This window comes from Pedobacter sp. KBW01 (assembly GCF_003852395.1).
Taxonomy (GTDB): Bacteria; Bacteroidota; Bacteroidia; order Sphingobacteriales; family Sphingobacteriaceae; genus Pedobacter.
On the sequence record NZ_QAJQ01000006.1, the window covers coordinates 173015 to 230685 of the forward strand.

Consider the following 57671-nt stretch of genomic DNA (forward strand, 5'->3'; position numbering starts at 1 on the left):
TATTCCGGTTATCAACGGCCAGGCTGTAAATGTCGTTCGAGTTTAAGCCGTTGGCCACCACATAACGCTTAATCGCTTTTGTTTTAACATTCCAGGTTATAATACCATCGCCAAGTGTAGCAAAAATTAAATTATCGCCATGCTTAATTATACTTAGGACATATACATTATCAAGCTGCTTAATTTTAAAGGAAGGATCTACCTTTTTATTTCTGATTAGTGTAAGCCCTTTAGATGTACCCAGCAATATGCTATCCTTGCTTAGCGGATAAATGCACGAAGAATATCCATCAAAACCAGTTATTTTCTGCGTTTTGCCATCTTTTAAATAGGTTGATGTCATGGGGCCGTTAATCCATATTCCACCTTCCAGATCTTCAACAATAGAGCTATTGTCAAAACGATCGGGTTTTAATATTTGGAGGAACTGCTTTCCGTTATATTTCCAAACACCGTTATTGTATACAGAAATCCATACGTTTTTGGCTTTATCAGCATAAACGAAGTATATCTTTTTGCCCATAAAATCAGGCAAATTGATCTGCTCTACCCGGTTTCCGTCATACTTAAAAATGCCCCGGTTATAAGTTCCAATCCATAAACGGTCGTTTTTATCCGCTGCAATGCCACTTATTGGGTAAGCAACATTCTCCCCCTTAAATTTATTGTAGCGAATAAAAGCATCACCTTCATATTTATAAATCCCATCACTGAAGCACGATATCCAGATGTTATTTTCTGCATCGTTGAAAATTTTATCAACCTGGTTATCGCTTAAGCCGTTTTCGCCGTTAAATTTAATAATAATACCATCCTTACCAATCAGGTAAGCTCCTCTCTCACTACCAACCCACATATTGCCCTTGTTATCTTGCTCCAAAGAATAGTAAGTATCTATATCTGGATTTTGAAAAAAGAGTCTGGCCGTACCGTTTTCGAGTACGTAAACACCCTTTTGATAGGTTAGCAAATAGATTTTGTTATCAATCTTTTTATCAAAAAGGATTTCTCTGATGGCAAAGGTCTTCATCTCGTATGGCAATGCCTGGTTAATAGCCCATTTGTCGCCATTGAGTTTATAAATGCCATCTCCTGAGACTAAAGCATATAAATCGCCATGCCGATCTGCTTTTATGGTGCTTACCTTTCGGTTTTTGAACGGATAAAAGACAAGCCTTCCTTTCTCGATCTTAAAAAGCTGGTGCTCGGTTAATCCCCAAATTACTCCTTTTTTATCTTTAAGTAAATGGGTAACTACCTGCCCTGAGTATAAAGTGCTTATTTTACCTTTTTTTAAGATATTGATACCTCTCTCGGTACCAAAAAGCATCTGTCCCTGATTATCCTCAACGATGCTGTTTACTGAATTAGAGCCCAGCCCTTCTGCCTTGCTGTAAGAGGTAAATTCTTTGCCATCAAAATTACTTACGCCACCAAAAGTTCCAAGCCAAAGCGTTCTATCTTTTGCCTGATAAATTACCATCACCTGCGATTGCGGCAGACCATCTTTTAGACTGTAATTTGTAAAGTTATAGCTTTGGGCAGATAGCTTTAAGCTAAAAAGCAAAATGAAAGAAATTATGAAATTTACCTTGATTATAGACAGTTTACTGTACATGTAATACAAAATAAGCATAATTTCTTTCAAAAGCGATCCCCCTTTTTGGGGGATATTTTATACGTTACCCATGTAAGGATCTGTTTGGGTAATTTCTCCGGTTTCTATTTTTCCGGCATAACGATGTTTAAACACCGGATTACCTGCCTGTGTAACGCTGTAATCGTACCAATTTGCACTTTTTGCCTGATTTAAAACTACATTACTGCTAGTTTTGGGCTTAATTGTTAAAGTTTTAGGTGCCGATTTGTATTTATTATCGGTAATTTGAACGGTGATTGCAGTAGTGCTTTTGTTTTCTATAGAAATTACCAGGTTACCGCTCAGCTTTTTAGTTACCAGGCCATTTTGTTCGGGATATACCTTTATTGCAATGGCGGGATTCTTCTTGCTACCAGCAAAGCTCCTGTAAAAACCATTGGGACCACTTATAGCCAAATCGTAAATTTCGTTATCGAAATCAGCGATATCAATGCTGTCTTTTAAAACATTGCCAGCTTTTACTGCGTAGGCCCAGGTTTTACCTGCAACCCCTTTAAATTTGGCAATGGTATTCATGTTAAAGGGGGCACCAACAGTTTCGGTAGCATTGCCGAACAAAGTTTTTGCCGATTGAAAAGTTAATTCTAAGGTGTTATTATTTAGCGCTGCATCAACCATTAAATGGTAAGGCAATGCGCAAGCGGGCTTAGCCCCACTTTCCTGACGTGGTGCATGGCTCGATGTTTCACGTGAAAAGGACTCAAATTTATTGATTTTAGCTACTTCAGTTTTATTCAATGCTGTTGGTCCAACCTGTGCAGGCTTATTTCTGGCATTACCGATGCTGGTTACTACAGCCTCCCTTTTTAAAGGATCAGGCGAATGGATTGCTTCGCCGTTATATTGTCTGAATACCGAAGTTAAATCGCCACAGATGTTTCTGCGCCAATCGCTAATGTTCTCGCTTTTTATAGCCTTACCTGTTTTTTTGGCCAGCCATTTTTCCATAAACATTATCGACGAGGTATGATCGAAAACCTGCGAATTTACAAAGCCGCCTTTGCTCCACGGCGAAGCTACCACCAATGGAACGCGGTACCCCAAACCAATGGGACTTCCCTTTCTGGCTTCAAAATCAGTTGCATAGTTTATGCCTTCTGATACTTTTCCGGTTGAAGGATCGTTAGGAGTTGGTACAACAAATGGCGGCTGGTGATCAAAATAACCATCATTTTCATCATAAGTTAAAATGAAGATTGTTTTTTTCCAAACCTCTGGGTTTTTGGTTAAAATATCCAAAGCCTCACTTACGTACCAGGTACCATACAATGGCGAACTGGTATGGTCGGAAAAGCGCTGTGGCGCCACCAACCATGAAACAGCAGGCAGTTTACCCGTATCAACATCTTTTCTGAACTCGTGGAAAATATCTCCTTTCGGAATGTTAATGGTTTCAGATTGACCCTGATCGTTTTTAAAAGTAAAAGGCTCAAGTTCCAGATAATCTTTCTGAGAAATATTGGTAGTAAAAGCTTTATCTACCAGGTTCTTTTCCTTTTGAGAAAGTTTATCATATTTCTCCTGAACTTCTTTAGCAGTTAGAGGCGGTTTAACGGTATTATCACCATTTTTTCTAAAATAAGCCGATAATTTTACGTTATGCCTGCTGATATATTCAACCGGGTTATCACCATAATTTCCCAACCAATCATCTATCTCACCCTCGGGTAGCTTAGAAGTCCAGAGTTCATTCTGGTAAATACGCCAGTCGATACCATTATCTTCCAGGGTTTCCTGAAAAGTTGGCCAATCTACAAACACATTGTTTTGCGATTCAGCCTGATCATTATTAACTACAGCAACCCGGTTTGCACTTTTTTCGCCACGAACTGTACCGGTAAAAAAGAACAGCCGGTTAGGTGTGGTTCCGGTTAACGACGAACAGAAATGCTGATCACAAATGGTAAAAGCATCGGCCATGGCATAATAGAAAGGAATATCGTTCCGATCGTAATAGGCCAAAGTCATCGGCGTTTTAACCGGCAGCCACTTATCATAACGTCCGCCGTTGCGCGCTGCTACCTGATCATTCCACGAGTGTGGCAAACCACCTTGCCAGGTAATTTTTGTTTTGTTAATGTCGACATGAAAAGGCGCATAGGTGTAACCTTGCCCGTCTTTCTGCAGCCAAACTTTGTTGCCATCGGGCTGAATGTGCGGGTGTGGATCGTTAAATCCTCGTACACCTTTCATTTTACCAAACATGTGATCAAACGATCTGTTCTCCTGCATCAGGAAAACAATGTGTTCGGCATCGTAAAATGTAGTGCCAGGCTCGGGATTAATGGCCATGGCTTTTAATACCGAACTGGGCAGGATGTTGGCCGTGCCAGTGGCTCCGGCAAATAAGGCCGCTTTTTTTAAAAATTCTCTACGTGAGTCCATAAATTATACAATATAGCTTAGATATCGCAAGTTATCGTTTTCAGTTGGCAATTTTCAGATAGCAGTTTGTAATTTTCAGTTTACCAATTTTCTTTCCGAAGGGCTTAAACCAGAGTCCAAAGCCAGGTAAGATGCTCATCTCAACGCAGTTTTCAGTTGGCAGTATTCGGTTAACCAGTTTAAACAATTAACCAGTTAACCCAGGCAATAGAACAATTTTCAGCTGGCAGTTACCAATGAACCAAACCATCCTCCATCATACCTACAACATCTTACATTATTTCTGATAAATCCTTACATAATCAACCTTCATGGTTGCGGGAAAAATAGCATCGTCTACTCCTTTTTTTCCGCCCCAGCCACCGCCAACGGCTACATTCAAAATAATATGGAAATTCTGGTCGAAGGGCCAATCGCCCGCGCCTTTTTTAGTATTGTTAAAGGTGAGGTATTTTTCATCGTCGATAAAAAAGTCTATTCTATCGGTAAACCACTCGATTGCATAAACATGGTAGGCTGTGTATGGGTTGGCTACTTTTAAAGCTTTACCAACCTGTGTTTTAATGATGTGGTTAAACTTCTCAGTATGCACGGTACCATGCACACTGTCGGGATCATAACCTACATGTTCCATAATATCGATTTCGCCGCTTTTTGGCCAGCCGCCATATTTCGCGTTGGTAGGTAGCGCCCAAATTGCAGGCCATAAACCCCGTCCCTTCGGCAACATGGCCCTTACTTCTACCCTGCCATATTTAAAATCGAATTTGTTTTTGGTTACCAGCCTGGCCGATGTGTAATGATTGTTTTCCTTATCGGCCTTTACTGCTGTGATATTCAGATTGCCTTTTTTAACTACTGCATTCGTACTATCTGCATCGGTATAATATTGCAATTCATTATTTCCCCATCCTTTACCGCCAACATCGTAACTCCAGTTCTTGCTTAAGGCCAGGCCTGCATCATTAAATTCATCACTCCATTTTAATTTCCAGCCACTAACTAAGGGTGTTTTTTTTATTTCTTCGAAGAGTAATTCGGGTTCGTTAGTAGTTATGTATTCAACCTGGTGTGCCAGCAGCCATTGCATCTCCGGTACCGTATTAACAGTCCAGGCATTTACAGTAAGTCCGAGTTTTTGTGCATTTTCTATCCAGTTGTCTTTCTGGTACACGCTGTAGTGATAATCTACCCCTGTTAACCTGTCGGCTTTCATTTGTTCGGCACTAATATCTCCTTTCAGGTAGGCTACTTTTGCCTTTGGTAACAGCGCCAAAATGCGTTTGCAGTAATCGTAATCAAAACTGATGTATTCTGTCCATTCAATCACTTTCAGCCTTTGCACCATCTCCACACATTTATTCGTTACTTCAATTCCTCGTTCTTTGCTTATTAACGATGGCTTTATCTCCAGAATAAGCTTGGTTGTTTTTTGTTTTTTACCGGCAAGCAAATAAGCTTCTAAAGTGGGGATCTTCTCTCCATTGCTCATGGTTTTGGTCAGCAAATCTGCATAATTTACTTTCTCGATATTTAAACCTTGAAATTCGGGATCGTGATTTACAACTAAAACATTATCGGCCGTCATCCATACATCGAATTCAGAGCCATAACAACCCAATTTTACCGCCTCATTTAACGACGCAATCGAATTCTGCGGAAAATTATTCTTTTTCCATGCACCTCTGTGTGCAATTATCTGGTTTTTGTTCCAGTTAAACTTTTGGGCAAAAGTGCTTGTAAAAATGAAAACCATAATGGCCGAAATAAATACACGTTTCATATCCTGATTCTTGGTAAAAACTCAAAAGTAGATTTTTACACCGACAACAAATTAAAGTTAATGTAACCATTATATTATAAATAAAGCAAAAGCCTAGCCATTCAGATCAGTATTTTTAATCGTAAATAATTTTTTTTCTACCGCGCCTGATCATGGAATTCACCAATACTAGCTAATTTTTCAAATAACAGATAACCAATTTGTAATAAACACGTTATCCTGTTTACAGATTTCTTTCAATTGATTGTAACTATTTTTACATTTACAGTGATATGGTGAGCAATAACTACAACGACTTATTAAGGAAGATAGACGAGTTTATCCGTAAATTTTATTTGAATAAGATTTTACGCGGTAGTATCTATGTTGCGGCTATACTTTTAGGGCTCTATCTGCTCGTGTTTTTAAGCCTGTATTATTTAAATCCCGGTGCAGGTTTTAAAACCTTCCTTTTCTTTGCCTACCTGCTTACCAGTTTGCTGCTGATTGGTTTTTTAATTCTAAAACCAATGCTATCGATGCTAAAACTGGGCAAGCACTTATCTCTTGATCAAGCATCGGTAATTATTGGCGATCATTTTGCTGATATTAAAGATAAACTGCTCAATACTTTACAACTCCACCAACTTTCAGAAAAATCGCCCGAAAATAACCAGCTAATCCTGGCCAGTATCGATCAAAAAATATTAGAACTCAAACCCGTTCCGTTTTACACCGCAATAAGTATAAACGACAACCGTAAATATTTAAAATACCTGTTTGTTCCACTTTCAATTATCCTTTTAATCGGTATTATTGCTCCGGCCATTTTACGCGAAGGAACGAACAGTTTCTTTAAATACGATGAATACATTGCACCCAAAGCACCTTTTGCATTTACCGTTTTAAATAAGAACCTAACGGTTACACAAGGTGATGATGTTACGCTAAATATTAAACTAACCGGCGACCAGTTACCAGCCGAAGTGTATGTAGAAGATGGAAAAAATACCTACAAGGCCGAAAAAGACGGTACCACGAGGTTCAATTACCATATTAAAAATATTCAGACCGATAAAAAACTGGTTTTTAAAGGTGGCGGTTTTAGTTCTTCAACATTTAGGGTTACAGTCAAGCCCCGTCCTGAGTTGTTAAATGCAACTGCCACCCTTACCTTCCCATCCTATCTAGGCAAAAAAGCTGAAACAATTTCAAATGTTGGCGATATCCTTTTGCCAGAAGGCACGAAAGTAAGCTGGAATTTCAGGACAGAAAAAAGCAGTGTGCTCCTGTTTATGCTAAACGGAACCGAAAATACACTTAAAATTGATGATGATATTGCTGCCTTTAGTGCCACCATTAAAAATAATTCGAAATACAGCATTACACCTAAAAACGAATTTGTAACCCTTCGCGATTCACTTTCGCACCAGATTACCGTAATTAAAGATCAGGCTCCGGGCATTAATGTACAAGAGCAACCCGATTCGGTAAGTAACAAAGCGCTGTATTTCAATGGCCAGGTAAGTGATGATTATGGCTTTAGCCGCCTCAGTTTTAAATACAGTGTTAAAGAAAACAACCGGATTGTAAGCTCGGTAACCAAAAATATCCCAATCAAGAGCAATGCCACAGAAAATAGTTTTTTTTATTTCTGGGATATAAAAACAGTTGCTGCCAAACCCGGACAGGAAATTGAATACTATTTCGAAGTAGCTGACAACGACGGTGTTAATGGTGCCAAAACCACCCGTTCGGAAATAAAAACCTTTAAACAGCCCACTAAAAAAGAAACTGCTGAGCAGGTTAGTGCTAACAGTCAGGCCCTTAAACAAAAGATGCAGTCAGCTATCCGTTTAGCCAATACTATCGAAAAGGAAAGTAAGAAAGTGGCTGAAAGTCTCATTGATAAAAAACAGATTTCGTTCGAAGATAAAAAACAAATTGAAGCCCTCCTGGATAAACAAAAACAGCTTGATGAGGCCGTAAAAGAGATTAAAGAACAAAACGAGAAAAACATTCAGCAGCAGGAAGACCAAAAGCAAACCGAAGAGCTGATGGAAAAGCAAAAACAGATTAAAGACCTGTTTGATAATGTTTTAGACGAAAAAACTAAAGAACTTTTACAAAAGCTTCAGAATCTGATGAATGAGAAAAATAAAGATCAGACTCAAAATGAGCTTTCTAAAATGCAGCTGGATAATAAAACACTTAAAAATGAGCTGGATAGAATTTTAGAACTCTATAAACAGCTTGAATTTGAGCAGCAGCTTCAAAATGATATTAACCGTTTAAACGAACTGGCTAAAGAGCAAAAAGAACTGGCACAGCAAACCCAAAATAAAAAACAGGATAACGAGACCTTAAAGCAGAAACAGGATGCTTTGAACAAGGAAATGAAAGACCTTAAAGACGATCTGAAAAAGCTGGAAGAAAAAAACCAATCTCTCGAAAGACCTAACCCATTCGAAAACCCCGAAAAAGAAGTACAAGATATTCAAAAGGAGCAGCAAGACAGTAAGGATGCCTTAGATAAGAAAGATTCGAAAAATGCCAGCCAGAAACAGCAGAAAGCGGCAGATCAAATGGAAAAGCTCTCGAAAAAAATGAGCGATATGCAACAACAGGGCGAAGAGATGGAAAATAACCTGAATGCGAAAGAGTTGCGCAGGCTACTAGAAAACCTCTTAACCACTTCCTTCGATCAGGAAAAAGTAATGCTGGCCCTTAAAAAAATGACTGCTGCTGATCCGGCTTATACCAGCAATGTACAAAAGCAACGCAGTATTAAAGATAACCTTAAAACCATTGCCGATAGTCTTTACAGCTTAAGCAAGCGTGTTCCGCAAATCGAATCGACGGTTAATGATGAAATGAATAAAATTAACTTTAACATCGATAAGAGTTTAGAAAGCCTGGGTGATAGAAGAACAGCCGAGGCTAATCGTTTTCAGCAGTTTACCATGACTTCTATCAATAACCTTACCCTGATGTTAAGCGAAGCCCTTAACCAGCTGCAAAACATGCAGAAAAACAGCAAAGGTGGTAGTGGTAAAAAACAGAAACAGGGTATGAAACAGCTTTCGCAAATGCAGGATCAGCTGAATAAAAGCATGCAGAAAGCCCGAGATCAGATGCAGAAACAAGGCGGTAATCAAGGTACTGTTGGCAAGAGTCCAATGAGCCAGGAGTTTGGTAAAATGGCACAGCAGCAGCAAATGATCCGCCAGGCATTGGAAAAAATTAACCGCGAAGAGAATAAGGATGGTACAGGTAAAATGGGTAACCTCAACGAAGCCATTATGGAAATGAAACAAACGGAGAGCGATCTGGTTAATAAACGTTTGCAACAGGAAACCTTAAACAGGCAAAAAGAGCTGCTTACTAAGCTATTGGAAGCAGAAAAGGCCGAACGCGACCAGGAAGAAGATTCTAAACGCGAAAGTAAAGCGGCTAAAGAATTTCCACCTTCTTACCAGAAAATGCTTAAAGATTACCAGAAACAACAGCAGAATGGAACCGATATGCTGCAAAAACTACCTCCTACTTTAAATTATTATTATAAAAACAAAATAGCCGAGTATTTAAAATCGTTGAATTTGGTGCGGTAAACACCTAATCTATTTCAGAGTATCTTAATTAATAATTAAAATTTGTTGCTTGTATTTATAATTAATCCATCACCGGGCTTAAGAAAACAACCTGTTACCTACTTCAAAGGCTAATAGAATATTATTAAATTTGCCCCCATAAAACACTACAACATGGCTGCCATATCGTTTTTTACAGAATCAGTAACTTATAACCTCCCGCAAAAACTTAAAATCAAGAAATGGCTTAAAGCTAGCATCGAAAAAGAAGGCTTTAAATTGGGTGAGCTTAATTTTATTTTCTGTAGTGATGAATACTTGCTAGGCATTAACCAGCAATACCTAAGCCACGATACCTACACTGACATTATCACTTTCGATAATTCTGACGAAGAAAAATTGATTATAAGTGATATTTTCATCAGCATTGAACGCGTTAAAGAGAATGCCATTACTTTCAAAACTTCGGCATTTGATGAGGTTTGCCGCATTATGATGCACGGAACACTGCATTTATTGGGCTATAAAGATAAAGGAAAGGCTGCCAAGGCCCTTATGACCCAAAAAGAGGATGAGTATTTAGGTTACAGAGCTGAGGCAGGCCTTATTTAAACTTGTCATTCTGAGGTATAATATATTTTATAAAAATCAATATGATTGACGTTTAATTGATTTTTTATTGTTCTATTGCTTATCCTCGGCTCGCCGCCGCCGAAGGGCTCTTTCTTTTTGCTGCCAAAAAGAAACAAAAACCACCGGCTGAAAATTTTTCTTTCGAAGCCAGTAGGATTGCTGGGTAGTGGAGCCCGAAAAATTTGTTAGGCCGGATTTGAGTAGAACAGAGATATGATGCTATGGCCTTGTTACGTGGAAATGCATAATTAAATAAATCGCTTATTACTTATTAATAACTTCAATGGTATTGCAACGAAGAATCTCTTATACATATTACTCCTTCCCATTTTAGGTAATAACTATTTTCATTTATCCAGTTTTTCTTCCTAAGCAAGGATAATACTCCCTGCTATCATCAGCGTTCGTCTAAAAGTTACGACCGTTCGTCGATAATTAATCTTTACTCGTATAATACATCCTATCTCTCTGCAACTTTTTGTCTGTTCAGCAGTCTTATCTATAGAAATGGCAATAACTGGCTTAAACCCGATGAATGCCATCAGAAAATGATTATAACTGATATTCCGGGTTAATTTCCTATATATCAAACAAGATAAAGTTTAGTTTTAGTTAATGATTGAAGCAGCGGTGGAGCGATTCCTACCGCTGTTTTCTTTTTATAAGCATAAAAAGACTATCCTACCAACACATAAATCCATCAATCTTCTGCCATTTTTAACTGATACAGAACAGCTTTGAAACATGAATATGCCGTTGCAAGTAATTTATACTTACCTTTGCACTAATTTTCTTTTATAAATCCGAAATACAAAAAAATTGAGCACACTAATTGCGGCAGAAGGCTTAGGACATGGTTATCATGACGAGTGGTTATTTAAAAATTTAACCCTGGGTATTAACTCCGGACAGCGCGTAGCGTTGGTTGGTATTAATGGCGCAGGTAAGAGCACATTATTGAAATTACTTGCCGAAAGGTTTCCTCCGCTTGAAGGTAAAATTGTAAAAAATAAAGCTGTAAAAATTGGCTTCTTAGACCAGGAACCTCAGTTTACTGAAGGTTTTTCTATTAGTGATCATATATTTTCACTGGAAAATAAGCAACAACAACTCATTAAAGAGTATGAGGAATTAATTGAAAACCCTAATCCAGACGAAAAAACACTTAACCGTTTATACGAAGAGTTGAGTGAGCATAATGCCTGGGAATATGAACATGAGATAAAGACTATTCTAAACAGAATGGGCATTACCCATCTTCAGCAAAAGATAGCTACCCTTTCGGGCGGACAAAAGAAACGTTTGGCTTTAGCTAAACTATTAATTGAAGACCCTGAAATTTTAGTACTCGATGAGCCAACCAACCATTTGGATATCGATACCATTGAGTGGTTAGAAAAACTTTTAACTACCGGACAGAAAACCATTCTTTTGGTTACGCACGACAGGTACTTTTTAGACAATGTTTGTAATACCATTGTAGAACTCGACCGCGGAAAGATTTTTAATTATAGCGGAAACTATGCTTACTTTTTAGAAAAGAAAGCCGAAAGAGAAGCGTTAGATGCAACGGTTTTACATAAGAACCAACAGCTATTAAAGAAAGAATTGGAGTGGATGAGACGCATGCCACAGGCTCGTGCAACAAAATCACAGGCCAGGATCGATGCTTTTTATGATTTAGAAGAAAAAACAAAGAAAAAGTCTGACAATCAAAGTGTTACCCTAAAAATGAAGATGTCGCGCCAGGGCGGCAAGATAATCGAACTGGAGCATGTTAAACAAAGCTTTGATGGTCGTCCTATTATCAATGATTTTAGCTATACCTTTAAAAAAGGCGATCGCATAGGTTTAGCAGGTAAAAATGGAACAGGTAAATCGACACTTTTAAATATAATCACCAGCAACTTAAAACCAGAAGGCGGTAAGGTTGATACCGGAGAAACAACAGTATTCGGATATTACAAGCAAGGAGGTTTAACTTTCGATCCGAAAGAACGTGTAATTGATATTGTAAAATCAGATGCCGAATATATTAAAATGGCCGATGGTTCAGTAATCACTGCTTCTGCCCTGCTTACCCTTTTTCTCTTCCCACCAAAGAAACAACATGGCATGGTAGAGAAGTTAAGTGGTGGTGAAAAGAAACGTTTGAACCTGATGAAGGTATTAATGCAAAACCCGAACTTCCTGATTCTGGATGAGCCAACAAACGACTTAGACATCGACACCTTAAATGTACTGGAAGAATTTTTAGAAAATTTTCCAGGCATATTAATGCTGGTTTCGCACGACAGGTACCTGCTCGACAAAATGAGCGATCAGCTTTTTATTATGGAAGGCGAAGGAGTAGTTAAAATTTATAACGGCAATTATTCAGAGTATCGCCTAAGTTTAGAACAACCTAAAACAAAAGCAGAAACTAAAAAAGCTCCTGCCCCGGTTGCAGAACAAATACCTGTTAAAGCTATAAAAAAACTAAGTTTCAAAGAGCAGAAAGAATTAGCAGAAAGTGAAAAAGGAATGGAAGAAACGGAAAGTAAGATAGCTGAACTAAGCCAAATCTTAAACAGCATTGATACTACCGACTATACCAAAATACAGGAAGTATCAGCAGAGATTGAAAACCTACAAACTAAGCTCGATGATTACACCATGCGCTGGCTTGAGCTTTCAGAATAAAATAGAAGTAATTCAAAGTAGTTTTCCACGTTATGTTTCACGTGGAACATTAGCATAAAGGAGAACAAGATAAATTACCTCCAACCCTTTTTAAGATAAAAAACAGAATTGTTCCACGTGGAACAATTAATAAAATACAAATAAAATGTTTTCAAAATACGATTTGATTGTTGTTGGTGCAGGCCATGCAGGCTGCGAAGCTGCCGCTGCTGCTGCCAACTTAGGATCATCTGTTTTATTAATTACAATGAACATGGGCACCATTGCCCAAATGAGTTGTAACCCTGCAATGGGTGGTGTTGCCAAAGGACAGATTGTTCGTGAGGTGGATGCTATGGGTGGTTATTCAGGTATTATATCTGATAAATCAACCATTCAATTTAGAATGCTCAATAAATCTAAAGGCCCTGCTATGTGGAGCCCAAGAGCCCAGATAGATAGAATGCGCTTTGCTGAGGAGTGGCGTTTAGCTTTGGAAAGAACAAAAAATCTCGACATCTGGCAAGATAGTGTTGTTGGCTTACTTGTAAAAGATAATACCGTATATGGCGTTAAAACATCATTAGGTATCGAAATAGAAAGTACTGCTGTAGTATTAACCAATGGTACATTCTTAAACGGAACCATCCATATTGGCGAAAAGAAATTTGGAGGAGGCAGAACAGCTGAGAAATCTTCAACCGGAATTACCGAACAATTGGTAGAATTAGGTATGGAAGCAGGCCGCATGAAAACCGGTACCCCACCCCGTGTTGATGGTAGAAGCTTAGACTATACTAAAATGGAAGAGCAGTGGGGAGATGAAAATCCAGGCAAGTTTTCTTACACAGATACTGAAGTTTCAAGCGATCAACGCTGCTGCTGGATTACCTACACCAATAGCGATGTACACGAAACTCTAAAAGAAGGTTTCGAAAAATCGCCCATGTTTACAGGTAGGATTAAAGGTTTAGGTCCGAGGTATTGTCCATCAATAGAAGATAAAATTAACCGATTTGCAGAGCGAGACAGACACCAGATCTTTGTTGAACCTGAAGGATGGAACACCTGCGAAATTTATGTAAATGGATTTTCAACCTCACTTCCTGAAGACGTACAATTTAAAGCATTGAGATTAATTCCAGGTTTTGAGCTAGCCAAAATGTTCAGACCTGGTTATGCCATCGAATACGACTTCTTCCCACCTACTCAATTATCTTTAACCTTAGAAACTAAATTGATCAGCAATTTATTTTTAGCGGGACAAATAAACGGAACTACCGGATATGAAGAAGCAGCTTGTCAAGGCTTCATGGCTGGTATAAATGCACATCAAAAAATCACTGACAAACACGAACTGATTATGAAAAGATCAGAAAGTTATATTGGTGTTTTAATCGACGACCTAGTTACAAAAGGAACTGAAGAACCTTACCGTATGTTCACCTCAAGGGCAGAACACCGTTTGTTATTGAGACAAGATAATGCCGATATCCGACTATCTCCTATCGGTCATGAGCTTGGTTTAATTTCAGATGAGCGTTTAGCTAAGGTAAATGAAAAAGTAGCAAATGCCGAAGCGTTGGTAAAATTCACCAGAAGCCAGGGCATTGAAATGGCCGACGCAAATCCTATGCTCGAAAGTTTAGGCTCGAGTTCACTCAACCAAAATGTAAAAATTCACAGCTTGGTTGGAAGACCGCATGTTGGTTTACAAGATATCATTCAGGTAAGCAAGCCATTGGCTGAAGCTACAAAAACACTGGACAATGAAACCATCGAACAAGCTGAAATTAAAATTAAATACGAAAGCTATTTTGAAAAGGAAAATGAAATTGTAGCCAAAATGCTAAAAATGGAAGACAAAGAAATTAAGCCAGATTTCGACTACAATAAAATTGTTTCTATTTCAAAAGAAGCGCGCGAAAAATTATTTAAAATAAAACCAAGAACTTTAGGTCAGGCTTCGAGGATTTCAGGGGTTTCTCCATCAGATATCTCTGTTTTAATGGTTTATATTAATAAATAACTGATAATCAGCAACTTGACTAAAATAAAATCGACTTTAAATAAAGCCATATAAACGATAAAAAACTTTTTTTAATGTCACAGCTCCAAAAAATATAAAAATCCGTCAGAACGATTAAAATATGCCAAATTTAAAAGAACAGTATTTTAACATTAAAAATTTAGCGGTTATATCCACCTTGCTCCTGCTTTTTGGTTGTGCAAGTATACAAACACCTCAGGGTGGACCGAAAGATACTACACCGCCAAAAGTTTTAAGTATGACTCCAAAAAATCAGACGAGAAATTTTAATGCAAAAAAAATCGTCATCGAGTTCGACGAATATTTTAACCTAAAAGATGAGTTCAAAGAATTTTCAATTTCTCCCGATCAGGAAAAAGCACCGGAATTGAAAAAGCGCGGAAAAAGGTTAGAAATTAATCTTCAGGATTCTTTAGAGAAAAATACAACCTATACTTTAAATTTTGGAAAATCGGTAGCCGATGTAAACGAAGGAAACGTGGTTAAAAATTTATCATACGTTTTTTCTACGGGCCCTGAAATCGATTCGCTTTCAGTAAGCGGTAAAGTGATCAATTCACTTAGCGACGAACCTGAAAAAGATGTAACGGTTTTTATTCTCCCTATTGAACGCGACACGCTTTTTGGAAAGAAACGTCCATCTATTTACACCACTACTGATAGTGCGGGAACCTATAAATTAAATAATCTTCGTAAAGGTACCTATAAGGTTTACGCACTTAAAGAAAACAGTGGTGGCGGAGATAAAATATACCAGCAAATTTCGGATGAAATTGGTTTTGCAAAGGAGCCAATAGTAATTGATAAAAACCTGGAAAATATAGATTTACAGATTTTTAAAGAATTAGCCCCCGAATTTCGCGTTTTAGAGCGAAAACTGAATAATGATGGTAGTTTACTTATTACCTTTAATCAGCAGCTTAAAAGCCCTAAAATTACCATTACAGAGCCAGCTGCACTCGACGCAGGTAAGAAAGTTTTCTTTAACAAAACAAACGATACAACTAAAATATGGCTCAATGATATGAGCTTTGATTCGGTAAAAGTGGCTATTAACGATCAGGGAAAGCTACTGCAAACCTTAAATTTTACCCGTGGCAAGAAAGATACCTACACACGCGATGTGACCATTAGCGACAACCTGTTAGGTGGCAAACTTAATCCCTACCAACAACTTACCCTCACCTTTCCATTTCCGGTAACAGGAGCCGATCCAACTAAAATAATCTTGCTCGAAGACTCAGTAAAACGGAATAATTTTGAAGTAATAAAAGACAGTGTAGACTTTCTTAAATACTATATAAAGTACCCCTGGAAGGTTAAAAAGACTTACGATTTAAAATTAGGTGCAAGTGCTTTTACAGCCATTTTTAATGCCAAAAATAAAGAGATAAACAAGCGCTTTAATCTTGAAAGCGGAGATGCTTACACCACATTGTTACTGAATGTTACCGTACCCGATACAAGTAAACGTTATGTTGTACAGTTTCTAAACGAGAAAAAAGATATTATCAAATCATTCCCAATAGCCAAAAATCAGAAAATTACCTTTTCCAAATACCCAGCTGGCAAATACATGATAAGGGTAATTTACGATGACAATAAGAATGGAATCTGGGATACCGGAAACGTAAAAGAAGGTTTTCAGCCCGAAAAAGTATGGTATTTAAAGGCATTAATGGATTTAAAACCCAACTGGGAACGCGAAGATCCTTTGGTGATACCTGCACCACCCAAAGGGCCTTAAAAGTATATTCTCATCCCAGAAGAACCCGTCATTTCGACCGTAGCGGAGAAATCTATTAGTTTAGTTAATAGATTTCTCTACTGCGCTTCCCTTAATATGACGTGTATTATGTGGTAAACCAGCCCGAATACATGATATAATTATCTGGTAACTTATTTAATAAAGCCCTTTGCTCTTCGGTAATGGGCTTTATTTTTTTTGCAGGTGTACCAGCGTATAAATGTCCACTCTCGCATATTGTATTCTCCAGCACAACAGCACCGGCAGCAATGATACAATACTCCTCAATTACAGCATGATCCATTACAATTGCCCCCATGCCGATTAAAACATGATCATGTACAGTACAACCGTGTACAATAGCATTATGACCTACCGAAACACGGTTTCCAATATGTGTAGATGCTTTTAAATAAGTAGCATGAATTACAGCACCATCCTGGATATTGGTTTCGTTACCAATTGTAATCGCATTTACATCGCCCCTAATCACGGCATTAAACCAAACTGAACATTTATCACCCATTGCAACATCGCCTACTATAGTGGCGTTTTCTGCAATAAAATTATCTGCTCCAATTTGTGGGTGTTTATCTTTTACTGGTAATATTAAAGGCATAATATAATGTAAGTTGGATTATGGAAAATGTAAGTTTATAAAAGTCCCGTATAGACCATTTAAAAAATAGTGTCTGTTAATTCTTTCGCATGATCAGGGTAATCTGTGGTAAAATGTAAGCCCCTGCTTTCCTTACGTTGCATGGCCGATTTTATGACCAGGTAAGCCGTTTGAATTACATTACGCAATTCGCAAAGCTTAACCGAAACCTTATTCTTTTTGTAAAATTCTTCCGTTTCCTGGTAAATTAAAAATAAGCGGCGATGTGCCCTCTCCAAACGGAAATCAGAACGCACAATACCCACATAATCGCCCATCACTTTTTGCAATTCCCTTAAATTGTGCGTAACCAAAACATCTTCATTACTTTGCGTGACACCTTTCGAATCCCATTCCGGTATATTCTCTGGTATAACATTATCTTTAAAATTTTCTATTGCATCCTGATAAATGCGGTGTGCAAACACAGTAGCTTCAAGTAAAGAATTGGAAGCCAGACGGTTAGCTCCATGCAAGCCGGTTGAAGAACATTCGCCACAGGCATACAAATTTTTGATAGACGAACGCCCATATTCATCGACCAATATACCACCACACATATAATGAGAAGCTGGCGTAACCGGGATATAATCTTTAGTCATATCTATACCTATAGATAAACACTTGGCATAGATATTAGGAAAATGCTTCAAAATATCAGCCTTCTTGCGCATTGTAATATCCAGGTACACAAAGTCATCGCCCGATTTCTTCATTTCATTATCAACCGCCCTGGCTACAATATCACGCGGTGCAAGCGATTTACGCTCGTCGTACTCGTGCATAAACTCTTCACCATTCTTACGTCTTAAAACACCACCAAAGCCTCGTACAGCTTCTGAAATTAAGAAAGAAGGATACTCACCCGGATGGTATAAAGCAGTTGGATGGAACTGAATAAATTCCATATTCCTCACTTTTCCTTTTGCACGGTACACCATCGCCATTCCATCGCCTGTGGCAATAACCGGATTTGTAGTGGCCGAATACACATGGCCTGCACCACCCGAAGCCATTACAGTCACATTTGCCACAATCTTTTCCACATCGTTAAGCTCTGTGTTAAAGGCATATATCCCATAACAGTTAATATCTTCAGTACGTTTATCCACAAACTCACCCAGGTGATGCTGGGTAATTAACTCCAGTGCGAAGTAATGTGTTAATATCTCTATGTTCGGATTGGCATGAATTTCCTTCAATAAAACACGTTCAATCTCATAACCTGTAATGTCTTTATAGTGCAAAACACGGTGCTCTGAGTGCCCTCCCTCCTTCGCCAAATCGTAAAAACCTGAGTTATCTTTATCGAAGTTTATACCGTAATCTATAATTTCCTGAATTCGCTGAGGCCCCTCTTTTACAACGATTTCCACAATTTTTTGATCGCATAATCCATCACCCGCAATCAGCGTATCATCAATATGTTTTTCAAAAGAATCATCTTTATCCACAACAACAGCTACACCGCCTTGCGCATATTTTGTGTTCGATTCGTCTTCATTTGATTTAGTGACGATTAAAACCTTACCAAATTTTGCAGCTTTAAGTGCAAAACTCAAACCCGCTATACCAGAGCCAATTACCAGAAAATCTACTTTTCTCATTAATAAAAACATTTACTTTATCCACGGTGTTAATAACTATTGAATAAGTGTTAACTCTATGTCTAAATAATCCTAACAAATAAATTTGAATGTTTAAAGCTACTCTAAAAACACAATTTGCCACAATCTTTTGAGCAATTTTTAACCAGCTTTATACAAGTAATTAACTTTTTCCCCACTTATAAACAATTAACATTCCAGTATTGATAAAAATTGAAGCGATTTTCGATTAGCCTGAAAATCAAACCTATGATATTAGATAAATGTAATCTAAATGTTAGTAAACGATTAATAACTTATCTTAAAGAAAGAATTTTCTGAACTTGCCAACATTATTAACACACTAATAAACAAACAAGAATTATTTATTTAAAAATACTTATTAATTATTGAGACGTGGAAAGCTTTATCTTTGACCAACGTCAAAATTCAAAAAAGGAAAATTTAATAATGAACATAGATGTCTTAGAAGAAATCAATAAAAAAGGTTTCGCAGAAGAAGAAATTGATCCTACGCTCGATCTTTTCGCCGAGATTGAGAAATTAAAAAAGGAGAAGAATGCAATTATTCTTGCACATTACTATCAAGAGCCTGATATTCAGGATATTGCTGATTATATTGGTGATAGTTTAGGTTTATCGCAAGAAGCTGCAAAAACAGATGCTGATGTAATTGTATTTGCTGGTGTGCATTTTATGGCCGAAACAGCAAAGATTTTATCGCCTGATAAAAAGGTTCTTTTACCCGATGTAAAGGCAGGTTGCTCGTTAGCAGATAGTTGCCCACCTCACTTATTTAAGAAATTTAAGGAAAAATATCCAGATCACCTGGTAATCACTTATGTAAACTGTACTGCCGAATTAAAAGCTTTAAGTGATATCGTATGTACCAGTACCAATGCGGTGCAAATTGTGCAGAGTTTGCCTAAAGACCAGAAAATAATTTTTGGCCCCGACAGGAATTTAGGTGCTTATGTAGCTAAAAAGACAGGAAGGGATCTGGTATTGTGGAACGGTGCCTGTATGGTACACGAAATTTTCTCGCAGGAAAAAATTACAAAACTTAAAGAACGCCATCCGAATGCTAAATTTATTGCACACCCGGAATGTGAGGAAGTGATTTTAAAAATGGCTGATTATGTTGGTTCTACTACTGGTTTGTTAAAATATACAATTAGCAACCCGGCTACGGAATTTATTGTAGCTACAGAAAGTGGCATTATTCACCAGATGGAAAAGGCAAATCCGTCAAAAACCTTTATTCCGGCCCCGCCAAATAACAGTTGTGCCTGTAACGATTGCCCTTATATGAAAAGAAATACGCTGGAAAAACTATATTTATGTATTAAGAATGGTTATCCGGAAGTTACTGTACCTGAGCATATTATTGATCAGGCCCGTAAACCGATCCAAAGAATGCTGGATATTTCAGCAGAACTGGGTTTATAATACATCACATACCTATCAGGTTTTTAAAACCTGACAGGTTTATTTAAGCTATATGGAAAAGAACAACATCCTTAAAAATTATGCGGGTTTATTGTGGCTTTTGGCTGGTATTACAGTTGGGAGCATAGTCGGTTTAATTTTTGGGAAAAGTGTTGAAAGTATAAAACCACTTGGCGATATATTTTTAAACCTGTTGTTTACGGCTGTAATTCCATTGGTATTTTTTGCGGTTTCATCGGCCATTGCCAATATAGACCGCTCGAAAAAATTGGGAAAGCTCTTAACGATTATGGTTTTGGTTTTTCTGGCAACGGTTTTAATTTCGGCAGTTTTAACGTTGGTGGCCAGCTGGATCTTCCCTATTCATCAACAACTGGCGGCCAGTAATTTACCTGAGGAAACCACTAAAATTCAGTCAGTTGGCGAGCAAATGACTCAGCTTTTTACGGTTAGCGAATTTTATGAAATTGGTAGTCGTAAAAATATGCTGGCGCTGATTATTTTTTCCGTTTTGGTTGGTTTTTCAACGCTATATGCTGAAGAATCGGGCACGGAATTTAAAAAGTTTTTGGTATCGGGAAATGAGGTAATGAAAAAACTGATTATCCTGATCATGAAACTGGGGCCTATTGGTTTGGGTGCTTATTTTGCCTATCAGGTAGGTGTTTTCGGACCGCAACTTTTTGGTACTTATGCAAAAGCACTTGGTTTATATTATGGGGTTGGCGCATTTTATTTTATTGTGTTTTTTACCCTTTATGCTTTTATTGCAGGTGGATTTAAAGCCATAAAAATATTTTGGAAAAACAATATTGTGCCCTCTTTAACTGCGATTGGTACCTGCAGCAGCATTGCTACTATACCTGCTAATTTAGATGGGACTACCAAAATGGGCGTTCCGGCATATATAACCAACGTAACCATTCCGCTGGGATCTACACTGCACAAAGATGGATCTAGTATCAGTTCAATCATTAAAATTGTAGTTGTTTTTGCCATTTTTGGAAAAGATCTGGCCCATGTAGATACCATTATTCTGGCTTTAGGCATTACAGTTTTGGTTAGTATTGTTGAAGGTGGCATACCAAATGGTGGTTATATTGGCGAGTTATTGATGATTTCGGCTTACCAGCTCCCACCAGAAGCTTTGCCTCCGGCCATGATTATTGGCACGTTAGTCGATCCGATGGCAACATTGCTGAATGCAACCGGCGATAATGTGGCAGCCATGTTAATTGCCAGGTTTACAGAAGGAAAGAACTGGATGGATAATAAAAAATTGTCATCGTGATGAAGGATATGCAGGTGATGAGTGTTGTAAGTTATAAAAAGAGATGCTGACACAAGTTCAGCATGATAAAAAATATTGAAGAAAGAACAAATATATGTTTGAAAATAAAGAACGTACAGATATTAATCAATTAGGAGAGTTTGGTTTAATCAAACACTTAACCACAAATTTTAAAATCAGAAATGGCTATTCGGTAAAAGGTATTGGCGATGATGCTGCTGTTTTGGATTCTAAAGGAAAACAGACACTGGTTTCAACCGATCTTTTATTGGAAGGTATACATTTCGATCTGGCTTATGTACCCTTAATCCACCTGGGTTACAAAGCGGTACAGGTAAACCTGAGCGATATTTATGCAATGAATGGAAAGGCTAGTCAGATTACGGTTTCTATTGGTGTTTCGAGCAAGTTTCCTTTGGAGGCTGTTGAGGAAATTTATAAGGGTATTGAACTGGCCTGCAATAAATACAATATCGATCTAATTGGTGGCGATACTTCGTCGAGTAAACAGGGCTTGGTAATCAGCATTACCAGTATTGGCTATGCCGATGCCGATAACGTGGTGTACAGAAACGGTGCGCAGGAAAATGATTTGCTTTGTGTTTCCGGTGATTTAGGCGGTGCCTATATGGGCCTTCAGATATTGGAGCGTGAAAAATTAATTTACCTGGAAAATCCTCAAATCCAACCTGATCTGGAAGGCAAAGATTACATTATTGAGCGTCAGTTAAAACCCGAAGCACGTATGGATATTGTAGCGCTTTTAGAAGAAATGGATATTAAACCTACTTCGATGATTGATATTTCGGATGGTTTGGCTTCAGAAATTTTGCATTTGGCAACTGAAAGCGATAAAGGCATTACGATTTACGAAGAGAAAATTCCTTTAGATCCGATGACATACGAAACTGCACGTGAATTGGGAATAGATCCAACCGTTTGTGCTTTAAGTGGTGGCGAAGATTACGAATTGCTATTTACAATTAGTCAGGATGATTATAAAAAACTGAAACATGATGTAGATATCACAGTGATTGGCCACGTAACCGATAAAAATTCGGGTTGTAAAATGGTTTCTAAATCAAACAATGTACACGAATTAAAAGCCCAGGGTTGGAACGCTTTTAAATAAATGATAATAATAAGCTATATTTTGAAGAGACCGGCACTTTATTTAAGTGTTGGTCTCTTTGTTTTTTCATTAACCAGACCCGCTTTAATTATTGAAACAGGTAATGGTTTGAAATCTGACGAATCATTTCTCTATTTTATAATTGGCAGTATTGCCACGTTAGGCGGAGGTACTTCAGAGTTTCTGGTATGGCTTGCCAATCCTTTATATTTTATCGCTTTATTCTTATTGATTAAGAATAAAAAGGGATCAATTTATTTTATTATTATAGCAAATTTTCTAGCTATTTCATTTTTACGTTGGAAAGAAATATTGATTTCTGAAAGTGGTTCTACTGGAAAAATTATCTCATTTTCTTCGGGTTATTATTTATGGGTTGCAAGCATTGTTGTTTTGTTTTTTGTAAGTATTTGTCAGTTAAAAAAAGATTCTACATCACTGAAAGAAGTGAGCAATCATTAAATAATGTGGTTTTAAATCCTATTTGATATTTGCTTTTCAGCTGAAAAATTCCTGCAATGACGATTTTTTATTAATGGAGATTAATCTTATTCATACTGATAACCAAATAATTGCACTATATACTGAAGAACAAAAAATATAAAAAAAAATCGTCCAATAGGCTTTAAATAAAAATAACTAACTTAGTAGGTTTTTCGCTTGTGTTTTTATAAAAATTGTAAAAAAAAATCGAGGGGCTTCGCCCCCTTTGTTGCAAAACGACTAAGCTTAATCGGTAATATCTAAATATTTGGTGTCGATTTGTTTTGTTGCTTTTGCCCCGAGTTTTTTAATTTTTTCTGAAGCATTAACCAGATTGCCCGATCCTTCAGATAGCTTGTTCAATGCCTTATCATAAGCATCCTGGCTTTGCTTAACATAGCGGCCAATATTTTCCATATCGCCAATAAAGCCAACAAATTTATCGTACATATTGCCACTTAAACGTGCAATTTCCATTACATTGCGGTTTTGCCGCTCCTGTTTCCACATGCTGGCTATCGTGCGTAAAGTTGCCAGTAAAGTAGACGGACTTACAATGACTACCCGCCTGTCCCACGCAAAATTGAATAACTCTGCATCTTTTTGAACCGCAATGCTAAACGACGATTCTATTGGAACAAAAAGCAAAACGAAATCTGGCGAGTTGATTTTATACAAATCCTGGTAATTTTTAGATGATAACTCCTGGATGTGATTCTTAATAGAGGCCAAATGCTGTTTTACATAGCCTTCACGCTCTTCATCTGTTTCGGCTGACACAGAACGCTCGTAAGCCACTAAACTCACCTTAGCATCTACAATAAGATGTTTATCGTCGGGTAAATCGATTACCGCATCTGGTTGAAAGCGGCTGCCATCTGCAGAGGTGTGTGTGGCCTGTATACGGTATTCCTGATCACGCACCAGCCCTGAGCGTTCTAAAACCTTCTCTAAAATTACCTCACCCCAGTTTCCCTGTTTTTTGCTATCGCCTTTTAAAGCCTTTGTTAAGTTATTGGCATCTTCCTGTATCTGCTTGCTTTGGTCCATCAATAAAGAAATTACCCCTTTCAGTGTATTTCTTTCATCCGATTCGGCTTTGTAAACTTTTTCTACCTTGTCTTCAAAAGCTTTAATGTTCTCTTTAAGCGGATTTAAGATAATGTCGAGGTTAGTACGGTTTTGCTCAATAAATTTAGTCGATTTTTCTTCCAGTATTTTATTGGCAATTAGCTCGAAATCTTTATTAAGTTTTTGTTGTGACTGTTCGAAACTGATCTTTTGCTCAGCCAGTTTTTCTTTTTCGGCCAGGTAAAAAGACCGGGTGCTTTCCAGTTCGCGGTTGGCATCGGCCAGGCGATCGCGCTCCGATTGCAGTTCATCTATCAGGCGCTGTTGCTCCTGCTTAAGCAAAATGGTAACATGTTCTTTCTCTGTCGATAAATTAGCCACCCGCTCTTCGGCTTTGGCCAGGTTAATTTTTAGCGATTCGTTTTCGATCCTTATGCGTTCAAAATCTTCAACTGAAAATTGAGCTAACGTAGTTTGTGGCTTTCTCACCAGCAAAATGATCAAAACAATTAAAACAACAACTAATAATGCAACGGCAATGTACTCCATAATGATAAAAATTTTAGTAAAATTCAAAAAAATAAGTGTATTTACCAAAATAATTCGCCGGCTGTTTTGGTGTTGAGTGAAAAACTAGATGGTCTGTACCAAAGCTTTTAGCATATTTAAAGAAAGCTATTATATTAAAAAGTCAGAAAATCACCGAAAAAATTTTTATCATTGGTTTTCTGTATATAAATGAACGAATTAACTGTACTCATTTCCTGCCCTGACCAGGTTGGTTTAGTAACACATATTACCCGTGTATTGGCTGCGCATCAGCTTAACATTATTGCCATGCGCGAATTTGTTGATGAAGCAAACAAGGCATTCTTTACGCGCATAGCTTGTACCGGAGTGCTGGGAAATGCTGAAGAGCTGAAAGAGAAATTGCTCGAAAAACTTCCTGAAAATGCTGAAGTTAATTTAATAACCCAACAGGAAAAACAGATTGCAGTTTTGGTAACGAAAGAATACCATTGCCTGGCCGAAATACTGATCAAAAACCAATTTAAAACTTTGGGTGCCAATGTAAGGTGCGTAATTGGCAACTATGAGTCGCTATGTGATTTTACAGAAAAACTAGGTATCCCATTCTTTTATGTCGATCATAATGGTAAAGATAAAAGCACTTTTGAAACGGAAATAAAGGAAATTATTAATCAGTTTGATGTAGATTACCTGGTGCTGGCCAAATTTATGCGCATTTTATCGGCCGATTTTGTGAAAGATTATGCCGGTAAGATCATCAACATCCACCATTCATTTCTACCGGCGTTTATAGGTGCTAACCCCTACCGCCAGGCTTTTGAAAGGGGAGTAAAGATTATTGGTGCAACGGCTCATTTTGTAACCGATAACCTGGATGAAGGACCTATTATTACCCAGCATACCAACCATGTTGACCATAATTTTGGCGTTAAGGAAATGGTGCGTGCCGGAAAGGAAATCGAGAAAAAAGTATTGTTGGAGGCGCTTGAATTAATTTTCGAAGACCGGGTTTTTGTAAGCGGAAATAAAACGATAGTGTTTAAGTAGGGCGTTTTGGGCTAAGCGTTTGGCGTATCGTTATATCAAGGATTAATTATCATATAAAACAATATTATAAAAAGGATTTTTTGGGAACCGAATACTTTGCTAACGTTTTAGTAAATTTCTATATTTAGCATCTGCAAATGCTCAATTAACGTATAAACGCTCAAAATGAAATATATATTAATGTTTCTCATACTTTGGTCTATCGGATCAAAAGCTCAAACCGAACTTCAATTTAATCACTCATTAATTAACTGTGAGGATAAGTGGGTTGCTTTTCCAATGAACAAAGACAGCACTTATAATTTTGGATTCATTTATTTGGATAATCAGGCTGGCTTAACCCTTAATGTTGAAGGAACATTTAAGATAGACGAAAATGGAAAATATATAGGGAGAAAGATCAATAATTCGATGGTTAAACATCGTATTCCACCAACTAGAGTTTTGGCTGCCCTTATTCCTACTTCGAAATTTGCCGATCTTCAGATACAGGGCACTCCAGATTGGTTAAAAGGATATAAAACGGATAACAAAGACGTTCACAGGCTTTTTCGGCTAGGATATGTCTGCAATCAGTGGGATTTGGCAGATAGAGCGCTGGTATACTTGGAGAAAGTAAAAGCAATCGATCCAAAATACAATGGATTGATTCTTGAATTTGCTTTTGCCTATAATGTACTAAAGCAATATGATAAGGCAGTTTTTTTATTAAAACAGGCTATTATTGAAAACCCGAAAAATTGTTTGCTACATAGGGAGCTTGTTTATGCTCAACTGAATATTAAATTAACAGATGCCGAAGAAACATATAAAAATGCTGATAAAGATTGTTCTGATAGCGCTTCAAAAAGTGAAATGGCACACAATATAGCTTATCATTACTATCTCTTAAAAAACAAACAGAAGTTTAATTATTGGGGAGATGAAGTTAAAAAGTACAGTAAGACAGGAGATCAGTTTGCGCAAAAATTGACGATGATGCAAGCTGAAATGGATAAATTATAAATTTTTTAAAAGCAGTTCAGCCACATCTTCTCCGGTTTGCGAACCAATAGCAATCCCCATTCCGTTACAGCGCGTTGCGCAAAATACATTGGGCTTAATTTCTTCAATAAGCGATTCGAGTGTTTTGCCGAAAGCCATGATGCCGCTCCATTCCTGGTCTATTTCATAGTGCGTTTGGGGTAAAATCAAAGTATCCAGTAAATTTTGTAAGGCTTGCCGAACTGTTGTTGTTTGCCCAAAAGTGGTGGTTTCTTCTGCTTTGAAATCAATATTACGGCCTCCACCCAGCAAAATCCGGTTGTTGATGTTTCGGAAATAATAATAGCCTTTATCGTAATGAAAAGTGCCTTTAATTTTTAAACCTTTAATGGGTTTGGTAATTAAAACCTGCCCTCTTCCGGGAGCGATGTCTACCTCGGGAATTAAATCCTTAATAAAAGCGTTAGTAGCTACGATCGTTTTTTTGCAGGAAAAAGCACCGTTTGCAGTAACTAAGCTCAGGCCTTGTGTTTCTTCGGCAATATGATTAACAGTGCAATTGTTAAATATGCAAATGCCAAGTTGTTGGGCATAGCCAATCAGGGCAAACATCATTTTACCGGTATCGATCTGCGCTTCGTATTTGTTTTCAATTAATGTTTCAGTTGGTCCGAAACCAAAAGCAGATGCTTTTTTAGGTTTGGCACTAAAAGCATCAGGCCCAACGATATTAAGCGTTAACTTGTTGTAATGTTCAATTTTGGCTACACATGTTGAGGCCAATAAGTGGTCACCTTTTCTAAATATTTCATAGCCACCTAAACACTGGTAATCAATAGTGTTATCGCCAAGTAAATTGCGGAGCTTAAGCAGGCCTTTCCAGCGTTTTTCTATAAGCGCGGCCAAACCGTCCAAACCAGCCTTTTCTTGTTGTTCAATGAGTTCAGAAATGCTGCCAAAGCATGCAAAACCGGCATTTTTGGTGCTTGCACCGGTGGGTAAAAAACCACTTTCAAGCAGCGCTATTTTTAAAGATGGTGCCGATTTTTTAAGGTGTACTGCCGCGTTTAAACCCACAATGCCACTGCCAATAATAATTACATCATAATTAAAAAATGATTCTCTTTCCCAGTATGAAAGTGCATTTGGCATACTATAAATGTACTGTTTTTTAACAATCAAATAATATGGGAACGCTTTTTGATATACTGGATATGAAAAACATACATGAGAAAATGGGAGTTTATTTAATATTAATAATCCCGGTATTGTTACTGAGCATGTTTGTACAATGGCGATTTAGAAACAAGTTTTCCAAATACGCCGAAATGCAATTGAGCTCAGGTTTATCGGGCAAGGAGGTGGCAGAAAGGATGCTGCATGATAACGGGATATACGATGTGAAGGTGATGAGTACCGAAGGACAATTAACTGATCATTATAACCCGACAGATAAAACTGTAAATTTAAGTACAGATGTTTACTACAGCCGCAGTGTGGCGGCAGCAGCAGTTGCAGCACACGAATGTGGTCATGCTTTGCAGCAAGCCAAATCGTATAACTGGCTGCAGTTACGGAGCAGCATGGTTCCGGTGGTAAGCATTTCTTCTAACCTTTTACAATGGGTTTTGTTAATTGGTGTGCTTTTAATCAGTTTTACCGGTAACCCGATTGTGTTGGCAATTGGTGTGGTTGGCCTGGCTTTAATAACTATATTCAGCATTATTACCCTGCCTGTAGAGTTCGATGCGAGCAACAGAGCTTTGGCCTGGTTAAGAAATAATCATGGGGTAATGCAAACGCAGGAAGAAAATACACAAGCTAAAGATGCTTTATGGTGGGCCGCAATGACCTATGTTGTTGCAGCGGTTGGTGCCCTTGCAAATTTGCTATACTATGCTTCGATGCTTTTTGGAAGAAGCAGAGATTAGCAATAATTTATTAAATGCATGATGGTCAGAATTTTATTCTGGCCATTTTTGTTTAAAGATATTTTTGAAATAATGATCCTTTTTTGGAAAGCAGGTTTCGTTTTATTATCGGCGAATGCACCCATGCTCTCCACTTTACTCGTTGCACTCATGTCTGTTACAATCAGGTTTAGGTGGTGCAAGCAGTTCTGCTATTTGTAGTTGCATTAGGCATAAAACTTAAAATGAAATGCTGAAATTGCTTTCTAATAGATTTGTCGTCATTTCGAATGTTTTGGAGAAATCTATAGTTTGATTTAGAGATTTCTAGCCGCCTCTAAGGGCAGGCATTCCGCCACGCTTTCATACGATGGCTATCGGATCGAAATGACGATTTGCGGCAGGACTTAACAATAAAAAAATTAATTCAATTTATAAGGTGCTACAAGCTGAAATTCAGGAATGTCTACGTCGAATTCCGACTCATCTAAAGCACGTTTCATAAGGTAGGTACCTTTCATACTGCCCATATCGGTTTTTAAATTGCAACCTGATACGTACACATGGGTTTCGCCAGGCTGAATGATAGGTTGTAAACCAACAACACCCTCTCCTTCCACCTCTCTCCGGCTACTGTTCGAATCAAAAATAAACCACTGGCGGCGCATCAGTTGTACAGCATAATCAGAAAGATTAGATATTTCTACACGATAAGCGAACATATAATGTTCATTAGCCGGATTTGAATATTCTGGCTGGTAAACCGTCTCTACCGAAACTTTAACCCCATCTGTAATAGCTGTAACCATGATGATAACGAATGTATAAAAAACTGTTCAAAAATCAAGCCAGTACTTTTGTGGCATCGTAATGTGCAAATTTTTCTGCCACTTCTGCTAAAATACTGTAAATGTTATTGATATCGGGCTCGGCCACCAGGCGCATGCGGTAAGGTTTAAAGTCAGGAAGCCCTTTAAAATAATTGGCATAATGGCGGCGCATTTCAAAGATTCCGGTTTTAGGACCTTTCCATTCCAGCGATTTATCTAAATGTGTACGGCAAACGTTAATTCTCTCTTCAATGGTTGGTCCGGGAAGGTGCTCGCCGGTTTCGAAGAAATGTTTAACCTCGCGGAAAATCCAGGGATAACCAATAGCCGCACGGCCAATCATAATGCCATCCACTTCATATTCCATGCGCCAGTTTGCTGCTTTTTCGGGGCTATCAACATCACCATTGCCAAAAATTGGAATCGTAATTCTCGGGTTACGTTTAATTTCCCTGATCAGCGTCCAGTCGGCCTCCCCTTTGTATAGTTGAGCCCTTGTTCTGCCGTGAATGGTTAAAGCCTGAATGCCAACATCCTGTAACCTTTCAGCCACTTCTCGAACATTTTTGGTGTTATCATCCCAACCCAGGCGGGTTTTAACGGTAACAGGCAGGTGCGATGCCTTCACAACGGCATCTGTCATTTTTACCATTTTATCAATGTCCTGAAGGAGGCTGGAGCCAGCGCCTTTGCAAACTACGTTTTTTACCGGGCAGCCGTAGTTAATGTCAACTAAATCCGGTCCGGCTGCAGAGGCAATTTCTGAAGCCTCGCGCATGTGATCGATATCGCCACCAAAAATCTGTATGCCGATAGGTCTTTCATATTCAAAAATATCCAGTTTCTGTCTGCTTTTTGCTGCATCGCGGATCAATCCTTCCGAAGAAATAAATTCGGTGTACATCATATCCGCCCCGTTTTGTTTGCATACGTAACGGAACGGCGGGTCGCTCACATCCTCCATTGGGGCAAGCAATAACGGGAATTCTCCTAAATCAATATTTCCTATCTTTACAGACATTTTCTATCTTCAACGATTAATAAAACATACAAAGGTACAAATAATGAATTTTGTAACACCTAAACGCGAGGAAATCAATCCTTTCTTACAATTACTTTTACTTTTATTTTACGCAGTTGCCGGGGCTTTGGTTTTCGGCATCATTGCATTTGTAATCTGTATTGCCATATATGGGATGGGTTTGTTGAGTAATTTCGACCTGCTTTTATCGGGCGATGCTAGGTATATTTCAGGTTTGAAGGTAATACAGATTTTAAGTTCGATAGGTACATTTATTTTACCTGCGCTAGCCTTGGCCTTAACTGAAAGAACAAAAATTGCCCGGTTTTATAGCTTCAGGCAGCCAAAGGTTTTATTGCTTTTGCTGGTTGTAATTATTATGATAGTGAGTATGCCCTTTATGGAGTGGACAGTAATCTGGAACCAAAAAATGGCTTTGCCAGGCTTTTTAAAGGGGATTGAGGCCTGGATGAAAGAAAAAGAGCAACTGGCAGCCAAAATGACCATTCAGCTAATTACGGTAAGGAGTAATTTCGATTTTATCGTAAACCTGGTAATGATTGCAGTTTTACCAGCCATTGGAGAAGAACTAATGTTTAGAGGCGGTGTACAGCGCTCATTGGAGCGGGCTTTTGGCAATCCACACTTAGCGATATGGCTCTCGGCCATTATTTTTAGTACCATACATGTACAGTTTTATGGTTTCGTACCGCGGATGCTGCTGGGAGCAGGTTTTGGTTACCTGTATTATTATAGTGGCAGTATCTGGTATGCCATGTTTGCGCACTTTTTAAATAATGCTTACGCTGTTTGTGCAGCCTTTTACATGCAAAAACACAATATCCCACTCGATAAAGCCGACGAACCAATCGGATTTCCGTGGTATGGCTATTTAATTAGTGCAATAATTACCATAGCTTTGTTTAAATTTTTTAAAGATAGCGCAGCACGTGAGCGAAAATTGGGTTAAAGTATATACTACCGGCGATGCCTTCGCTGCCGAGGTATTAAAACAGGGCTTAACAGAAGCTGGAATTCCGGCCGTAACGATGAATAAACAGCTCTCGGCTTATTATATTGGCGAAATAAATGTGCTGGTTAATAAAGTAGATTTCAATAAGGCCATCGAATATATCGTCGAAAACGAAATCGAATAACATGTCAAACCTCATCCATTTTACATCCCACATTTTACCTTTTTAGCATGAAAACCAGGGCAATAACCGCTTTCTTTTTTACCATTGTAATGCTTGGCTCTATTTTGCTGGGTACTTATACATTTACCGCATTCTATCTCGTTTTAAGCGTTTTATCGCTGCTTGAGTTTTATAAACTGATTAAAAATTCGGGTATCAGGCCGCATAGAAACATTGGCCTGGCTGCAGGTGCACTTGTCTTTTTAATGGCTGCAGGTTTACATTACCTTAAATACGATGTTAAGTACCTGTTGCTTTGTATACCGCTTATTTTTTCGGTTTTTATTACCGAGTTATACAAGAAAAATAAAATTCCCTTTGCCAATATATCCTACACTTTTGTGGGCTTTGTTTATGTAACCATTCCTTTTTGTTTTTTTCATGCGCTTGGCTTTTTAAAAAACTGGAACGAGTATAATTTTCATTTCCCGCTGGCATTTTTACTGATGTTATGGGCAAACGATACCGGTGCTTATCTTTTTGGGGTAAAATATGGCAAACGCAAATTATTTGAGCGCCACTCGCCTAAAAAGAGCTGGGAAGGCTTTTTTGGGGGTATGTTTACCAGTGTTTTGGTTGCCTATGGCCTATCGTTTCTATTTACTGAAAGTCCAGTTTGGGTTTGGGCAGGCATGGCTTTATTAATTGCCAGCTTTGGTACCCTCGGCGATCTGGTAGAATCGATGTTAAAACGCAGTCTGGATACCAAAGATAGTGGCGGGTTATTACCTGGGCATGGCGGCTTGTTAGACCGCTTTGATGGTTTATTACTGGCAGCCCCTGTGGTTTACGCTTACCTGTATCTGATTTTGTATTAAAGAATAACATTGGCGAGCCTCTTTCGTTTGTTATGAGGACTATAGATGCTAAAATTTAATTGGCAGAAGCAACGACTACATAGTATGCTCTTTCTACATATTCACCGCCGCTACTTTGTACCTGCTCTAATTTTTTAATTGTATTTTTTATGGTAAAGCCGGTACTTTCCAATAGTTGCTGTACTTTTTCTACGCCGTAAAGTGTAAATCCATAAGGAGTAAAGGGCAGTTTCTCCATGAAGGTTTTATCAGCGAAACAAAGCGCAAATAACCCATTTGGTTTTAATACATCCCTAATTTGCTTAAGGTATTGAATAGGTTCTGGCCAAAAAGAAAGGGTATTTACTGTAAAAGCGTTATCGAATTGTTCGTCTGCGTATAGCAGGTCTATACCATTGGTGAGCTGAAAATGAACCAAACCTTTTTCTATAAACGCGGCGTTTATTTTGCGGGCCTCGGTAATCATCGTTTCAGAAATATCTGCGCCGAAGTACCGGATATCATTAGCCTTTTTAAGTAGATATTCGATATGTGAACCATTTCCGTGACCAATCTCCAGTATGATATCTCCTTTTTCAATAACGAGGGCATCAATAGCAGCATGTGTCATCCCAAGATTGTTGATGCTCATCAGCTCACCTGTTTTAATACCCTGTGCGCCTTCAGGACAGGCTAGTTGTTTGGCAATATTTTCTAAATCTGCTGTGCTATGCTGATGTTCCATAAGTTTAAGTTTTTTCAAAAATAAAGGACTGCCCACCTCAACTGTTATATCATTTAGAAAGAGTTTTACATGATTATTTGATTACCTGAACCGGCTTTTTGTTTTCATCTATTGCCACAAAGGTAAAATCGCCATGTACAGCCAGTTCACGGCCTTCGGCATACATTTGTTCGATATAAATTTCGACATTCACTTTTAAACTGGTGTTACCTACATGGTTTACTTTGCCAATTAGCTCTACAATGGTTCCGGCTGGGATTGGTTTTTTAAAATCTATCCTGTCGCTGCTCACAGTAACCATAATCTGCCTGCTAAAACGAGTGGCGGTTATAAAAGCAACTTCATCCATCATGTGCATAGCGGTACCGCCAAAAAGTGTATCGTAGTGGTTTGTGGTATTCGGGAAAACGGCTTTGAAAATACTGGTTTTAGAGTTTTCTATTCTTTCTGCTAAGGTCATTTTTTAGGTATAAGTTATGGTCAAATGTAGAAATTAGCGCCGAAAAATTTTAATTTTTGATAATTTGAAAAATTAAGAAGAAATATTGCATCGATCAAATTCAAAGTTGATACAAGGCGTTCACTGTAACAAATTTAGCGCATGTAAAATCGCTCCACTTTCTATATTATATTTGATTATCCATCAAACTAACTCAATTATGATAAAAAACTACCTGAAAAAGATTTGTTTAGCTTTTTTAATTACCGCTTATTGTGCTGTCCAGGCTCAGGAAGTGCCAACGCCGAAATCGCATTTCGGTTTTGATATTGGCGATAATTACCAGCTGGCCAATTATACCCAAACTTCGGCTTACTTTAAAAAACTGGCCGAAACCTCCAAACGAGTTAAACTGGTTGATATTGGCCAAACCGAAGAAGGAAGAAGCCAGTACATGCTGATTGTTTCTTCGCCCGAAAATTTGAAGAAGTTAGATCGCTATAAAGAAATTTCGCAACAGCTGGCACATGCCGAAATTACGACAGAACAGGCTAAAGCATTAGCCGCCGAAGGAAAAGCTGTGGTTTGGATTGATGGCGGTTTGCACGCCAATGAAGTGGTGGGAGCGCATCAGTTAATTCAAACAGCATATGAATTTGCTTCGAGAACTGATCCGGAAACCTTACGTATCCTCGATAATGTGATCATTTTATTTACACATGCCAACCCAGATGGACAAGAGCTGATGAGTAACTGGTACATGCGTGAAAAGGATCAGAGCAAGAGAACAACTTCGGGTTTGCCGGTTTTGTATGAAAAGTACGCAGGGCACGATAATAATCGCGATTTCTTTATGTTAAACCTAAAAGAAACCCAAAATATAGGTCGACAGCTTTTTGTTGAATGGATTCCGCAAATTATGTACAACCACCATCAGGCAGGCCCGGCAGGAACGGTCGTTGCAGGCCCACCCTACCGCGATCCTTTCAATTATGTATTCGACCCAACTTTGTTAACCAGTTTGGATGCTGTAGGCGCAGCCATGCATACCCGGATGAACGTAGAAAATAAGCCCGGTTATACCCAGCGTGGTGGTTCCGTTTTTTCTACCTGGTACAACGGTGGTTTAAGAACAACAACCTATTTTCATAATATGATTGGCTTACTGACCGAGATTGTGGGCAACCCTACTCCATCAGAAATTCCTTTGGTTCCATCACGCTTATTGCCTAATAGCGATTCTCCGAACCCTGTTACCCCTAGAAAATGGTATTTTAAAAACTCAATCGATTATTCTGTATCGTTAAACTATGCGGTTTTAAACTATGCACAGCGTTATCGTGATGAGCTGTTGTTTAATATTTACCAAATGGGCAGAAACTCTATTGAACGGGGTAAAAAAGACACCTGGTCGTTTTCGCCAAAGAAAATCGAAGCGATTAATAATGCAGCCAAAAAAGATAAAGAAAGCGCAGCCACGGGTGATGCCGACTTCGGCTCTAGGCAACTTAGTATTAAAGCTTTCGATACCGTGATGAAAGCACCTGCAAACCGCGACCCGCGTGGTTATATTGTTTCTGCAGATCAGCCTGATTTTAATTCGGCTATAAAATTTTTAAATGCGCTGATCAGAACGGGCATTGTGGTACAAAAGGCAACGGCAGGATTTACGGTAGCTGGTAAAAATTACCCTGCAGGCAGTTATGTGGTTAAAACCGATCAGGCTTTTCGCCCGCATGTGCTTGATATGTTTGAGCCGCAAGATCACCCTAACGATTTTAAATATGAAGGCGGTGCGCCGATTCCTCCTTACGATGCAGCTGGATGGACTTTGGCTTACTTGATGGATGTTAAGTTCGATCGCATTCTGGATGATTTTTCAGGACCATTTGAGAAAAACCCTTACGGTACTTTGTTAAAGGCCGAAAATAAGTTTCCGAATGGTGCTGGCTATGTATTGAGTGCGGCACAAAACGATTCTTACATGGCAGTAAACGACCTGTTAAAAAACAAGGTTGAAGTATTTCGTTCGACCGAAAATGGCGATTTCTATGTTTCATCGGCTGGGAAACAGGTTTTAGAAAAGGCTAATGTTAAACTAAAAACGGCAGCAGTGCCAAAAGATAAAGTTAAAATTTCGGCATCGCGGATTGCCCTTTGGGACACCTACGGCGGTTCTATGGCATCGGGGTGGGTAAGGTGGATGATGGAGCAGTACCATTTCAATGCCACAGTAATTTACCCGCAAGATATTGATGCAGGCAATTTAAAATCTAAATACGATGCGATTATTTTTGTTGGAGGTGCCATTCCTTCTGTTCAAGGTGGTGGCCGGTCTTTCGCGCCTAAAATGGAAGAAGTTCCGCAGGAATATAGAAACCGCTTAGGCAGGATAAGTGCTGATAAATCGATCCCAGAGTTGAAAAAATTTTTAGAAGCAGGAGGAAATATCGTTACCATTGGCAGTAGCACCAATCTGGCTTATCATTTAAAATTACCTGTACGCAATGCGATGATGGAAATTGTTAATGGGGAAGAAAAAAGGTTACCTGCCGAAAAATATTATGTTCCGGGCAGTGTTTTAAATGTAGCAGTTGACACCAGTTTGCCATGTACCTGGGGAATGGAAAAAGAAGCAGATGTTTATTTTGATAATAGTCCAGTTTTTAAATTAACCGGCGATGCCATTGCATCAGGAAAAATTAAACCCTTAATGTGGTTCGAAAATGCTACGCCTTTGCGGAGTGGTTGGGCCTGGGGACAGGCCTACCTGCAGGACGGGGTAACCGCTTTTGAAGCCAAAGTGGGTAAAGGAAAACTGTTTGCCTTTGGACCTGAGATTGCATTCAGGGCACAAACACACGGTACATTTAAATTGATATTTAATCAGTTATATCAATAATAATCATTACACACGGTTCAAAGGCCACTATCCTAAAAGATAGTGGCTTTTGACTTTCAGCTTACCCTGGGCAAATATAATCGCCCTAATTTTGTATCATGAAAGTAGAAATCTGGTCGGATGTAATGTGTCCGTTTTGCTATATCGGAAAAAGGCATTTTGAGCAAGCTATCGAAACGCTGCCTTTTAAAAATGAAATTGAAGTAGATTGGAAAAGTTATCAGCTTAATCCTGAATACCACAATACCAACAACGAAACGGTTTACGATTACCTCTCGCGTAGTAAGGGAATGCCTGTTGAGCAAGCCAGGCAAATGACCAAACAAGTTGTTGATATGGCTGCAAATGCAGGTTTAACTATCGATTTTGATACCAACATACCTGCCAATACCTTTAATGCGCACCGTTTAATTCATTTGGCGGCAAAGCATAACCTGCAGGACCTGGCTGAAGAAAAACTGTTTGAAGCACATTTTGTGAAAGCGAAAAATATAGGAGAAACCAGTGTTTTGGTTGATGTTGCAATAGAAATCGGTTTAGATAAAGCAGAAGCTGAAGCAGTTTTGGCTGGTGATCAGTTTGCTGAGGCAGTGCGTTACGATATTTATGAAAGCCAAAACCTGGGCATTCGTGGAGTTCCCTATTTTGTAATGGACAGAAAATATGGAGTTTCGGGTGCGCAACCCATACAGGCTTTTACCGAGGCTTTGACACAAAGTTTTAAAGAATGGAAAGAAGCACAACCTAAAACAAAGCTTACCTCTTTAAATAAAACCGGCGACGCCATTTGTGATGAAAACGGTTGTGAGATATAACTTTGTTCCCTCAGATTAAGCTGGTCTGCGGGAACAAATATCATACTCGTCATCTCGACTGGAACGCAGTGGGATGGAGAGATCTATCCCGAGACAGATTTAGCTTCGCTGAGCACTCCTATGTTTGTTTTCAATCGAAAAAGAGATAAATTAGAAATACTTAAGTGAAAAAGAGTGAGAGAGGATCTGAGCCTAAACAGCTTCGTGGTTCTAGACTGCTTTACACTCCGCTCGAAATGACGGTAACTTTGAGAGAGTCAGATCCTTCGACTATGCTCAGGATGACGACCTACCAGGCTGGTGTTACCGTTTATTTTTCAACGGGGTTAATAAATATTCCAATCCATTAACCCGTATTTCGAACATCGTAGCCATTAAGTCGCCCAGCTTCCCTTTCGGAAATCCTTTATCCTTATACCATAGCAAATAACTTTCGGGGATATTGCAGATCAGGTAACCCTTATATTTTCCATAAGGCATCTGCATTTTCACTAAATCGAGTAAAAGGGTTGGGTCTAACATTTAAATATAAAATTAGGAAAAACGTTAATTCAGTCAATGTGTTGATCAAATTAACGTTTTTTAATCGATAAGCGCTAAAACCTCTATTGCTTCTTCAACATTGCTAATGTTATCAAAAGCAATTCGCAGCGTATTTTTAACCTCTTTTAAATTGCACATTCGCGGGTGGTTTTGGGCAAACGTTAAAATTTTGGTGAAGGTATTCGAATCAAAATACTTCGATTGCTTATCACTTAAGAAATAGCCCCTTAAACTGTTTTTCTTGAAACTGATTTTCTCGAAGCCCAGTTTTTTGCCGAACCATTGTAAACGTACTACGCTAAGCATGGTTTTAACCTGCGGTGGAACTGGGCCAAAGCGATCGGCTAAATGCTTTTCAAAGATGGCCAAATCGTTTTCGTTATCGAGCTTAGAAAGTTCGGTGTATAAATTGTATCGCTCAGTTATATTGGTGATGTAGGCATCCGGAATGTAGAGCTCTAAATCGGTATCAACCTGCGTAAAACCAACAAAAGGTCGCTCAGGTTCATTCTCAAATAAACCCTTAAATTCTGCTTCTTTAAGCTCCTGAATGGCTTCATCCAAAATTTTATGGTACATTTCGAACCCGATTTCAGCAATGAAACCACTTTGTTCGGCGCCCAGTAAGTTTCCACTACCCCTGATATCCAAATCGCGCATGGCCACGTTAAATCCACTGCCCAGATCAGAAAACTCTTCAATGGCACTTAAACGCTTCCGGGCTTCAGAAGTGAGCGTAGATAATGGTGGTGACAATAAATAACAAAAAGCTTTTTTATTGCTTCGACCTACCCTACCACGCATTTGGTGTAAATCACTCAGCCCAAACATGTGGGCGTGGTTAATGATAATGGTATTGGCGTTGGGGATATCCAAACCAGCTTCGATAATAGTCGTAGCTACCAGAACATCTTTTTCGCCGTTAATGAAATCGAGCATTACATCTTCCAATGCATCGCCATCTAACTGACCATGGGCAATACCTATGCGTGCTTTAGGCACCAGTTTCTGAATCAGTCCACCCAGTTGCATCAGGTCGTTTACCCGGTTGTGAATAAAGAAAACCTGACCTCCACGGTCTAATTCGAATTGTACAGCTTCCTGAATCAGCTTATCGTTAAAAACGTGCAATTCGGTGCTTACCGGCTGGCGGTTAGGTGGTGGTGTGCTGATAATCGATAAATCACGCGCTCCCATTAACGAGAAGTGCAAAGTCCTTGGGATAGGTGTTGCTGTTAAAGTCAGGGTATCAACATTTACACGCACAGCTTTTAATCGCTCCTTTGCACTCACCCCAAACTTTTGCTCCTCATCAATAATCATGATGCCCAGATCCTTAAATTTGACATCTTTACTCAGCAAACGGTGTGTACCAATTAAAATATCAACTTTTCCGGCTGCTGCTTCTGCAAGCGTATCTTTTATCTGTCTATTGGTTTTAAAACGGTTAATGTAATCAACCGTAACCGGAAAATCTTTTAAACGCGAAGAAAAGGTTTTGTAATGCTGTAAGGCTAAAATGGTTGTAGGTACCAGAATGGCGGCCTGTTTGCCTTCGGCAACGGCTTTAAATGCTGCACGAACTGCAATTTCGGTTTTGCCAAAGCCCACGTCGCCACAAACCAGGCGATCCATTGGGTGTGGCGCTTCCATATCCTTTTTCACATCCTGCGTAGCTTTTAGCTGATCGGGGGTATCTTCGTAAATAAAGGAAGCCTCAAGTTCAGTTTGCAGGTAACTATCGGGAGAAAATGCCGTTCCGGCCTGTGTTTTACGCAAGGCATAAAGCTTAATCAGGTCGCGGGCAATATCTTTAACTTTTTTTTTAGTAGTTTTTTTTAGCTTATCCCAGGCATCGGTACCCAGTTTGTTCATCTTGGGTACACCGCTTTCTTTGCCGCTGTATTTGGCAATGCGGTTCAGCGAGTTGATGTTTACATAAAGCAGATCGTTATCGGCATAAATTAAACGGATCATCTCCTGGGTTTTACCGTTAACCTCTACTTTTTCCAATCCGGCGTATTTTCCAATACCGTGGTCGATGTGTGTAACATAATCGCCTGATTTAAGTTCCCTCAAATCTTTCAGGGTAATGGCCTGACTTTTTTGATAGCCTTTTTTAAGCTTGTATTTGTAGTAACGATCGAAAATCTGGTGATCGGTATAAAAAGCAGTCTGGATTTGCGGATCTACAAAGCCCTCGCGCAGCATGCTGTTGATTGGCGTAAACTTGGCCGTTTTATCAATATCTTCTAAAATGGCATACAAACGCTCTATCTGCTTTGGCGAATCGGTAAAGATAAAGTTAACAATACCGGCTTTTTCATTCTCCTTAAGGTTATGGATAAGCAGATTAAAATCTTTATTGAATGAAGGTTGTGGCTTGGTTTCGAACTCAAAACGATCGTCGGTTTTGTAGAAAAATTGCTTTCCAAACTCAATCAGCGGAAAATCGTGAAGGTGATCTCCCAATAGCTTTTCATCAGTAAAAGCAAATTTCGGATCAATCCACTCGGGATTTTGACTTTTATCGGCTGCAGGTAGAGCTTTCCAAAGCTCAACCGCCTTTTTAAAACCTGCTTTTACAATATCGAGTGTGAATTCTACATCTTTAAACCAGAGTTGGGTATCCTGATCAATGTAATCGAGAATACTGATATTGCTTTCAGTTAAGAATTTGGCCTGTACGTTGGGTACAATGGTTAGCGATTTAACATCTGCTACAGAAAGCTGGCTCTCGATTTCGAAACTGCGGATACTTTCTACTTCATCGCCAAAAAACTCAATCCGGAAAGGCAGATCAGAAGAGAACGAAAAAATATCTACAATACCACCGCGGATTGAAAACTGGCCGGGTTCATACACAAAATCCGCTCTGTCGAAATCGTAATCAATTAAAAACTCATTGATAAAATCAATGCCCAGCTTGGCGCCGATGCTAATTTCGAGGGTGTTTTTTTCAAGCGCAGAGCGGTCAATAACTTTTTCGGCAATGGCCTCAGGATACGAAACAACTATTTTGCCATATTCCGAGTCATGGTTCAGTTCGTTTAAAACCTCGGCGCGCGCAAGTACATTAGCAGTGTCAACCTGTGTAAAATCGAATGATTTGCGGTACGATGACGGAAACAGCAAAACCTGCTTATCCAGCACACTTTCAAGGTCAGACTGAAAATAGGCGGCCTCCTCCCTGTCGGGTAAAACGAAGAGCAGCGGCTTGTGTAATAAAAAATAAGAGGAAAGGGCAACAATAGCATCGGCCGAACCCACCAGTCCCTTTAATTGTACTTTCGGGTATTTGGTGCCGTTCAACGTCTTGGTAAATTGAGTTACCCTATCGTCGGTTTTGTATCTGTTTATTAAATCGCGAATGTTCAAGGCACAAAAATAAGCTTATCTTTTAATATTAACCTGTAATTTGTGTAAAGGTTTTTTTAACTATTTTTGGCCGGGGTAGCATACAAAAATCAATTTTGAAAATAAATAACTACGCATTGTTAGATAGTATCACAAGTTTGGTCGAAATATATCCCCCATTCGTCGATTAAGGGTAAATTGATGTAACAAAGGCAGTGGTATAGCCTCTAATTTATATAAAAAGTGAAACAATGGGCAACATTAAGCGCTTTCCATTAGAACTTGTTTTCTGGGTAATAGCATTAGTGTTATTGGCAACAGCAAATAGCCACGAACATCACTTCACACTTTGCCCGCTGGCTAATTTAGGCTACGGGGGCTGGTGTCCGGGATGTGGGATTGGCAGGTCGATAAGTCATATTTTTCATGGCGAATTTACTGAAAGCTTTGCTGAACATTGGTTCGGGTTTCCGGCACTTTTAATTATACTTTACAGAATTTATATACTAGCAAAAAAGATAAAAACATTTAAAATTTTAACCTCAAACAGATAAACACCATGGATATATTTCAATCACCTCTGATGTCGTTACCAGGTATAACACCAGATGAATACTCATACTTACAACAGGCAACTACAGGTTTAGACGAGCAACAGTTGCGCAATTTCTTAATGATTTACAGCAGCAAAAGAAAAAATCCATCAGATATGTTAATTTTCTGTTTGATCGGACTCTTCGCTGTACCGGGATTGCAAAGATTCATTATCGGTCAGATTGGTATGGGTATCTTGTATCTTTTAACTGCAGGTCTTTGTTTCATCGGTTCGATAATCGATGTGGTAAACCATAAAACCCTTGCCTTTGAGCACAACCAGAAAATGGTTTTCGAAAGTTTACAGATGGTAAGAATGGGTGGCGGATTTGCGCCTAAGGTTTAATAAAAATCTGATATTAGTTTCTACATTATAGCCCGGGATTTAAATCCCGGGCTATAATTTTTTTTTATATTTAACACATGAAATTAGCCGAAATAACCAATTATTTAGAAAGCATTGCCCCTCTCAATTATCAGGAAGATTACGATAATTCGGGCTTAATTGTTGGCGATCCGAATATGGAAATCAGAGCTGCCCTAGTTGCATTAGATTGTGTAGAAAAGATTGTAGATGAGGCCATTTCTGTAGGTTGCAACCTCATTATTACCCATCATCCAATTGTTTTTAAAGGCTTAAAAAAGCTGAATGGTAAAAACTATGTAGAGCGTGTTGTACTTAAGGCCATCAAGAATAATATTGCACTTTATGCTATTCACACCAATTTAGATAGTATCCATACCGGCGTAAACGCCCGTATTTGTGAGCGTTTAGGCTTAACTGGTACCAAGGTGCTTTCGCCCAAAGCCGGCTTGTTAAAAAAGCTGGTTACCTATTGCCCGCAAGCGCAGGCAGAGCAATTGCGTTCGGCTTTGTTTTATGCTGGAGCGGGTAATATTGGCAATTACAGCGAATGCAGTTTTAATGCTGATGGTTTTGGTACTTTTAAGGGCAATGAGGAATCAGATCCCTTTGTAGGCGAAAGAAGCATTCGCCATCGCGAGGCAGAAGTACGTATCGAAATGGTTTACCCGGCCCAGGCCGAACGGAAAATATTGGTGGCTTTGTTCGAAAACCATCCGTATGAGGAAGTCGCCTACGATATTTACAAGTTGGAAAACAAACACCAGCTGGTTGGTTCGGGTATGGTGGGCTGGCTGGAATATGATATGGATGGTTACGATTTTCTGCACCTAGTTAAAGACAGGATGCAGGCACGTGTAGTTCGGCATACCGAAGTAATCAACAAAAGGATCAAAAAGGTAGCGGTTTGTGGCGGTTCGGGTAGCTTCCTTTTAAGAGAAGCAATTGCCACCGGAGCCGATGCTTTTATTACTGCAGATTTCAAATACCACGAGTTTTTTGATGCAGAGGAAAAATTGATCATTGCCGACATCGGACACTTTGAAACTGAACAATTTACCTCAAATTTATTGCTTGAAATTATTCAAAAAAAATTTACTAACTTTGCAATCCGTTTAACGGAGCAAAATACAAACCCCATAAATTACTTGTTTTAATGGAACAAACCGTAGAACAAAAGCTAAAGGCTTTATACGAATTACAAAATATCCACACAAAAATTGATAAAATCCGTCAGGTACGTGGCGAATTACCAATGGAAGTTGCAGATCTTGAGGATGACGTTTTAGGATTAGAAACCAGAATTTCAAAAATTAAAGGCGAACTTGATGATCTTGAGGATTCGATCGTAACCCGTAAAAATACCATCAAAGATGCACAAGCTGCAATCAAAAGATACGATTCTCAATTAAAAGAAGTTAAAAACAACCGTGAATACGATGCTTTAACCAAAGAAATTGAGATTCAGGGTTTAGATATTCAGGTATCTGAAAAGAAAATTAAAGAACACGGTTTCGAAATTAACTCTAAAACTGAAATCTACGAAGCAGCTAAAGGCGAGTTAGATGGCAGAAAGAAAGATTTAGAAACTAAAAAAGCAGAACTTGATGTAATTACTGCAGAAACTGAAAAAGAAGAGCAGGATTTACAGAAAAAAGCAGATAAAGCAGAGCCTCAAATTGAGGAACGTTTACTGGTTGCATACAAACGTTTACGCAAAAATGCGGTTAACGGTTTGGCAGTAGTAACTATCGATCGCGATTCTTGCTCAGGTTGTTTCAACCAGATCCCGCCTCAGCGTCAGTTAGATATCCGTCAACGTAAAAAAATCATCGTTTGCGAACACTGCGGACGTATTTTGGTTGATGAAGCATTAACCCACGAAGTAGCAGAAGCTTAATCAGCATTGCAAAAGCATTAAAAACGTCCCGACTTAAATCGGGACGTTTTTTGTTTAGCAACAAAACAACACGCACATTTTAACGTTAAATGTAGATATTTGTTTAAATGTGAAAGCTGTTGCTCGGGCGACATCAACCTAAAAGAAAATACCATTTTTCAGCATGATTAAAAGCTTACGTTTCGCCTTCCTTGCCTCTCTTCTGATATTTCCGTCTATATTATTTGCAAACTTTGATTACAACGCCAATTGCTTAAAAGCTTATAAAAGCATTTTCGAATTAAAGCTGGGTAATGCCCGCGCTTATATTGCTACTGAAAAAAAGCAGAGGCCTAATAATTCGATCATTCCGTTGCTTGAAAACTACATTGATTATTTTACAATCATCACATCTGAAAGCAAGGCCGATTTCGATCGTCTAAAAGGAAATAAATCGACCCGTTTAGACCAGATTTCGGATGATGATAAAAGCTCTCCCTATTATCTTTATGCCCAGGCTGAGATTAATTTACAATGGGCGTTAATTCATGGCCGTTTTGGCGAATTTTTTAATGCCGCAATGGAAATTAAAAGAGCCAACAGCCTTTTGCAGGAGAACAGCAAAAAATTCCCAAACTTTCCACTAAACGCAAAAGGTTTAGGTTTGGTTAATGCGGTTTTGGGCAATCTGCCTGATGGTGCACTGAAAAGCGCATTGGCTACATTCGGTATAAAAGGAAACCTTCAAAACGGCTTAAATATGTTCGATAAGCTTGCCGAAAGTTTATCAAGTTCTTCATACGAGCCATTTTATGAAGAAGTGGTTTTTTACTATACCTACGTACTTACAGATGTTGCGCATAGCCCGTCGGCTTATGCGAAAATGATGAAGTATACTGAACGCATTGCTGATACCAGTTTATTAAAAAGCTATTTACAGAGTTACGTTAGCATTAAAACAGGTCATAACGAAGAAGCCATTCAGATTTTAGCCAAAAAACCTGAGGGAGGTGTTTACCAGCCTTTCCCTTATCTCGATTATCTGGAAGGTGTTGCACACTTGAATAAATTAGACCTCAATGCGGCGACTTATTTTAACCGCTTTTTGCAAACGAATAAGGGCGTAAATTATATTCGCGACGCCAATATTCACCTTGGTTGGATTGCGCTCTTAAAAGGCGATAAAACGGGCTATACCGCCTATGCAAACAAAGCGCTTAATTCGGGTTATTTATATCACGATAAAGATAAGCAGGCCAAAAATGAAGCAGCAGGTACTCCCCCGCTGGTTGATTTGCTAAAGGCCAGGTTATTGTACGATGGCGGCTATTTAAATAAGGCGCTACAGGTGTTGGATGATAAGAAAACCACCGATTATGCAAGCGACCGGGATAAAACGGAGTTTAATTACCGTTTGGGTAGAATTAACGATGATCTTGGGCGTGATGATCAGGCATTAACTGCTTATCAGGCAACTATTAATCAGGGTAAAAACCTGAAATATTATTTTGCAGCAAATGCAGCCCTGCAAATGGGTAAAGTTTACGAAAAGAAAAAAAATGTATCAAAAGCAAAAGAGGCTTTCAATACAGCCATTTCCATGAAAAACCATGAATTTGAAAACAGTATTGAAAGCCAGGCAAAAGCCGGATTAAAACGCTTATCGAATTAAAAACGGTGTATAAACGCGTTGATGTGCATGCCTGCGCCAACTGAAGCGAAAACAGCAATATCGCCTGCTTTAACCTTATAACCTTCAACCTGCTCTTTTAAAACAAGGTCTAACAAGGTTGGTACAGTAGCTACCGAACTGTTTCCGAGCCACGAAATAGTCATTGGCACCAGATTTTCGGGTACGGTATCTTTGCCATATAATTTAAACAGGCGTTTCATAATGGCGGTATCCATTTTACCATTTGCCTGGTGTACAAATACAATATTAATATCTTCTACACTCAATCCGGCTTTATCAATCGCTTTTTTAATTACCTGGGGTACCTGAACTACCGCAAACTCATAAAGTTTCCTGCCATTCATTTTAAGGTAATAATTGCCGCTTGTTTCATCTGGGTGAGAACCTTTTCCCATGGTTAATAAATTGCCATAGTTTACAGCATGTGTTTCTGTTTTATGAGCCAGTATCCCTTTCTTCTCTTCGGCCTCTTCGGCTTCGAAAATTACAGCACCTGCACCATCAGAAAAGATCATACTGTCGCGGTCGTGTGGATCGATAATGCGGCTCAGTGTTTCGGCACCAATAACCATTACACGTTTGGCGTCTCCACTTTTAATGTAGTAATCTGCCTGTATTGCTCCCTGAACCCATCCAGGGCATCCAAAAATAATATCGTAAGCCACACAATCGGGGTTGTGTATGCCCAGTTGTTGTTTAACTTTTGACGCCAGTGAAGGCAAAATATCGCTGCGATTGCTACCCAGAGGAATATCGCCGAAATTATGGCAAAAAATAATATAGTCTAATGTTTCCTTATCAATACCGGCATTTTCGATCGCTTTTTCTGCTGCCTTAGCACCTATATGGTTGCTCAATTGCTCAGGGCAAGCATACCGTCTTTCTACAATTTCTGTAATTTCTGAGAATTTATCGATGATCTCAGCATTTTCCTTCTCCAGTCGGCTTCCATTCTCAAAAAACGTAGCATTTAAGAATTCGTTACCAGAAATAATATTCTGCGGAATATAACTTCCAGTACCGGCTATTACCGTATTTATTACTTTGCTCATAAATTATAATACCGCATACTAAATCGGTATGTAGTATAAAACTATCAATTATATTCGGTAATCGAAAATAAATTAATTTTTAACCGGTTTATTTTTTTAATGCAAACTTTAATCAACCTGGTGTTCTGTTTACATTTAACTCGTGCTCCATGTTTTTACGCTTAGTAAATCCCATTCCGTAAATAATTTAGCCTGTGTTCTTACAAGCAATCAAGTCAATCCGTATTCCTACTTCTTGAAGGGTTAAGTTATGGCTTTTTTATAAACGACTGGTACTGGCGATCGATTTTATCGAAATAAATACTAAATATACCTTGTAATGGGTATTTAGGTTAACCTGGTCTTAGCTGTATTTTTACAGGATAAACAAACTAAAAATGAAAAAGTTACTGTCCCTAATGGTATTGCTGTTTATCGCATATACAGCAAATGCCCAATCACATATTTCGAAAAGTGAATACTCCAGGTATAACTGTAGGTTTGCGCCAAAAGGCTCTAATAACGCAGAAGGCAAACTAATGTGCCCTGCTTGTGCCAAGGAAAATGAAGATGCCCGAAAAAAGAAAATTGCTGATGATAAGGCCCAATCTGAATTGGGGAAAATAAAAAATGCCAAGCTTAAGGCAGAGGCTGAGATTGCATTTAAAAAGCAAAGAGCCGAAGTTGCAGAAAGGAGCAAAGTTACTGAAGTGCATGTAACAATGGGGAAAACACCCTTAACTGCAGGTAAGACACCAGAAAAACCCGCAAAAAAGGCTCCTGTTAAACTCACAAAAGATGTTTTGTTTTTTGCCGATTACCCAGGCTCAATGTCGATGAATGGTAACCGTTTAAATTATTTTTTAAATGAAAATGGCGATACGATTTTAAAAAGCAAGGATTATTACAGCACATTTGGAGCATTTAGCGATAACAAAAACAATTTCCCTAAAAACCTGGGTATTGTGGTTTTAAATGAGGAAAATACTTTAACCAATGGAAAGACAAGAAAAATTGCTGACCTGGTTGACAGCAAAGGAAAACGGCTTTTTAAAGATAAAAGCATCAGTACGATCTTCCATTTAATGAACGATTATTTTGTGATTGGCAGAAGTAAAGATTTTGGAGAAGACTCTAGCTGGGGTTATAATTACAGGAGAATTCAGGAAGTTGATATCTACAACACTAAAACCAGGAAAACCATCACGCTGGATAAAGACCGCAGGAATGTAGAAATTTACGTGGCTTTCGATCACCGGAAACTGGAAGATGAAGGATTAAAGCCAGTGCTTTTAAGGAGATATATAAATTATGATGAAGATATATACTGCTTAAATGCAGCCGGAGAACTGGTGGTTAAAAATTATAAAAGCAGTAGATAGAAATTTAATAATCTTTGTAAAGTATATTATAAATGGCAGGATTAATCACCTTATTCCTGCCATTATGTTTTTAAGTTAATTGCGATCAGGTAAAATCATCAATCAAAAATACAAAAAGCTCTTTAGGACCATGGGCACCTAAAACCAATGTTTTTTCGATATCTGCAGTTCTGCTTGGGCCAGTAATGTTGCTGATCATGGACGGAATTTGATTGCCATATTTGTTTTTTAGTATAGCAAAAGCATCTTTAAGGTCTAAAACCAGCTGACTGGTTTTGGCAATTACAATATGGTGATGCGGAAAAATACTTAGTCTCCTGCCGGCGGCTCCCTGGTTGGTAACCATTACACTTCCGTTACGTGCAATTAGTGCCTCGCAAAGGGTAATGCCTACCTCAGCCTGTTCAAAATCTTTGTCTGTTTGATAAAAAGGAAATTCGTATTTACTTAAAAACTGCTGCAATTCTGGCTCCCAGCAGTATATTTTGCGCCATTTAAATTTATCAGCCAGCTGCAGCATGTTTTCAAAGAAGTCGATGCCATCTTCGCAGAAGATAAAATTACCCGATATGGCTGTAAGTTGTTCAGCAAACAACACTTCCAGCTCCTCTGTATTTTTTTTATACAGTTGACTTTCTTCTAAATTGGGATAAGGATTTTCACGTTTTTCTAACAGTGCTTTTCTTATCTTTTTTAGTATTTGTTCTTTCGCTGTTGTATTATCCTTCATATAAAAAAAAGCTACCCTGGTGAATAACCAGGGTAGCAAATGTAATAATTGAAATTGTTTATTTATGCTTCTACAGGAGTAATATGTCCTGGAGTGCCGCTTTCTCCCTGATTTTCGAATAAGCGTTTTCCGAAAATCTCTTCTAAATCATCTTTAAACAATACTTCTTTTTCAATTAAGATATCAGCCAATTGAACCAGCTTATCTTTGTTTTCTTCTAACAAATTAATGGCTCTTTGGTATTGACCTTCAATCAGTGTAGAAATTTCTTTATCGATTGTTAATGCAGTATCTTCTGAATAAGGTTTAGAGAAATTATATTCATTCTGACCTGATGAATCGTAATAGGTAATGTTTCCTAGTTTTTCGTTCAGGCCGTAAATGGTAACCATTGCTCTCGCTTGTTTGTTTACCTTCTCTAAATCGCTCAACGCTCCTGTAGAAATGGTATCGAACATTACCTTTTCGGCAGCCCTGCCTCCCATTGTAGCACACATTTCATCCAGCATTTGGTGCGGGCGAACAATTAAGCGCTCTTCAGGCAGGTACCAGGCTGCGCCTAAGCTCTGTCCACGTGGAACAATAGTAACTTTAACCAAAGGTGCAGCGTGCTCTAATAACCAGCTTACCGTTGCGTGACCTGCTTCGTGGATTGCAATTGCACGTTTTTCGCTTGGGGTAATAATTTTGTTTTTCTTTTCTAAACCACCTACAATCCGGTCAACAGCATCTAAGAAATCTTGTTTATCAACCGCCGATTTATTTTTTCGGGCTGCAATTAAAGCGGCTTCGTTACAAACATTGGCAATATCTGCACCTGAGAAACCAGGCGTTTGTTTGGCTAAAAATTCAGTATCTAACTCTTCCGATTTCTTTAAAGGCGTAATGTGCACTTCGAAAATTTGTTTACGCTCAATAACATCCGGTAGATCAACATAAATTTGTCTGTCGAAACGGCCAGCTCTTAATAAGGCTTTATCTAAAACATCAGCACGGTTGGTTGCGGCTAAAATAATCACGTGCGTGTTGGTGCCAAAACCATCCATTTCAACCAGAAGCTGGTTTAGGGTATTTTCGCGTTCATCGTTACCACCCATTACACCGTTTTTACCACGGGCACGGCCAATTGCATCGATCTCATCAATGAAAATGATACAAGGTGATTTATCCTTTGCTTGTTTAAAGAGGTCGCGCACACGGGATGCACCTACCCCAACAAACATTTCAACAAAATCAGACCCTGATAAAGAGAAAAACGGTACCTGAGCTTCGCCGGCAACAGCTTTAGCCAATAAGGTTTTACCGGTACCCGGCGAACCTACCAATAAAGCGCCTTTCGGGATTTTTCCACCCAGATCGGTATATTTTTTAGGGTTTTTAAGGAAATCTACAATTTCCATCACCTCAGTTTTAGCTTCTTCTAAACCGGCAACATCGTTAAACGTAATGTTTACCTGACTTTCTTTATCGAATAAGGTTGCTTTAGATTTTCCGATACTGAAAATCTGACCGCCACCGCCTGCACCACCACCCATTCTGCGCATCATGAAAATCCAGAAACCAATTAAAAGTAATACTGGTAAAATAATGCTTAAAAACCAGCTCGCTAAAGGATTGCTACGATTTTCTGAACTGAAGGTAATTGCTTTTCTGCCTGCAGGTAATGCTTTTTGCGATTCGGCTAAAGCAGCTCTTAAATCGGCAAATTTTCCACCGTAGGTAAAGTACACGGTTGGGCCACTCGACATGTTTAAAGAGCTTGTATTTTTGTAAGCTTTGTATTGTGGTTTTTTATCTAAACTGTCTTTTTTAATGTAAACCTCAGCTTTAACCAGGTCTTCTGTTTGGTAAGCTACAATCCGGTCAACGTCGCCGGTTAGTAACATCTGGCTTTCAAAAGTATCGTATTTAACTTCTTTACCACTATCGGTAGTGAATAAGAACTGGGCGGCAATAATGGCAATTATAATTGCTGCGTACACCCAGAAAATGTTAAATTTTGATCCTTTTTGGGGTTTCTTCGGGATGTTAGGTAATCTTTTTCCCTGTTTGTTGTTTTCGTTGGTATTTTGATTATCGTTCATTTGTCTTTGTCAAAATGGTTCTAAAGGTTACGCGCTTTGATAATTTGTGCTTTCCGCATCCCCCCAAAGTTCTTCTATGCCATAAAAATGGCGTTTTTCCGTCTTAAAAATGTGCACAACCACATCAAAATAATCCAGGATAATCCAATCGGCAGATTCGAAACCCTCCTTGTGTCTGGGGTCTACCTGAGTGGCTTTATATATTTCTTTTTCTACACTATCGGCAATAGCTTTTACCTGCGTGCCCGAGTTGGCACTGGCAATAATGAAATAATCAGCTACCGATGTATGGATATTTCTAAGATCTAACCGCACTATATCTTCTCCTTTTTTCTCTTGTATGCCGTGAACAGCCAACTCAGAAAGGTATGTAGAAAGGGCTACTATTTTCTTTTTTACCATTAAAATGCTTTAATTTTGGAATTACAATATTATAAATTCAACACTTGCAAAATAACACTTTTTCGACACTATTTGTTGGTCAAAATTTAATCAAATTAAAAGAAGTTGATTCTACCAATAACTTTTTAAAAGAAATGGTGTCAAAATCCGAGCCATTAGCCGAAGGTACTGTAATTATGGCAGATAATCAGTTTGCCGGAAGAGGGCAGCAGCAAAGCATTTGGCAAACGCAGGCCGGAAAAAATATCAGTACCAGCATTTACCTAAAGCCTTCATTTTTACCCCTCGATAAGCAGTTTTATCTGAATATGGCCGTTAGTTTGGCCGTTAACGAAGCATTAAGCCACTTTATTCCGGATGGGCTTAGTATCAAATGGCCTAATGACGTATATTACCGGGATAAAAAACTTGGCGGAATTTTGATCGAAAACACACTGACAGGCAGTGTAATTAAATCGGCTGTAATTGGCATTGGTTTAAATGTGAATCAGAAAGAATTTTCCGAAAATATCACTCAAAGAGCCACTTCAGTCATTCAAATTTTACAAAAGGAAACGTTTTTAATGGATATTATGGAGAAAATATTCATATTTATGGAAAAATACTACTTAATTTTGAGAGCCGGAAAGTATAGTATTTTACAAAATGATTACCTTGGCAAACTGTATAACTTTGGAGTTAGGGCGTTATATCAAATTAATGGAGCCATTTTTGAAGGTAGCATAATCGGAGTTGAAGAAAACGGCAGATTAAGGGTAGAGACTGAACAAGGCTTAAAAAGCTTCAATTTTAAAGAAATAGAATTTACACACACAAAATAAAACACACAATGAAAAAAATCTCACTGGTACTTTCAATGGTACTTTTTACCATTGCTGGTGCATTTGCGCAAATTGAAAAGCCGGTTACCTGGGCATATTTTGCAAAGAAAACCGGAAATAACGAAGCTACAATATATTTAAAAGCCACTATTGAAGACAGATGGCACATTTATTCTCAAAACGTTAAAGACGGCGGTCCGGTAAAAACTACTTTTACCTTTGCTCCTTCTAAAGATTTTAGTCTGGTTGGAAAAACAGTTGAGCCTAAGGCGATTGTAAAATACGAGAGTACTTTTAAAATGAACGTTAGTTATTTCGAAAAGTCTGTTATTTTTCAGCAAAAAATTAAGCTAAATAAAGGTACAGCCATTGCAAAAGGTAAAGTAGAATTTATGGTTTGTAACGATAAGCAATGTCTTCCGCCAGAAGAGGTTGAATTTAGCGTTCCGGTTAAATAGTTGACAACAAAATAATTACAAACAGTCCCGACAAACTCGGGACTGTTTCTTTTTAAAGTAAAATCTACGTGTGGTAAAAAGCTGTTAATAAAATTATTATTAATTTCACGGCTTCATTCAAACACACACAAAGCGCACAAATGAAAAAGGTTCTATTATTGTTATTAATGGCGGCGATGTTTATTGCACTACCGGCCATTAAAAGTTACGCACTTGTAACGCAAGATACCACAGCAACTGCCCCACCCGATGATATTGTTTTTACCGAAGTAGGATCGGCACAGGATAGTGCTGCGAATAGTCTGGTAAAAGATTCGGTTAAAAAGGATACGGTTAAAGTAGATAAAGCTGCAGCTGTTGCTAAAGATGCAGCACCAAAACAATCCTTATGGGTAACTTTTGGCTTAGGCCTGTTGGCTGGTATTGCAGCCTTTTTTCTTCCGTGTATATTTCCGATGGTTCCGCTTACGGTTGGTTTTTTTACCAAACGTGCAGAAAGCAGGGCAAAAGGAATCAGAAGTGCTATTATTTATGGCTTATCCATCATCGTAATTTACGTTGGTTTAGGTGTAATTATTACGCTGATTTGGGGTGCTAGTGCATTAAACGAGATCTCTACCGATGGATTTTTTAATATTTTCATCTTCCTGATATTGATTGTTTTCGGTGTTTCCTTTTTAGGCGCATTCGAAATTACGCTGCCAAGCTCTTTTGTTAATAAGCTCGATGCCAAATCAGATTCGAAAGGCCTGAGCGGAATCTTCTTTATGGCAGCAACTTTAGCCGTTGTTTCTTTCTCTTGTACCGGGCCGTTAATCGGAACGTCTTTAGTGGCTATTAATACAGATTTGTTAACGCCAGTGGTGGTGATGTTTGGCTTTTCGTTATCATTAGCGGTAATTTTTACTCTGTTTGCCATTTTCCCAAGCTTAATGACAGGCTTGCCAAAATCAGGCGGATGGTTAAACTCGATCAAAGTTTTTCTGGGTTTCCTTGAGCTGGGTTTATCTTTAAAATTCCTTTCAACAGCCGATTTAGCTTATCACTGGGGTATCTTAGATCGCGAAATTTTCTTAGCCATCTGGATCGTTTTAGCCTTAATTTTAGGCGTTTATTTATTGGGAAAAATTAAGTTTTCTCACGATAGTGACCTTCCGTATGTTTCGGTTCCAAGGTTATTTATTGCCACTGCTACTTTTGTTTTCGCCATTTATCTTATTCCTGGTTTATGGGGCGCGCCATTAAAAGCAGTTAGCGCTTTGGTTCCTCCCTTATCTACCCAGGATTTTGTCATTGGCCAGGATAGCGGATCAGGAGTTGGTCAAAGTACAGCTTCAAACCATCCCAAAAGAAAATATGCGGACTTTTTACACATTCCACATAATATTGATGGTTTCTTTGATTACGAAGAAGCGCTTGCTTATGCCAGGGAAGTAAAAAAACCGTTATTTCTAGATTTTACCGGCCATGGTTGTGTAAATTGCCGCGAAATGGAAGCAAGGGTTTGGTCTGATCCGAGAGTGCTTAAGAGGTTAAAAGAAGATTATATTGTTGTTTCACTCTATACAGACGATAAAACCAATTTACCAATTGCCGAACAATTTGATTCTAAAATACTGGGTACCAAAGTAAATACAGTAGGAAAGAAATTTAAACACTTGCAAGCAGAAAGATTTAATACCATTTCGCAACCATATTACGTACTTTTGGGTACCGATGAAAAGGAATTAGTTTCGCCGCCTATTGGTGTCGAATTTGATATAGACAAATATTTGCAATATCTGGATCAGGGATTATCAGAGTTTGCTAAGAAATAAACAAATGAGCAAAATTAAGAATATTGGTGTTTTAACCTCAGGTGGTGATTCGCCGGGTATGAACGCTGCAATAAGGGCCGTAGTAAGGGCCTCTATTTATTATGATATTGAAGTAACCGGGTTTATCCGTGGGTACGAAGGATTGATCAACAACGATTTTATGGCCATGGACCGTAAATCTGTGGCAAATATTATCCAACGCGGTGGTACAATCTTAAAAACTGCACGGAGCGAAGCTTTTAGAACCGTTGAAGGCCGAAAAACGGCTTACGAAAATTTAAAAGCCAAAGGGATCGATGCGCTGATTGTGATTGGTGGCGACGGAACTTTTACCGGAGCGAATATTTTTTCAAAAGAATTCGATTTCCCGGTGGTAGGATTACCAGGAACCATTGATAACGATTTGGCAGGTACTGATTTTACCATTGGTTACGATTCGGCGATTAATACTGTAATTGACGCGGTTGACCGGATCAGGGATACTGCAGAGTCGCATGACCGCCTTTTTATTGTTGAGGTAATGGGACGCGATTCGGGTTTAATTGCTTTAAGAAGTGGTATTGGCGTGGGTGCAGAAGCCATTATGATTCCGGAGGCTAATATGAATGCCGATGATATTTTGCATAAACTGGAACATAGCCGGAAAGATAAAGCATCGAAGATTATTATTGTTGCCGAAGGCGATGATACGGGCGGAGCTTTTAAGGTGGCTGAAATTTTGCAGGCCAAATACCCGCATTATGATACTAAGGTTTCGATTTTAGGCCATATTCAACGAGGAGGAAAACCAACCTGCATGGACCGCGTTTTAGCAAGCCAGTTAGGCGTTGCAGCGGTAGAAGCGCTAATTAAAGGCGAAAGTGGTGTAATGATTGGCCAGGTGAACCGTGAAATTACTTTTACGCCATTTGATCATGCCATTAAACACATCGATGCTGAGAAGGTAAGTACTAAATGGTTAAAGATGATCGACATACTGTCGTTTTAATCAAAAATATGATATAAAAGAAAAGTCTTTCCCGCACCGGAAAGACTTTCTTGTTTTTGCTTAGTTTCGCTATAAGCAAATATCTTAATCTTCTAAAATTACAGCAGTACCGTTGGCACTTACCATCAGCATACTGCCTCCGCTACCAACTGTTTCGTAATCTAAATCTACGCCAACAATAGCATTCGCTCCAAGTGCAGCCGCATATTGTTGCATTTCGTTAACAGCAGTATCTTTTCCTTCTCTTAAAACACGTTCGTAAGAGCTCGATCTCCCCCCTACAATATCAGTTATGCCTGCAAATAAATCTTTAAAAATATTTGCGCCAATAATGGTCTCTCCGGTTACTAAGCCGATATATTTTACAATTTTTCTGCCCTCAACTGTAGGCGTTGTGGTTACTAACATAGTTTCAGTTTTTTATAATTAGAATATTATCCTGCTAAAATGTTACAAAAATTTTGAACGCTCTTTTTTAAGCCGTTTCTGCATTTAGAAAAATAAATTTATGTAATCTCATCCGGTTTCGCATCACTATTAAAAAACCGATAGTTATGAAACCTTCTAAAACTCTTCTCCTCTTCTTTTTCCTTTCAATTGCATTTTTAGTGCAGGCCCAAATGCCAGTACTCAAAATTGAGCAAACAGAAAATGAAGCGCAAAAACGAGCTGTAAAGCTTAAAAAGCTAAATATCGATGTGCAAATTACCGGAAATATTGCCACTACGGTAATGACTATGACGTTTTATAACAACAGCAATCGTATACTGGAAGGTGAATTAACCTTTCCTATGCCCGAGGGTGTAAGCATTAGTCGTTACGCACTCGATATTAATGGGAAAATGCGTGAGGCTGTACCAGTTGAAAAAGCTAAGGCAACTGAGGTTTTTGAAAGTATAGAGCGTCGTAGGGTCGATCCGGGTCTTTTGGAGAAAGTAGAAGGCAATAATTTCAGGACGAGGATTTACCCCTTGCCTGCCAACGGAAGCAGAACCATTGTTGTTGGTTATGAAGAAGAGCTTAGCTTTAATAATGGAAACGCCCTACGCTACCATTTGCCTTTAAACTATAACCAGGCAGTAGAAAACTTTACGCTAAAAACTACGGTTTTTGAAAGTGTTTTAAAGCCTCATCTTAGCGAGCAACCCGAAGGCAGCTTTAATTTAAAAGCCAATGGGAACACTTATGTTGGCGAAATTAATAAAAACAACTACCAGCCAAAATATGGTTTAACGATAAATTTACCCAAGCGGAGCGATTTACCGGAAGTTCAGATGCAAAAAGCATCCAGTGGATACTACTTTTTAGTCAATGTGTTTCCGAAAACACAGAGCAGGCAACGCCAATGGTCTAACCAGATTGGTTTAATCTGGGATACCTCTTTAAGCGGTTTACAGCGTGATATTAAAAAGGAACTGGAACTTTTAGATCAGATTATCAAGAAAAAGCAAAACTTAACCATACAACTGGGTTTGCTAAACAATGGCTTTAAACAGGCCGGTAACTTTACCATTTCGAATGGGAACTGGGTCTTACTCAAAAACAAACTGGAAAATCTGGTTTACGATGGTGGTACAAATTTTAGTGCTGTAAACACGCGCGCTTTTCAGGCCGATGAATACCTGTTGTTTAGCGATGGCCTCTCAACCTTTGGCCCAAATGTAATTTCGATAAATAAACCCGTACATACTATAAATACAGCCTTAAAAGCGGATTATAGTACTTTGAAATACATCAGTCAGAAAACGGGAGGACAGTTTATAAACCTCAATGCCATTGCGGTTAATGATGCCTTTAAACAGCTTAACGAGCAGAACCTACAGTTTTTAGGGATTAAAAATGGATCGGATGTGCGTCAAACCTATCCCTCGGTACATGTTAACGTAGGCGGAAACTTTTCTTTGGCGGGAATATTAAACGGGATCAACACTGCATTTGTACTGCAGTTTGGTTACGGCAATTCAGTGGTGTCTGAGCAAGAGGTTCGTTTAAATGGCACAGAACATACTTTTAACAGCATCAATGTGAGCCGGGTTTGGGCACAGAAGAAAATTGCTGAAATGGATATCCAATACGAAGCCAACAAAGACGACATAAGCGTTTTAAGTAAACAGTTTGGCATTGTTACGCGG

The 57671-nt window shown here is 38.7% G+C and carries 46 protein-coding genes (2 of these 46 running past the window's edge); 28 read left to right on the forward strand and 18 right to left on the reverse strand.

Going from position 1 to position 57671, the window contains the following annotated elements:
• The 3 genes from DBR40_RS06490 to DBR40_RS06500 all read right to left on the reverse strand — a co-directional run.
• A protein-coding gene (locus tag DBR40_RS06490; protein WP_158673995.1) for a two-component regulator propeller domain-containing protein crosses the window boundary here: on the reverse strand, nucleotides 1-1618 show its 5' portion. The gene continues 1298 nt to the left of window position 1, outside the view; the window shows 1618 of its 2916 coding nt (coding positions 1-1618); it begins with the start codon at nucleotides 1616-1618; its stop codon lies beyond the left edge, outside the window.
• 57 nt (nucleotides 1619-1675) lie between these two features.
• Nucleotides 1676-4045 (reverse strand): phosphocholine-specific phospholipase C, encoded by a 2370-nt coding sequence (locus DBR40_RS06495; protein ID WP_124558936.1) that lies wholly within the window; start codon nucleotides 4043-4045, stop codon nucleotides 1676-1678.
• A 277-nt stretch (nucleotides 4046-4322) separates the two neighbouring features.
• Entirely contained in the window at nucleotides 4323-5828 is a 1506-nt protein-coding gene (locus DBR40_RS06500; RefSeq protein WP_124558937.1) for a family 16 glycosylhydrolase, read from the reverse strand.
• Nucleotides 5829-6100: 272 nt separating this feature from the next.
• Between DBR40_RS06500 and DBR40_RS06505 the strand changes: the two genes are divergently transcribed.
• The 5 genes from DBR40_RS06505 (at nucleotide 6101) to DBR40_RS06525 (ending at nucleotide 16488) form a co-directional block, all read left to right on the forward strand.
• Complete coding sequence (locus tag DBR40_RS06505) at nucleotides 6101-9418, forward strand: DUF4175 family protein (RefSeq protein WP_124558938.1); 3318 nt, start codon at nucleotides 6101-6103, stop codon at nucleotides 9416-9418.
• Nucleotides 9419-9571: 153 nt separating this feature from the next.
• Nucleotides 9572-10009: an rRNA maturation RNase YbeY gene (ybeY, locus tag DBR40_RS06510; RefSeq protein ID WP_124558939.1), complete on the forward strand. Its 438-nt coding sequence runs from the start codon at nucleotides 9572-9574 to the stop codon at nucleotides 10007-10009.
• An 840-nt stretch (nucleotides 10010-10849) separates the two neighbouring features.
• Nucleotides 10850-12712, forward strand: a complete 1863-nt coding sequence (locus DBR40_RS06515; RefSeq protein WP_124558940.1) for an ABC-F family ATP-binding cassette domain-containing protein — start codon at nucleotides 10850-10852, stop codon at nucleotides 12710-12712.
• 145 nt (nucleotides 12713-12857) lie between these two features.
• On the forward strand, nucleotides 12858-14720 hold the full coding sequence (gene mnmG / locus DBR40_RS06520; protein ID WP_124558941.1) for a tRNA uridine-5-carboxymethylaminomethyl(34) synthesis enzyme MnmG: 1863 nt from the start codon (nucleotides 12858-12860) through the stop codon (nucleotides 14718-14720).
• A 121-nt stretch (nucleotides 14721-14841) separates the two neighbouring features.
• Entirely contained in the window at nucleotides 14842-16488 is a 1647-nt protein-coding gene (locus DBR40_RS06525; RefSeq protein ID WP_124558942.1) for an Ig-like domain-containing protein, read from the forward strand.
• A 106-nt stretch (nucleotides 16489-16594) separates the two neighbouring features.
• Here DBR40_RS06525 and DBR40_RS06530 read toward each other — a convergent pair whose 3' ends face one another.
• Together DBR40_RS06530 and nadB are read right to left on the reverse strand one after the other, a co-directional pair.
• Nucleotides 16595-17107, reverse strand: a complete 513-nt coding sequence (locus tag DBR40_RS06530; RefSeq protein ID WP_124558943.1) for a gamma carbonic anhydrase family protein — start codon at nucleotides 17105-17107, stop codon at nucleotides 16595-16597.
• A gap of 59 nt (nucleotides 17108-17166) precedes the next feature.
• Entirely contained in the window at nucleotides 17167-18753 is a 1587-nt protein-coding gene (nadB, locus tag DBR40_RS06535) for an L-aspartate oxidase (RefSeq protein ID WP_124558944.1), read from the reverse strand.
• A gap of 450 nt (nucleotides 18754-19203) precedes the next feature.
• On the opposite strand from nadB, the gene nadA reads away from it, so the two are divergent.
• The 4 genes from nadA (at nucleotide 19204) to DBR40_RS06555 (ending at nucleotide 23087) form a co-directional block, all read left to right on the forward strand.
• Nucleotides 19204-20202: a quinolinate synthase NadA gene (nadA, locus tag DBR40_RS06540; protein WP_124558945.1), complete on the forward strand. Its 999-nt coding sequence runs from the start codon at nucleotides 19204-19206 to the stop codon at nucleotides 20200-20202.
• 52 nt (nucleotides 20203-20254) lie between these two features.
• Complete coding sequence (locus tag DBR40_RS06545; protein WP_124558946.1) at nucleotides 20255-21493, forward strand: dicarboxylate/amino acid:cation symporter; 1239 nt, start codon at nucleotides 20255-20257, stop codon at nucleotides 21491-21493.
• A 94-nt stretch (nucleotides 21494-21587) separates the two neighbouring features.
• Nucleotides 21588-22625, forward strand: coding sequence for a thiamine-phosphate kinase (gene thiL, locus DBR40_RS06550; protein ID WP_124558947.1), 1038 nt, complete (start codon nucleotides 21588-21590; stop codon nucleotides 22623-22625).
• Nucleotides 22626-23087, forward strand: a complete 462-nt coding sequence (locus tag DBR40_RS06555; protein WP_233603820.1) for a hypothetical protein — start codon at nucleotides 22626-22628, stop codon at nucleotides 23085-23087.
• Nucleotides 23088-23354: 267 nt separating this feature from the next.
• Here DBR40_RS06555 and rmuC read toward each other — a convergent pair whose 3' ends face one another.
• Complete coding sequence (gene rmuC, locus DBR40_RS06560; RefSeq protein WP_124558949.1) at nucleotides 23355-24728, reverse strand: DNA recombination protein RmuC; 1374 nt, start codon at nucleotides 24726-24728, stop codon at nucleotides 23355-23357.
• 189 nt (nucleotides 24729-24917) lie between these two features.
• Between rmuC and purU the strand changes: the two genes are divergently transcribed.
• The gene (gene purU, locus DBR40_RS06565; RefSeq protein ID WP_124558950.1) at nucleotides 24918-25757 is read left to right on the forward strand and encodes a formyltetrahydrofolate deformylase; all 840 of its coding nucleotides are present in this window, start codon (nucleotides 24918-24920) and stop codon (nucleotides 25755-25757) included.
• 165 nt (nucleotides 25758-25922) lie between these two features.
• The gene (locus DBR40_RS06570) at nucleotides 25923-26762 is read left to right on the forward strand and encodes a tetratricopeptide repeat protein (RefSeq protein ID WP_124558951.1); all 840 of its coding nucleotides are present in this window, start codon (nucleotides 25923-25925) and stop codon (nucleotides 26760-26762) included.
• On the opposite strand, the gene DBR40_RS06575 is transcribed toward DBR40_RS06570, so the two are convergent.
• A complete protein-coding gene (locus DBR40_RS06575) occupies nucleotides 26757-27893 on the reverse strand; it encodes an NAD(P)/FAD-dependent oxidoreductase (protein ID WP_124558952.1) in 1137 nt (378 codons plus the stop codon). The two genes, DBR40_RS06570 and DBR40_RS06575, sit on opposite strands and share 6 nt — an antisense overlap.
• A gap of 83 nt (nucleotides 27894-27976) precedes the next feature.
• Between DBR40_RS06575 and DBR40_RS06580 the strand changes: the two genes are divergently transcribed.
• On the forward strand, nucleotides 27977-28672 hold the full coding sequence (locus DBR40_RS06580; protein WP_124559022.1) for a zinc metallopeptidase: 696 nt from the start codon (nucleotides 27977-27979) through the stop codon (nucleotides 28670-28672).
• Nucleotides 28673-29073: 401 nt separating this feature from the next.
• Here the strand turns inward: DBR40_RS06580 and apaG are convergent, their stop codons facing one another.
• Together apaG and dusB are read right to left on the reverse strand one after the other, a co-directional pair.
• Nucleotides 29074-29460, reverse strand: coding sequence for a Co2+/Mg2+ efflux protein ApaG (gene apaG / locus DBR40_RS06585; RefSeq protein ID WP_124558953.1), 387 nt, complete (start codon nucleotides 29458-29460; stop codon nucleotides 29074-29076).
• Nucleotides 29461-29494: 34 nt separating this feature from the next.
• On the reverse strand, nucleotides 29495-30502 hold the full coding sequence (dusB, locus tag DBR40_RS06590; RefSeq protein ID WP_124558954.1) for a tRNA dihydrouridine synthase DusB: 1008 nt from the start codon (nucleotides 30500-30502) through the stop codon (nucleotides 29495-29497).
• A gap of 43 nt (nucleotides 30503-30545) precedes the next feature.
• Here dusB and DBR40_RS06595 point away from each other — a divergent pair, with 43 nt between their 5' ends.
• From DBR40_RS06595 to DBR40_RS06605, 3 genes are read left to right on the forward strand one after another with little or no spacing between them, the layout of a single operon-like run.
• The gene (locus DBR40_RS06595) at nucleotides 30546-31472 is read left to right on the forward strand and encodes a CPBP family intramembrane glutamic endopeptidase (RefSeq protein WP_124558955.1); all 927 of its coding nucleotides are present in this window, start codon (nucleotides 30546-30548) and stop codon (nucleotides 31470-31472) included.
• Nucleotides 31453-31659: a putative signal transducing protein gene (locus DBR40_RS06600; RefSeq protein ID WP_158673996.1), complete on the forward strand. Its 207-nt coding sequence runs from the start codon at nucleotides 31453-31455 to the stop codon at nucleotides 31657-31659. Before DBR40_RS06595 ends, DBR40_RS06600 begins: the two co-directional genes overlap by 20 nt.
• Before the next feature lie 47 nt (nucleotides 31660-31706).
• Nucleotides 31707-32516: a phosphatidate cytidylyltransferase gene (locus tag DBR40_RS06605; RefSeq protein WP_124558957.1), complete on the forward strand. Its 810-nt coding sequence runs from the start codon at nucleotides 31707-31709 to the stop codon at nucleotides 32514-32516.
• 55 nt (nucleotides 32517-32571) lie between these two features.
• Here the strand turns inward: DBR40_RS06605 and DBR40_RS06610 are convergent, their stop codons facing one another.
• A complete protein-coding gene (locus DBR40_RS06610; RefSeq protein ID WP_124558958.1) occupies nucleotides 32572-33240 on the reverse strand; it encodes a class I SAM-dependent methyltransferase in 669 nt (222 codons plus the stop codon).
• Between the two features lie 73 nt (nucleotides 33241-33313).
• Nucleotides 33314-33700 (reverse strand): acyl-CoA thioesterase, encoded by a 387-nt coding sequence (locus tag DBR40_RS06615; RefSeq protein ID WP_124558959.1) that lies wholly within the window; start codon nucleotides 33698-33700, stop codon nucleotides 33314-33316.
• 199 nt (nucleotides 33701-33899) lie between these two features.
• Here DBR40_RS06615 and DBR40_RS06620 point away from each other — a divergent pair, with 199 nt between their 5' ends.
• Both DBR40_RS06620 and DBR40_RS06625 read left to right on the forward strand, forming a co-directional pair.
• Nucleotides 33900-36581, forward strand: a complete 2682-nt coding sequence (locus DBR40_RS06620; RefSeq protein WP_124558960.1) for a M14 metallopeptidase family protein — start codon at nucleotides 33900-33902, stop codon at nucleotides 36579-36581.
• 98 nt (nucleotides 36582-36679) lie between these two features.
• Nucleotides 36680-37396 (forward strand): DsbA family oxidoreductase, encoded by a 717-nt coding sequence (locus DBR40_RS06625; RefSeq protein ID WP_124558961.1) that lies wholly within the window; start codon nucleotides 36680-36682, stop codon nucleotides 37394-37396.
• 303 nt (nucleotides 37397-37699) lie between these two features.
• On the opposite strand, the gene DBR40_RS06630 is transcribed toward DBR40_RS06625, so the two are convergent.
• Together DBR40_RS06630 and mfd are read right to left on the reverse strand one after the other, a co-directional pair.
• Nucleotides 37700-37918 carry a DUF3820 family protein gene (locus DBR40_RS06630; protein WP_124558962.1) on the reverse strand — a complete coding sequence of 73 codons (219 nt, stop codon included), beginning with the start codon at nucleotides 37916-37918 and terminating at the stop codon, nucleotides 37700-37702.
• 60 nt (nucleotides 37919-37978) lie between these two features.
• Entirely contained in the window at nucleotides 37979-41317 is a 3339-nt protein-coding gene (gene mfd / locus DBR40_RS06635) for a transcription-repair coupling factor (RefSeq protein WP_124558963.1), read from the reverse strand.
• 230 nt (nucleotides 41318-41547) lie between these two features.
• On the opposite strand from mfd, the gene DBR40_RS06640 reads away from it, so the two are divergent.
• From DBR40_RS06640 to DBR40_RS06660, 5 genes are all read left to right on the forward strand, one after another.
• On the forward strand, nucleotides 41548-41850 hold the full coding sequence (locus DBR40_RS06640; RefSeq protein ID WP_124558964.1) for a DUF2752 domain-containing protein: 303 nt from the start codon (nucleotides 41548-41550) through the stop codon (nucleotides 41848-41850).
• A gap of 5 nt (nucleotides 41851-41855) precedes the next feature.
• Nucleotides 41856-42236, forward strand: a complete 381-nt coding sequence (locus DBR40_RS06645) for a TM2 domain-containing protein (RefSeq protein ID WP_039474059.1) — start codon at nucleotides 41856-41858, stop codon at nucleotides 42234-42236.
• A 77-nt stretch (nucleotides 42237-42313) separates the two neighbouring features.
• Entirely contained in the window at nucleotides 42314-43411 is a 1098-nt protein-coding gene (locus DBR40_RS06650; RefSeq protein ID WP_124558965.1) for a Nif3-like dinuclear metal center hexameric protein, read from the forward strand.
• The gene (locus DBR40_RS06655; RefSeq protein ID WP_124558966.1) at nucleotides 43411-44154 is read left to right on the forward strand and encodes a zinc ribbon domain-containing protein; all 744 of its coding nucleotides are present in this window, start codon (nucleotides 43411-43413) and stop codon (nucleotides 44152-44154) included. Before DBR40_RS06650 ends, DBR40_RS06655 begins: the two co-directional genes overlap by 1 nt.
• Before the next feature lie 163 nt (nucleotides 44155-44317).
• Entirely contained in the window at nucleotides 44318-45805 is a 1488-nt protein-coding gene (locus DBR40_RS06660) for a tetratricopeptide repeat protein (protein ID WP_124558967.1), read from the forward strand.
• Here DBR40_RS06660 and DBR40_RS06665 read toward each other — a convergent pair.
• Nucleotides 45802-46878: a 3-oxoacyl-ACP synthase III family protein gene (locus DBR40_RS06665; protein WP_124558968.1), complete on the reverse strand. Its 1077-nt coding sequence runs from the start codon at nucleotides 46876-46878 to the stop codon at nucleotides 45802-45804. The genes DBR40_RS06660 and DBR40_RS06665 overlap by 4 nt on opposite strands.
• A gap of 377 nt (nucleotides 46879-47255) precedes the next feature.
• On the opposite strand from DBR40_RS06665, the gene DBR40_RS06670 reads away from it, so the two are divergent.
• Nucleotides 47256-48239 (forward strand): hypothetical protein, encoded by a 984-nt coding sequence (locus tag DBR40_RS06670; protein ID WP_124558969.1) that lies wholly within the window; start codon nucleotides 47256-47258, stop codon nucleotides 48237-48239.
• An 85-nt stretch (nucleotides 48240-48324) separates the two neighbouring features.
• Here DBR40_RS06670 and DBR40_RS06675 read toward each other — a convergent pair whose 3' ends face one another.
• The 3 genes from DBR40_RS06675 to rsfS all read right to left on the reverse strand — a co-directional run bounded on the left by DBR40_RS06675 (nucleotide 48325) and on the right by rsfS (nucleotide 51455).
• A complete protein-coding gene (locus DBR40_RS06675; protein ID WP_124558970.1) occupies nucleotides 48325-48969 on the reverse strand; it encodes a lactate utilization protein C in 645 nt (214 codons plus the stop codon).
• Between the two features lie 62 nt (nucleotides 48970-49031).
• A complete protein-coding gene (ftsH, locus tag DBR40_RS06680) occupies nucleotides 49032-51053 on the reverse strand; it encodes an ATP-dependent zinc metalloprotease FtsH (protein WP_124558971.1) in 2022 nt (673 codons plus the stop codon).
• 27 nt (nucleotides 51054-51080) lie between these two features.
• Nucleotides 51081-51455: a ribosome silencing factor gene (gene rsfS / locus DBR40_RS06685; protein ID WP_039474075.1), complete on the reverse strand. Its 375-nt coding sequence runs from the start codon at nucleotides 51453-51455 to the stop codon at nucleotides 51081-51083.
• 44 nt (nucleotides 51456-51499) lie between these two features.
• Here rsfS and DBR40_RS06690 point away from each other — a divergent pair, with 44 nt between their 5' ends.
• The 4 genes from DBR40_RS06690 to pfkA all read left to right on the forward strand — a co-directional run bounded on the left by DBR40_RS06690 (nucleotide 51500) and on the right by pfkA (nucleotide 55539).
• Complete coding sequence (locus tag DBR40_RS06690) at nucleotides 51500-52276, forward strand: biotin--[acetyl-CoA-carboxylase] ligase (RefSeq protein WP_124558972.1); 777 nt, start codon at nucleotides 51500-51502, stop codon at nucleotides 52274-52276.
• A gap of 8 nt (nucleotides 52277-52284) precedes the next feature.
• On the forward strand, nucleotides 52285-52734 hold the full coding sequence (locus tag DBR40_RS06695) for a protein-disulfide reductase DsbD domain-containing protein (protein ID WP_124558973.1): 450 nt from the start codon (nucleotides 52285-52287) through the stop codon (nucleotides 52732-52734).
• Nucleotides 52735-52874: 140 nt separating this feature from the next.
• Nucleotides 52875-54551: a protein-disulfide reductase DsbD family protein gene (locus DBR40_RS06700; protein ID WP_124558974.1), complete on the forward strand. Its 1677-nt coding sequence runs from the start codon at nucleotides 52875-52877 to the stop codon at nucleotides 54549-54551.
• Between the two features lie 4 nt (nucleotides 54552-54555).
• Complete coding sequence (gene pfkA / locus DBR40_RS06705; protein ID WP_124558975.1) at nucleotides 54556-55539, forward strand: 6-phosphofructokinase; 984 nt, start codon at nucleotides 54556-54558, stop codon at nucleotides 55537-55539.
• Between the two features lie 84 nt (nucleotides 55540-55623).
• Here pfkA and DBR40_RS06710 read toward each other — a convergent pair whose 3' ends face one another.
• Entirely contained in the window at nucleotides 55624-55947 is a 324-nt protein-coding gene (locus DBR40_RS06710; protein ID WP_025141635.1) for a heavy metal-binding domain-containing protein, read from the reverse strand.
• A gap of 146 nt (nucleotides 55948-56093) precedes the next feature.
• Between DBR40_RS06710 and DBR40_RS06715 the strand changes: the two genes are divergently transcribed.
• Nucleotides 56094-57671: the 5' portion of a VIT domain-containing protein gene (locus tag DBR40_RS06715; protein WP_124558976.1), read on the forward strand. It continues 1467 nt past the right edge of the window; the window shows 1578 of its 3045 coding nt (coding positions 1-1578); its start codon is at nucleotides 56094-56096; the stop codon falls past the right edge of the window.

Coding starts and splice junctions, on each gene's coding strand:
- DBR40_RS06495 (WP_124558936.1), bottom strand. CDS start 4,045: ATGGACTCACGTAGAGAATTTTTAAAAAAAGCGGCCTTATTTGCCGGA.
- DBR40_RS06500 (WP_124558937.1), bottom strand. CDS start 5,828: ATGAAACGTGTATTTATTTCGGCCATTATGGTTTTCATTTTTACAAGC.
- DBR40_RS06505 (WP_124558938.1), top strand. CDS start 6,101: ATGGTGAGCAATAACTACAACGACTTATTAAGGAAGATAGACGAGTTT.
- ybeY (WP_124558939.1), top strand. CDS start 9,572: ATGGCTGCCATATCGTTTTTTACAGAATCAGTAACTTATAACCTCCCG.
- mnmG (WP_124558941.1), top strand. CDS start 12,858: ATGTTTTCAAAATACGATTTGATTGTTGTTGGTGCAGGCCATGCAGGC.
- DBR40_RS06525 (WP_124558942.1), top strand. CDS start 14,842: ATGCCAAATTTAAAAGAACAGTATTTTAACATTAAAAATTTAGCGGTT.
- DBR40_RS06530 (WP_124558943.1), bottom strand. CDS start 17,107: ATGCCTTTAATATTACCAGTAAAAGATAAACACCCACAAATTGGAGCA.
- nadB (WP_124558944.1), bottom strand. CDS start 18,753: ATGAGAAAAGTAGATTTTCTGGTAATTGGCTCTGGTATAGCGGGTTTG.
- nadA (WP_124558945.1), top strand. CDS start 19,204: ATGAACATAGATGTCTTAGAAGAAATCAATAAAAAAGGTTTCGCAGAA.
- DBR40_RS06545 (WP_124558946.1), top strand. CDS start 20,255: ATGGAAAAGAACAACATCCTTAAAAATTATGCGGGTTTATTGTGGCTT.
- thiL (WP_124558947.1), top strand. CDS start 21,588: ATGTTTGAAAATAAAGAACGTACAGATATTAATCAATTAGGAGAGTTT.
- DBR40_RS06555 (WP_233603820.1), top strand. CDS start 22,626: ATGATAATAATAAGCTATATTTTGAAGAGACCGGCACTTTATTTAAGT.
- rmuC (WP_124558949.1), bottom strand. CDS start 24,728: ATGGAGTACATTGCCGTTGCATTATTAGTTGTTGTTTTAATTGTTTTG.
- purU (WP_124558950.1), top strand. CDS start 24,918: ATGAACGAATTAACTGTACTCATTTCCTGCCCTGACCAGGTTGGTTTA.
- DBR40_RS06570 (WP_124558951.1), top strand. CDS start 25,923: ATGAAATATATATTAATGTTTCTCATACTTTGGTCTATCGGATCAAAA.
- DBR40_RS06575 (WP_124558952.1), bottom strand. CDS start 27,893: ATGCCAAATGCACTTTCATACTGGGAAAGAGAATCATTTTTTAATTAT.
- DBR40_RS06580 (WP_124559022.1), top strand. CDS start 27,977: ATGGGAGTTTATTTAATATTAATAATCCCGGTATTGTTACTGAGCATG.
- apaG (WP_124558953.1), bottom strand. CDS start 29,460: ATGGTTACAGCTATTACAGATGGGGTTAAAGTTTCGGTAGAGACGGTT.
- dusB (WP_124558954.1), bottom strand. CDS start 30,502: ATGTCTGTAAAGATAGGAAATATTGATTTAGGAGAATTCCCGTTATTG.
- DBR40_RS06595 (WP_124558955.1), top strand. CDS start 30,546: ATGAATTTTGTAACACCTAAACGCGAGGAAATCAATCCTTTCTTACAA.
- DBR40_RS06605 (WP_124558957.1), top strand. CDS start 31,707: ATGAAAACCAGGGCAATAACCGCTTTCTTTTTTACCATTGTAATGCTT.
- DBR40_RS06610 (WP_124558958.1), bottom strand. CDS start 33,240: ATGGAACATCAGCATAGCACAGCAGATTTAGAAAATATTGCCAAACAA.
- DBR40_RS06615 (WP_124558959.1), bottom strand. CDS start 33,700: ATGACCTTAGCAGAAAGAATAGAAAACTCTAAAACCAGTATTTTCAAA.
- DBR40_RS06620 (WP_124558960.1), top strand. CDS start 33,900: ATGATAAAAAACTACCTGAAAAAGATTTGTTTAGCTTTTTTAATTACC.
- DBR40_RS06625 (WP_124558961.1), top strand. CDS start 36,680: ATGAAAGTAGAAATCTGGTCGGATGTAATGTGTCCGTTTTGCTATATC.
- DBR40_RS06630 (WP_124558962.1), bottom strand. CDS start 37,918: ATGTTAGACCCAACCCTTTTACTCGATTTAGTGAAAATGCAGATGCCT.
- DBR40_RS06640 (WP_124558964.1), top strand. CDS start 41,548: ATGGGCAACATTAAGCGCTTTCCATTAGAACTTGTTTTCTGGGTAATA.
- DBR40_RS06645 (WP_039474059.1), top strand. CDS start 41,856: ATGGATATATTTCAATCACCTCTGATGTCGTTACCAGGTATAACACCA.
- DBR40_RS06650 (WP_124558965.1), top strand. CDS start 42,314: ATGAAATTAGCCGAAATAACCAATTATTTAGAAAGCATTGCCCCTCTC.
- DBR40_RS06655 (WP_124558966.1), top strand. CDS start 43,411: ATGGAACAAACCGTAGAACAAAAGCTAAAGGCTTTATACGAATTACAA.
- DBR40_RS06660 (WP_124558967.1), top strand. CDS start 44,318: ATGATTAAAAGCTTACGTTTCGCCTTCCTTGCCTCTCTTCTGATATTT.
- DBR40_RS06665 (WP_124558968.1), bottom strand. CDS start 46,878: ATGAGCAAAGTAATAAATACGGTAATAGCCGGTACTGGAAGTTATATT.
- DBR40_RS06670 (WP_124558969.1), top strand. CDS start 47,256: ATGAAAAAGTTACTGTCCCTAATGGTATTGCTGTTTATCGCATATACA.
- DBR40_RS06675 (WP_124558970.1), bottom strand. CDS start 48,969: ATGAAGGATAATACAACAGCGAAAGAACAAATACTAAAAAAGATAAGA.
- ftsH (WP_124558971.1), bottom strand. CDS start 51,053: ATGAACGATAATCAAAATACCAACGAAAACAACAAACAGGGAAAAAGA.
- rsfS (WP_039474075.1), bottom strand. CDS start 51,455: ATGGTAAAAAAGAAAATAGTAGCCCTTTCTACATACCTTTCTGAGTTG.
- DBR40_RS06695 (WP_124558973.1), top strand. CDS start 52,285: ATGAAAAAAATCTCACTGGTACTTTCAATGGTACTTTTTACCATTGCT.
- DBR40_RS06700 (WP_124558974.1), top strand. CDS start 52,875: ATGAAAAAGGTTCTATTATTGTTATTAATGGCGGCGATGTTTATTGCA.
- pfkA (WP_124558975.1), top strand. CDS start 54,556: ATGAGCAAAATTAAGAATATTGGTGTTTTAACCTCAGGTGGTGATTCG.
- DBR40_RS06710 (WP_025141635.1), bottom strand. CDS start 55,947: ATGTTAGTAACCACAACGCCTACAGTTGAGGGCAGAAAAATTGTAAAA.